Source organism: Ferrovibrio sp. (assembly GCF_002796975.1).
Lineage (GTDB): Bacteria > Pseudomonadota > Alphaproteobacteria > Ferrovibrionales > Ferrovibrionaceae > Ferrovibrio.
In genome coordinates this window covers 1,722-59,392 of record NZ_PEKV01000015.1, presented here as the reverse complement: position 1 = coordinate 59,392, position 57,671 = coordinate 1,722, and the positions used below count along the sequence as shown (strand labels likewise).

Here is a 57,671-nt window from a genome sequence, read left to right as displayed (position 1 = left end):
ATCTCGTCGTCAATGCAGACGAGGGCGAGCCGGGCACCTGCAAGGACCGCGACATGATGCGGCACGATCCGCACAAGTTGGTCGAGGGCTGCCTCGTCGCTGGCTTCGCCATGCGCGCGGTCGCGGCCTATATCTATATCCGCGGTGAATTCTTCCGCGAGGCCGAGAATCTGCAGGGCGCCATCGATGAGGCCTATGCGGCCGGCCTGATCGGCAAGAATGCGTGCGGCTCCGGCTTCGATTTCGACGTCTATGTCCATCGCGGCGCCGGCGCCTACATCTGCGGCGAAGAAACCGCGCTGATCGAAAGCCTGGAAGGCAAGAAGGGCCAGCCGCGCTTGAAGCCGCCGTTCCCGGCCAATATGGGGGTCTGGGGTTGCCCCACCACGGTGAACAACGTCGAAAGCATCGCGGTCGCGCCGACCATCCTGCGTCGCGGCGGTGAGTGGTTCGCCGGCATCGGCCGTCCGAACAACACCGGCACCAAGGTCTTCTGCATTTCCGGCCATGTGAACAAGCCGTGCAATGTCGAAGAAGAGATGGGCATTCCGCTGAAGGAACTGATCGAGAAGCATGCCGGCGGCGTGCGTGGCGGCTGGGACAACCTGCTGGCGATCATTCCGGGCGGCTCGTCGGTTCCACTGCTGCCCAAGTCGATCTGCGACGACGTGCTGATGGATTTCGACAGCCTGCGTGCGCAGCGTTCGGGCCTCGGCACCGCGGCCGTCATCGTCATGGACAAGAGCACCGACGTGGTGCGTGCCATCGCGCGGCTCTCGAAATTCTACAAGCATGAATCCTGCGGCCAGTGTACGCCGTGCCGCGAAGGCACCGGCTGGATGTGGCGCGTGATGGAGCGTCTCGTGCAGGGCAAGGCCGAGAAGCGCGAAATCGACATGCTGCTGGAAGTCACCACGCAGGTGGAAGGCCACACGATCTGCGCGCTCGGCGATGCCGCGGCCTGGCCGATCCAGGGCCTGATCCGGCATTTCCGCGGTGAGATCGAACGCCGCATCGACGCATATCACACAGGCGCGCCGGTTCTGCCGGCGGCGGCTGAGTAGGCGGGGGAAGGGTAAGCAATGCCCACGTTGACCATCGACGGTATCCAGGTAACGGTCGAGCCCGGCACCACCGTGCTGCAGGCCTGTGAACTGGCCGGCAAGGAAATCCCGCGTTTTTGCTACCACGAACGCCTCACCATCGCCGGCAACTGCCGCATGTGCCTGGTCGAGCAGGAAAAGGCGCCGAAGCCGATCGCGTCCTGCGCGATGCCGGCTGCCGACAACATGGTGATCAAGACCGATACGCCGCTGGTGAAGAAGGCCCGCGAAGGCGTGATGGAATTCCTGCTGATCAACCATCCGCTCGATTGCCCGATCTGCGACCAGGGCGGCGAATGCGACCTGCAGGACCAGTCGGTCGGTTACGGCAAGGGTTCCTCGCGCTACGACGAGAACAAGCGCGCGGTGAACGACAAGTATATGGGTCCGCTGGTTGCCACCACGATGACCCGCTGCATCCACTGCACCCGTTGCATTCGCTTCGCGCAGGAAGTGGCCGGCGTGCCGGAACTCGGCGCCATCGGTCGCGGCGAAGACATGCAGATCACCACCTATCTCGAGCAGGCGATGACGTCGGAAATGTCCGGCAACGTGATCGACCTCTGCCCGGTCGGTGCGCTCACCTCGAANNGTCGGTGCCAATATCCGTGTCGACGTGCGCGGTCGCGAAGTGATGCGCGTACTGCCGCGCCTGAACGAGGACGTCAACGAGGAATGGCTCTCCGACAAGAGCCGCTTCGCCTATGACGGCCTGCGCAACCGCCGCCTCGACCGGCCTTACGTTCGCAAGAACGGCAAGCTGCAGGAAGCGACCTGGGCTGAGGCCTTCGCTGCCATCGCTGCGAACGTGAAGGGCCTGCAGGGCAGCCAGATCGCCGCCATCGCCGGCGACATGGCCTGCGCCGAGAGCATGACCGCGCTGAAAGACCTGATGGGCAAGCTGGGTTCGGCCAATCTCGATTGCCGCCAGGACGGCGCGCAGATCGATCCGTCGAACCGTGCCGGCTACCTGTTCAACAGCGGCATCAGCGGCATCGACGACGCCGACGCGATCCTGATCGTGGGCAGCAATCCGCGCCGCGAAGCCGCCCTGATCAATACACGTATCCGCAAGCGCTATCTCACCGGCAAGGTGAAGATCGCCCTGATCAGTTCTGAGCAGCCGCAGCTGACCTACAAATACGAATATCTCGGTGCCGGCGCCGCGACGCTGAAGGACATCGCCGAAGGCCGTCACGCCTTTGCTGAAGTCCTGAAGGGCGCGCAGAAGCCGATGCTGATCCTCGGCCAGGGCGCAATTGCCCGCGCCGATGGCGCCGCCGTGCTGGCGCTGGCCAAGCAGGCCGTCGACAGCCTCGGCCTCATCAAGGACGGCTGGAACGGTTTCAACATGCTGCACACCGCCGCCGCTCGCGTCGGTGCGCTCGACCTCGGCTTCGTACCGGGCCAATCTGCAGATGGGCAGGGCGGCAAGGATGTCGCCGGCATTCTGGCCGGCGCGCAGGCGGGCGAGATCAAGGCTGTCTGGCTGCTGGGTGCCGACGAGATCGACACCAGCAAGCTCGGCTCAGCTTTTGTGATCTATCAGGGCAGCCATGGCGATGCCGGCGCGAAGCGCGCCGACGTGATCCTGCCGGGTGCCGCCTATGTCGAGAAGGACGCCACCTGGGTGAATACCGAGGGCCGCGTGCAGCTCGGCCGTCGCGCCGCAGCGCCTCCGGGCGATGCCCGCGAGGACTGGGCGATCATCCGCGCCGTCTCCGAACCGCTCGGCCACAAGCTGCCCTACGACAACCTGGGCATGCTGCGTCGTCGCATGCTGGAAGTCGCGCCGCATTTCTCCGGTGTCGACAAACGCGGCACAGCGAACTGGGGTGCTTTCGGCACGGCCGGCAGCGTTGCCGATGCGCCGTTTGCCTCGACGGTTTCCGATTTCTATCTGACCAATCCGATTGCCCGCGCTTCCGCGACCATGGCCGAATGTTCGGCGATCGCGCGCGGCGCTGCCCAGCCGAAGACGGGTACCCATGACTGAGTCTCTCTGGCAAATGCTCTGGACCGGCTACGTCTTCCCCGGCGGGTTGATCCTCGTCCATATCCTGATGCTGCTGGTGCCGCTGCTGGTCGCGGTGGCCTACCTCACGCTGATGGAGCGTAAGGTGCTGGCGGCGATGTCGTTGCGCATGGGTCCGAACGTGGTGGGCCCATTCGGCCTGCTGCAGCCGCTGGCCGATGCAGCCAAGCTGATCTTCAAGGAAACCATCATCCCGTCGGGTGCGAACAAGTTCCTGTTCATCGCGGCGCCCTGCATCACCTTCATTTTGGCGATGATCGCCTGGGCGGTGATTCCGGTCGGTGACGGCCTGGTGATCTCCAATATCAATGTCGGCGTGCTGTATCTCTTCGCCATNNGCGCAGATGGTGTCCTACGAAGTCTCGATGGGCCTCGTCATCATCACTGTGCTGCTCTGCGTCGGTTCGCTGAACCTGAGCGCCATCGTGAATGCCCAGAAGACAGTTTGGTTCGCCCTGCCGCTCTTCCCGATGTTCATCGTCTTCTTCATCTCGGCGCTGGCCGAAACCAATCGGCATCCCTTCGATCTGCCGGAAGCCGAAGCCGAACTGGTTGCCGGTTACCAGGTCGAATACTCGTCGATGGCATTTGCGCTGTTCTTCCTCGGCGAATACGCGAACATGATCCTGATGTCGGGCATGACGACGATCCTGTTCCTCGGTGGCTGGCTGCCGCCCTTCGACGTCGCACCATTCAACTGGATTCCGGGCGTCGTCTGGTTTTGCCTGAAGGTCTTCGTCCTGCTGTTCGTGTTCATCTGGGTGCGCGCCACTGTGCCGCGCTACCGCTATGACCAGCTGATGCGTCTGGGCTGGAAGGTGTTTCTGCCATTCTCGCTGTTGTGGGTGGTGTTGACGGCTGGCGTCCTGCTTGCCTTCGACCTGCTGCCGAAAGGGGTCTGAGCCATGGCTTTGCTCGATCGCGGTGCTCGCTCGATCTTCCTGTGGGAAGTGGTGAAGGGCCTTGGACTCACCTTCGCCTATATGTTCAAGCCGCGCGCCACGCTGAACTATCCGTATGAAAAGGGTCCGCTGAGCCCGCGCTTCCGCGGCGAGCATGCGCTGCGCCGTTATGCCAACGGCGAAGAACGCTGCATCGCCTGCAAGCTCTGCGAAGCGGTCTGCCCGGCCCAGGCCATCACCATCGAGGCCGAGCCGCGCGATGACGGTTCGCGCCGCACCACGCGCTACGACATCGACATGACCAAGTGCATCTACTGCGGCTTCTGCCAGGAAGCCTGCCCGGTTGATGCCATCGTCGAAGGGCCGAATTTCGAATTCGCCACCGAGACGCGCGAAGAACTGTTTTACGACAAGGACAAGCTGCTCGCGAATGGCGAGCGCTGGGAATACGAGATTTCGCGGAACATCGCCGCGGACGCGCCGTATCGATGAGCGCGCCGCAGGCGAGGGGGTAAACGATGATTATCCAGGCTCTGGCCTTCTACCTGTTCGCAGCCATCACCGTGGCCTCCGGCTTCATGGTGATCGCGTCGCGCAACCCTGTGCACAGCGTGCTGTTCCTGATCCTGGCCTTCTTCAATGCGGCCGGCCTGTTCGTGCTGATGGGCGCCGAATTCCTCGGCATGCTGCTGGTGATCGTCTATGTCGGCGCCGTGGCGGTGCTGTTCCTCTTCGTGGTGATGATGCTCGACATCAACTTCGTCGAGCTGCGGCAGGGCTTCCTGCAATACCTGCCGGTCGGCGGCACCATCGGCCTCATCCTGCTGGTTGAACTCGCCATGGTGCTGGGTGGCTGGGCGGTCACTCCGGCGGCCAAGACAGTTTCCGCCGATCCGATCCCGGCGCTGGATAAGGTCACCAACACCCATGCGCTGGGGCAGGTGCTCTATACGAAATACATCTACCTGTTCCAGGGCGCCGGCCTGATTCTGCTGGTCGCCATGATCGGCGCCATCGTGCTGACGCTGCGTTCGCGTCCCGGCGTGAAGCGCCAGAGCATCTCCGAGCAGGTCAACCGCCCGCGCGACGAAGCGGTGGCGATCCGCAAGGTCGAGCCGAGGAAGGGAATCTGACCATGACCATCGGCCTCGGACATTATCTCACGGTCGCCGCGATCCTATTCACGCTCGGGATTCTCGGCATCTTCCTGAACCGCAAGAATGTGATCGTCATTCTGATGTCGATCGAGCTGATGCTGCTCGCCGTCAACATCAACCTGGTGGCCTTCTCCACCCACCTGAACGACCTGGTCGGCCAGGTTTTCGCCCTGTTCGTGCTGACGGTGGCGGCGGGCGAGGCGGCCATCGGCCTGGCGATCCTGGTCGTGTATTTCCGCAACCGCGGCACCATCGCGGTTGAAGACATCAATATGATGAAGGGCTGAGGCCAGCGATGACGATGTACCATCTGATCGTTTTCCTGCCGCTGCTGGCAGCGATCATCGCCGGCCTGTTCGGCCGCAGGATCGGCGACGCCGCCTCGATGGCCGTCACCTGCGTGGCGGTGATCATCTCGGCCGTTCTGTCCTGGGTTGCCTTCTACCTCGTGATCTCGAAGGGCATGGTCGTCACCGTCAAGGTGCTCGACTGGATCGATTCCGGTACTTTCTCGGTCGATTGGGCGCTCAAGATCGACCAGCTCACTGCCGTCATGCTGGTGGTGGTCAATACCGTGTCAGCCGTCGTGCATGTCTATTCCGTCGGCTATATGAGCCACGATCCGCACCGGCCGCGCTTCTTCGCCTATCTGTCGCTGTTCACCTTCGCCATGCTGATGCTGATCACGGCGGATAACTTCGTGCAGCTCTATATGGGCTGGGAAGGCGTCGGCCTCGCGTCCTACCTGCTGATCGGCTTCTGGTTCCACAAGCCCAGCGCCAATGCCGCCTCGATCAAGGCCTTCGTGGTCAACCGCGTCGGTGATTTCGGCTTCGCGCTCGGCATCATGGCGCTGTTCTTCGCCACCGGCAGCGTCGGCTTCGATGCCGTCTTCTCGGCGGCGCCGGATCTGGCCGGCAAGACCTTCCACTTCCTGTGGAAGGACTGGGACATACTGACGGTCGCCACCTTCCTGCTGTTCCTCGGTGCCATGGGCAAATCGGCCCAGCTCGGCCTGCACACCTGGCTGCCGGACGCCATGGAAGGCCCGACACCGGTGTCGGCGCTGATCCATGCCGCGACGATGGTCACCGCCGGCGTCTTCATGGTTGCGCGCTGCTCGCCGCTGTTCGAATACGCGCCCGATACGCTGGCCTTCGTCACCTTGATCGGCGCCAGCACGGCCTTCTTCGCCGCCACGGTCGGTCTGGCGCAGAACGACATCAAACGCGTAATCGCCTATTCGACCTGCTCGCAGCTCGGCTACATGTTCTTCGCGCTGGGCGTTTCGGCCTATCCGGCCGCGATCTTCCACCTGTTCACGCATGCCTTCTTCAAGGCGCTGCTGTTCCTCGGCGCCGGCTCGGTGATCCACGCCGTCGACGGCGAGCAGGACATGCGCCGCATGGGCGGTCTGTGGAAGCACATCAAGATCACCTATGTGATGATGTGGATCGGCAGCCTCGCGCTGGCCGGTTTCCCGATCTTCGCCGGCTATTACTCCAAGGATATGATCCTCGAAGTGGCCTACGCCGCCGGCGGGATAGGGCAGTATGCCTACATCATGGGCATGGCCGCCGCGATCCTGACCGCCTTCTATTCCTGGCGCCTGCTGTTCATGACCTTCCATGGCAAACCGCGCGCCGATCATCACGTGATGGAACACGTGCATGAAAGCCCGATGATCATGCTGGTGCCGCTGTTCGTGCTGGCCACCGGCGCGGCCTTTGCCGGCATCGCCTTCCACGATGGCTTCATCGGCCATCACTGGAAGGAATTCTGGGGCAGCTCGATCCTGATCCTGGAAAACCACAAGGCGATGGAAGAAGCGCATCACGTGCCGTTCCTCGTCAAGGTCGGCCCGATCATCGTCGGCATTGTCGGCATCTTCATCGCCTGGATCGCCTATATCCGCGATACCACGCTGCCGCATCGCGCCGCTGCACAGCAACCGATGCTGTATCAGTTCCTGCTGAACAAGTGGTATTTCGACGAGCTGTACGACCGCATCTTCGTGCGTCCGACCTTCTGGCTCGGCAACCTGCTGTGGAAGGGCGGCGACGGCAAGATCATCGACGGCCTCGGCCCCGATGGCTTGGCCGCCACGGTGGTTCGTCTGGCCCGGCGCGCCTCGATCCTGCAGTCCGGTTACGTCTATCACTATGCCTTTGCCATGCTGATCGGCGTGGCGGCGCTGGTGACTTATTTCTTCAGTGCGATGGGGCACTAATCCGATGTCGAGCATGCCCTTGCTGTCGATCGTCACTTTCCTGCCGCTGGTCGGCGCCGCCTTCATCTTCCTGGCGCGCGGTCCGGAAGAGATCGTTGCCCGCAATGCCCGTTCGGTGGCGTTGTGGACCACCACGATCACCTTCCTGGTGTCGCTGCTGATCTGGCTGAATTTCGACAATTCCACGGCGACCTTCCAGTTCGTCGAGAAGGGCGAATGGATCGGCGCCGGCATCAATTACCATATGGGCGTCGACGGCATTTCCATGCTGTTCGTCATCCTCACCACCTTCCTGATGCCGTTCTGCATCCTGGCCAGCTGGGAAGCCATCGAGCATCGCGTCAAGGAATACATGATCGCCTTCCTGGTCATGGAGACCCTGATGGTCGGCGTGTTCTGCGCGCTGGATCTGGTGCTGTTCTACCTGATGTTCGAGGCTGGCCTGATTCCGATGTTCCTGATCATCGGCATCTGGGGCGGCAAGCGCCGCATTTATGCCAGTTTCAAGTTCTTCCTCTACACGCTGCTCGGATCGGTGCTGCTGTTGCTGGCGCTGCTCTACATGTATTTCACCGCCGGCACGACCGACATCCCGAGCCTGATGAAGGCCGGGCTGTTCTCGGCGCAGGCGCAGACCTGGCTCTGGCTCGCCTTCTTCGCATCTTTCGCCGTGAAGATGCCGATGTGGCCGGTGCATACCTGGTTGCCCGATGCGCACGTTGAAGCGCCGACCGCCGGCTCGGTCATCCTGGCCGCCGTGCTGCTGAAGATGGGGGGCTACGGCTTCCTGCGCTTCTCGCTGCCGATGTTCCCGATTGCCTCGGAATATTTCGCGCCCTTCGTCTTTGCGCTCAGCGTGATCGCCATCGTCTACGCCTCGATCGTGGCGCTGGTGCAAGAGGACATGAAGAAGCTGATTGCCTATTCCTCGGTGGCGCATATGGGCTTTGTCACCATGGGCATCTTCGCGCTGAATACACAGGGCGTCGAAGGTGCCATCTTCCAGATGCTCAGCCACGGCATCATCTCCGGCGCGCTGTTCCTCTGCGTCGGCGTGGTCTACGACCGTCTGCATACCCGCGAGATCACGCGCTACGGTGGCCTGGCCAATAACATGCCGAAATACGCCACGATCTTCATGCTGTTCACTATGGCCAATGTCGGTCTGCCGGGTACCGGCGGCTTCGTCGGCGAACTGCTGACGCTGGTCGGTGCCTTCCAGGCCAATACCTGGGTGGCGCTGATCGCCACCACCGGGGTGATCTTTGCTGCCGCTTATGCGCTCTATCTCTATCGCCGCATTGTCTTTGGCGAGCTGACCAAGGCCGACCTCAAGGCGATGGTCGACCTGTCGCCGCGTGAAATCGCCATCTTTGCACCGCTGGTGATCATGACGCTGTGGATGGGCATCTATCCCGCGCCGTTCTTCGATGTGATGGCCGCCTCGGTCAAGCATCTGCTCGACCAGCACCAGACCGCGATGGCCGCCGCCAAGGCGCTCGCCACCGCTGCCCGCTAGGAGTTCAACCGTGACCGCTCTGCCCGCACTCGCGCCTGCCTATCCGGAACTCTGGCTTGCGCTCTCGGCCATGGCACTGCTGATGTTCGGCGTCTTTCGCGGTGAGGGCTCGACCCGCCTGGTGTCGTGGCTGGCGGTGCTGGTGCTGCTGATCGGCATTGCTTTGGTCGCCATGCAGCCGGCAGAATCGGTTGCCACCTTCGGTGGCCTGTTCGTGGCCGACGGTTTTGGCCGCTTCGCCAAAGTGCTGATCCTGCTCGGCTCGGCTTTCGCCATCGTGCTGTCGCTCGGCTATAACCGCTACGAGCGGATGGAGCGTTTCGAGTATCCGGTGCTGATCCTGCTGGCCAGCACCGGCATGATGATGATGGTCTCGGCCAATGACCTGATCGCGCTATATCTCGGCCTCGAACTGCAGTCGCTGTCGCTGTATGTGCTGGCCGCCTTCAAGCGCGATTCCGGCCGCGCCACCGAGGCTGGCCTGAAGTATTTTGTGCTGGGGGCGCTGTCGTCGGGCATGCTGCTCTACGGCGCCTCGATGATCTACGGCTTTGCCGGTTCGACCAATTTCGCCCAGATCGCCACTGCACTCGGCGGCCATGCGTCGATCGGCCTGTTGGTCGGTATCGTCTTCCTGTCGGCCGGTCTTGCCTTCAAGGTTTCGGCCGTGCCCTTCCATATGTGGACGCCCGACGTCTATGAAGGCGCACCGACGCCGGTGACCGCCTTCTTCGCCGTCGCGCCGAAGATTGCCGCGATGGCGCTGTTCGTGCGTGCGATCCTGACGCCGTTCGGCGACATCGCCCATGAATGGCAGCAGATCATCATCGTGATCAGCACACTCAGCATGCTGCTCGGCGCTTTCGCGGCCATCGCGCAGACCAACATCAAGCGCCTGATGGCATATTCGTCCATCGGCCATGTCGGTTATGCCCTGATCGGGCTTGCGGCCGGCACGGAAGAGGGTGTGCGCGGCATCCTGATCTATCTGGCGATCTACCTTGCCATGAATGTCGGCACCTTCGCCTGCATCCTCTGCATGCGCCAGAAGGACCAGATGGTCGAAGGCGTGAGCGATCTTGCCGGCCTCGCCAAGACCCATCCGGGCATGGCTTTGCTGCTCGCCGGCTTCATGTTCTCGCTCGCCGGCGTGCCGCCGCTGGCCGGCTTCTTCGGCAAGTTCTACATCTTCATGTCCGCGATCAATGCCGGCCTCTATACGCTGGCGGTGATCGGCGTGCTCAGCTCGGTGGTGGGCGCTTACTACTATCTGCGTATCGTCAAGATTATGTATTTCGACGAAGCCTCCGAGCCGCTGGCCAAGCCGGTGCGTGGCGAGCTGGGCGCGGTGATGACCGTGACCGGGCTGTTCACCATGCTGTTCTTCATCTGGCCGGCACCGCTGCTGGACATGGCCGGTGTCGCCGCCAAGGCGCTGTTCCCGTAATCTGTCATGGTCGCCTGGTCCCTCCGGGCATTCGACAGCCTCGACAGTACCAATGAGGAAATCCGCCGCCAGGCTGAAGCCGGCGCGGCGGAAGGTCTTGCAGTGCTGGCGCGCACGCAGACTGCCGGTCGCGGTCGCCGCGGTCGCGCCTGGGAGTCGCCGCCGGGCAATCTGTTTCTCTCGCTGCTGCTGCGGCCGAAGGCGACACCCGCCGAGGCTGCCACGCTGTCCTTCCTGACTGCCGTGGCGCTGCTTGAGGCGCTCGATCTCGCAGCGATACCGGCAAAACTCACCTGCAAATGGCCGAACGACGTGCTGGTGAACGGCGCCAAGATCGCCGGCATCCTGCTGGAGTCACGCACCGGTTCAGACGGTGCACTCGGCTGGGTCACGGTTGGCATCGGCGTCAATCTCGCCTGGCATCCGTCTGAAACGTCGTATCCGGTGACCTCGCTGGCCGCCCACGGCGTCACGACAGCGCCGGAAGAATTTACGAACTGGCTGCTGGCGCGTTACGGCTACTGGTATGGCCGCTGGCAGGCGGAGGGCTTTGCGCCGGTGCGCGCGGCCTGGCTGGCCCGCGCGCAGGGGCTGGGGCAGCCTGTTATTGTGCGGCTGCCCGACAGCGAGTTACATGGAGTCTTCGTGGCGCTGGATGACTGCGGCGCTCTTCTGCTGGAATTGCCCGACGGCCGCAGGCAGACTGTGACCGCCGGTGACGTGTTCCCGGCCGGCTGAAAAGGACGTGCCATGCTGCTCGCCATCAATGCCAACAACACGAATGTGAAATTCGGCGTCATCGACGGCGACCGCATCCTCGGCGAATGGCGCCAGCATACCTCGGCGATGCGCACCGCCGACGAACACGCCGTCTGGCTGCTGCAACTGATGCAGATCGAAGGCATCGATCCCAAGCAGGTGCGGGAGGCCATCCTCGCCAGCGTGGTACCGCAGGCCACCTTCAACCTGCGCCGGCTCTGCACCCGTTATTTCAACACCGAGCCGCTGGTGCTCGGTGAGCCGAACGTGAAATACGGCGTGCAGATCAAGGGGCAGGGCGCCGGCGCCGACCGTATCTGCAACACCGTCGGCGCGTCCATCCTGTTCCCGCGCACGCCGATGATCATCGTCGATTTCGGCACCGCGACGACCTTCGATGTGGTCGACGAGGACGGCAGCTATTGCGGCGGCGTGATCGCGCCGGGCATCAACCTCTCCATNNCCGAAAAGCGTGATCGGCATTAATACCGTGGCCTGCATGCATTCCGGTGTCTTCTACGGCTATGTCGGGCTGATCGAGGGCATCGTCGCGCGGATCCGGGGCGAGTTCGGCCGGCCGATGCGGGTGATCTCCACCGGCGGCCTGGCCCCGGTTTTCGATGGCGCCACAGATGTGATCGAGAAGATCGTGCCCGATATCACCGTGCGCGGCCTGATCGAAATCTATCGTCGCAGCACGCAGTGAAGTCATAGGACGTGATGTCAGAACGCCTCGATAAGGACAGCCTGTATTTCCTCCCGCTCGGCGGGGTGAACGAAATCGGCATGAACCTGAACCTGTATGGTTACGGGGATCAGTGGATCATGGTCGATCTCGGTACCAGCTTCGCCGATGAAGGCATGCCTGGTGTCGACATGGTGGTGCCGGATGTCGTCTGGATCGCCGGCCGGCGCGAGAAGCTGCTCGGCCTGATCCTGACCCATGCCCATGAAGACCATCTCGGCGCCATCAGCCATTGCTGGGAAGACCTGCAATGCCCGGTCTGGGCGACGGGGTTTGCGGCCAGCGTGCTGCGCCGCAAGCTGGAAGAGAAGGGCTTGGTTGACGAGGTGCCCGTGCATATCTACCAGCCGGGCGATCTGATCGAGCTGGGGCCGTTCAAGATCCGCTCGATGAACATCACGCATTCGACGCCCGAGAGTCAGGCGCTGGCGATCGAGACGCCGCGCGGCACCGTGCTGCACACCGGCGACTGGAAGCTCGACCCGCGCCCGATGCTGGGGCCGCAGACCGAGATCGAAACGCTGCGCAGCTATGGCGACAAGGGCGTGCTGGCGCTGGTCTGCGACAGCACCAATGTGTTCAGTCGCGGTACCTCAGGCTCGGAAGGCGAGGTCCATGACGCGCTGCTGCCGCTGCTGAAGGACAAGCCGGGGCGTATCGCGATCACGACGTTTTCCTCCAACCTGGCGCGGCTCGAAACGCTGTTCCGGACCGCAAAGGATCTCGGCCGTCATGTCTGCCTGATCGGCCGTTCGCTGCATCGCTTCATCGCAGCGGCGCAGGAGAACGGCTACCTCAAGCACATCCCCAACCAGGTGGACGAGCGCGAGGCCGGCTTCCTGCCGCGCGAGAAGATCATGTACATCTGCACCGGCTGTCAGGGCGAGCCGCGTGGCGCGATGGCGCGCATCGCCTTTGGCAGTCATCCGCATGTGGTGATGTCGCCCGGCGATACCGTGGTGTTTTCCTCCAAGATCATTCCGGGCAACGAACGCACGCTGTTCCGGCTGCATAACGAACTGGTGCTCAAAGGCATCGAGGTGATCACCGAGAAGGATGCCTTCGTGCATGTCTCCGGGCATCCCTCGCGCGACGAACTGGCCGAGATGTATGCGCTGGCCCGGCCGCAGATCGCAGTCCCTGTGCATGGCGAACCGCGTCATCTGGTCGAGCATGCGCGCTTCGCCCAGAGCCTGCAGGTGCCGCACGGCATCGTGCCGCGCAACGGCGACCTGATCCGTCTGGCGCCCGGCGAACCCGATGTGGTGGAGCAGGTGCCGGCAGGACGTCTGGCCATCGACGGCGACGAACTGGTGGCGGTGCAGGGCGGCGCTCTGGGCGTGCGGCGCAAGCTGGCCTTCAATGGCGCGGCAGCAGTCACTCTTGTCGTCGATGACCGCGGCAAGCTGCTGACCGATCCGCAGGTGATGCTGGCCGGCGTGGTGAATTTCGAGATCGAGGATATCGAGGACGAGATCGCCGAGGAAATTTCCGATGCCATCGACAATCTGAAAGCGTCGCGCGACGACGCGGCACTGGAGCAGGCGGCGATCCGGGCGATGCGCAGCTACCTGCGCAGCCTGACCGGCCGTAAGCCCATCTGCCAGGTACAGATCGTCCGGATGCCCTGACTCAGGGGTTAAGCTGGGCGTAAGCTATTCAGCTGCTGCGACTATCCGTCCGCTTGCCGGCCGGCCCGTTCGCCCCCATATTGCAGTGCAGAAACGCCAGCAGGAAACCCGCCTCAGGAAGCCATCATGATCGGTCGCCTCAACCACGTCGCCATTGCTGTGCCGGACCTCGCCGCCGCCGCCGCCATGTATGCCGATACGCTCGGTGCCAAGGTGTCGGCCCCGCTGGCCCAGCCCGACCATGGCGTCACGGTCGTGTTCGTCGAGCTGCCCAACACCAAGATCGAACTGCTGCATCCGCTGGGCGAGGGCTCGACCATCGCCAAATTCCTCGCCAACAATCCCTCGGGCGGCATGCACCATGTCTGCTATGAGGTGGAAGACATCATCGCCGCGCGCGACCGGCTGAAGGCGCAGGGCGCCCGCGTGCTGGGCGATGGCGAGCCGAAGATCGGCGCGCATGGCAAGCCTGTGCTGTTCCTGCACCCGAAGGATTTCGCCGGCACGCTGGTCGAGATCGAGCAGGTCTGAGTTACGCCGAGCAACCGCCATGACCTGGTACAACAATCTCGTCGCCTTCATCATCATCTACATGCTGATGCTGTTCTGCGTGCTGCCTATCGGGGTGAAGACCGCCGACGAGGCCGGCGAGGAAAAGCTGCCCGGACAGGCCGATTCCGCTCCGGCCAATCCGCGGCTCGGCTTCAAATTCCTGCTCTGCTTTGCGATCAGCAGCGTGATTTTCGGGGTCTATTACGTGGTCGGGTATTACGACCTGCTCGACATCGCCGGCTTGCTCGGCCGCGGCTAAGCCGCTTCTTACCCCCAGAAATGCAAACAGCCCGGGATGGGGCTGCGGTCACTCTACCTATAGGGGTAGTTTTCGTAAGCAGTGCTCACAAAAAAGAAAGGAGCAAGGACATGCCTCGCTCCGCACCCCGTCTCGCACGGGTAAGTTTAAGCCTCCCCAGACTTGGGCCGCCTGTTACCAAGCGGTTGCGTAATTTCTATACCGAATGATGAAAGCGTTGTCATCCAAAAAGTTATGACCTCCTAACAGAATCGTAACAATGCCGCGCTATGCTGGGAAAATGCTCCGGATTCCGACCATCCTGCTGCTCGGTCTGCTGCTGCTACCCCTAGGGAATTCAGCTCCGGCCACTGCCCAACCCGCCAAAACCCCGTCCGACTCGGCCCTGCCGACTGTGGTCGCACTCGATGCCCGCGATTGCCGCCGCCTGCTGGCGCAGCGGAACATTCTCGTGCCGCATCAGCCCGCGCCGGACGTGAATTACCAGCCCGGCCGCGATGTCGATTCCCAGGGCAGGCCGATAGCGCCGGCCGATCTGCCGGGCGGCAATCCGCTGCCGCTCGACGGCATGATTGAACTGCCGCTACGCATGCCGCTGTCGGGTCTGCCCGGCCTGTCGCAGGTGCCCAGCGACATGAAGCGGGAATCGGGCCTGGCGATCGCCACACTCGCCATCGATCCGATGAGCGGCAAGCTGGCCTTCAACGGCCAGCCGCTGCAGCCGCAGAGCGAGGACGCCGTGGCCGCCGCCTGCCGCGAGCACATGGCCAAGGCCGGCCAGCCAAAGCGCTAATCGGGCCCTGGCGGGCAGGGGCCATTGCAGCCAGCAGGATGGAGCCTTAAAAACGCCCCATTACCCGGCCATCACCGCACGATAAATTCAGGAAATCCCACAATATGCGGCTCAGCAGCTACTTCCTGCCCGTTCTGAAGGAAAACCCCTCCGAGGCCCAGATCGTCAGCCATCGGCTGATGCTGCGTGCCGGCATGATCCGGCAGAATGCCGCCGGCATCTACAGCTGGCTGCCGCTCGGCCATCGCGTGCTGAAGAAGATCGAGCAGATCGTGCGCGAGGAGCAGGACAATGCCGGCGCACAGGAACTGCTGATGCCGACCATCCAGTCGGCCGAGCTGTGGCAGAAGAGCGGCCGCTACGAGGATTACGGCAAGGAGATGCTGCGCATCACCGACCGGCATGAACGGCCTTTGCTCTACGGTCCGACCAACGAGGAAATGCTGACCGATATCGTCGCGAACGAGTGGAAGAGCTATCGCGACCTGCCGAAAATCCTCTACCACATCCAGTGGAAATTCCGCGACGAGGTACGTCCGCGCTTCGGCGTCATGCGTGGTCGCGAATTCCTGATGAAGGATGCCTATTCCTTCGATCTCGATCAGGCTGCTGCGCGCCGTTCGTATAACCGGATGTTCGTGGCCTACCTGCGCACCTTCGCGCGGCTCGGCCTGAAAGCGATCCCGATGCAGGCCGATACGGGTCCGATCGGCGGCGACCTCAGCCATGAATTCATCGTGCTGGCCGAAACCGGCGAGAGCGGCGTGTTCTGCGACAAGGCGCTGATCGAGCGCGACGTGCTGGGCGAGGCGGTCGACTACAATGCCGATCTGCAGCCTATTGTGGATTCGTGGACCGCGCCTTATGCGGCCACGGAAGAAAAGCACGACACCGCGCGGTTCGAGGCGCTGCCCAGGGAACGCCAGGTGGCGGCCCGCGGTATCGAGGTGGGCCATATCTTCTATTTCGGCACCAAGTATTCCAAGCCGATGGGCGCCGTGGTGGCAGGTCCGGGCGGCGAGCAGATCACGCTCGAAATGGGCTCTTACGGTATCGGCGTGTCGCGCCTGGTCGGCGGCATCATCGAGGCGAGCCATGACGACAACGGCATCATCTGGCCGATGAGCGTGGCACCGTTCCATGTCGGCCTGATCAATCTCAAGGCCGGCGATGCCGATTGCGACAAGGCCTGCAACGATCTTTACGGCAAGCTGCAGTCCGCTGGCTTTGACGTGCTGTATGACGACCGCGACGAGCGCGCCGGCGCAAAGTTCGCCACCATGGACCTGATCGGCCTGCCGTGGCAGGTGACGGTCGGTCCGCGCGGCCTGAAGAACGGCGTGATCGAGATCAAGAACCGCAAGACCGGCGAGAAAGAGGAACTTTCCGTCGACGCGGCGCTTAACAAGCTCGCGGCGGCCAAGGTTTGATCGTGGCTAAATTTCTCGTCATCCCCGCGAAAGCGGGGATCCAGACTCTGGGTTCCCGCTTTCGCGGGAACGACGAAGTAGTGTTTTAACTACAGGTCGCCCCCATGCCCTTCTTCTCGCGCTTCGAATGGATGCTCGCCCTGCGGTACTTAAGGGCGCGGCGGCAGGAGGGTTTCATCTCGGTGATCGCGGTGTTCAGCTTCCTCGGTATCATGCTGGGTGTGGCGACTCTGATCATCGTGATGAGCGTGATGAACGGCTTCCGCGCCGAACTGGTCGGCCGCATCCTCGGCCTCAACGGCCATCTGACCATCCAGTCCGAGGCCGCGCCGGTGATCCGCGACTTTGAATTCGTCGTCGACGCGGTGGGTAAGTTGCCCGGCGTGGTGATGGCCAACCCGATCATCGAGGGCCAGGTGATGGCCACCACTGACCGCGGCGCCTCCGGCGTGATGGTCCGCGGCGTGCGGCCGCAGGATCTGGTGAAAGAGAGCGCCATCGCCAAGGGTATCCGCGAGGGCAAGCTGCAGGATTTCCATGGCGACGATGCCGCCGTGATCGGGCATCGTCTGGCGCGCAAGCTGGGTCTGCGTGTCGGCGACCAGATCACGCTGATCTCGCCGCAGACCAATGCCACACCATTCGGCAGTGTGCCGCGCCTGGTGCGGTACCAGATCGTCGCGGTCTTCGATGTCGGCATGTTCGAATACGACAGTGCCTTCGTCTATCTGCCCTTCGAGGCCGCCCAGGTTTATTTCCGTCTGCAGAACCAGGCCTCGGCGGTGGAAGTGCGGCTGGTCGAGCCGGACAGGGCGCGCGAAGCCGCCCGCATGATCAGCCAGCGGCTCGGGCCGGGCTATCGCATGTATGACTGGCAGCAGGCCAATGCGCAGTTCGTCAGTGCGCTGCAGGTCGAACGCAACGTGATGTTCCTGATCCTGACGCTGATCATCGTGGTGGCGGCTTTCAACATCATCTCCAGCATGATCATGCTGGTGAAGGACAAGACGCGCGACATCGCCATCCTGCGCACCATGGGCACGGCGCGCGGTGTCGTCATGCGCGTCTTTGTCATCGCCGGCGCCAGCATCGGCGTGCTGGGCACAGCCTCGGGTTTCGCGCTCGGGCTTGTCTTCTGCCTCAATATCGAAAGCATCCGCCAGGCCCTGCAGGCGATGACCGGCTGGCAGCTTTTCCCGGCCGAGATCTACTTCCTGTCGCAACTGCCGGCCAAGGTCGACAGCACGGAAGTTGTATATGTCGTGGCGATGGGTCTGATCCTGTCGCTGCTCGCCACGCTCTATCCGAGCTGGCGCGCCGCCCGCCTCGATCCGGTGGAGGCGTTGCGGTATGAGTGATCATCATTTCGTCGTCCCCGCGAAAGCGGGGACCCAGTCTTTCCATTGTCTGGATTCCCTCCCGTCGCGCTTTGCGCGACAGCATATGTATGGCGGCAAAGCCGCCGGGCGCGGGAATGACGAGGGGACTTTCATATGACTGACCCCGTCCTCATCCTCGACAACATCAAGCGCACCTTCAGCCAGGGCGGCTTCAATGTCGAAGTCCTGCGCGGCGTCGATCTGACGGTGTCGCGCGGCGAGATCGTTGCGCTGCTCGGTCCGTCGGGGTCGGGCAAGTCGACCATGCTGCACATCTCCGGCCTGCTGGAGCAGCCGTCGTCGGGCCGTATCGTGATCGGCGGCCAGGATTGCAGCAGCATGAACGAGGCTGAGCGCACCCGCGTGCGTCGCGACCGCCTGGGCTTCGTCTACCAGTATCACCACCTGCTGCCGGAATTTTCGGCGCTGGAGAATGCCGCCATGCCGCTGCGCGTGCGCGGGCAGGGCGCAGGCGAGGCGGCGCAGACCGCCGGCGCGCTGCTCACCCATCTCGGCCTGGGCCATCGCCTCGACCATCGTCCGGCGCGGCTGTCGGGCGGCGAGCAGCAGCGCGTGGCGATTGCGCGCGCCGTGGTCGGCAAGCCCGACCTGCTGCTGGCAGATGAGCCGACCGGCAACCTGGACGAAAAGACCGCCGAGATTGTGTTCGGCGAACTGACCTCGCTGGTGCGCAACGGGGGCATCGGCGCCCTGATCGCCACCCACAATCTCGATCTCGCCCGCCGTATGGACCGGGTCGTCACTCTGCACGAAGGCAAGCTGCAGGCGGCTTAGACGCAGTAAAATGCCGAGGAGTTCGAGCGGTTAGTAAAAGGAATTGATTGTTGCTGGAGCCCAAGCGCAGTTTCCTGATTGTTTCGATATGCTTTGGATAGTCATCAATAAAAATTATCGTGGGCCTATCAGGAGCGCGTAGAAGTTCGATTTCGGAATCTATAGCGACTGTTTCTTTAACGAATGAATACACATCAAATGCGCTAGATAAATTTGCACATATCATTTCACTCAATACGGACTTTCCGTTTCCGAGGCGGCTAAGTAAGATGGTGACAGAGCTTCCGTTGCGAATTTTGTCAGAAATCAGTTCGACTTCTTCACGCTTTATCACGTACGGAAAATTATGCGTTCGTACTGACGTAGATAGATAGTCGCTTCTAACGCTGCCCTTCACGAATAAATTGAAAATATCGTTTGTGGTAGGTTTGTCAGTCGAAATTCCTGGCTCGTACCTTTCGAAACTAAAAAACTCACGGCGCGAGGTTGATGAGATATGTGAGGGCAGAATTTCACGAATATGATCTGCTGCAGCGGAGGTGCCGACGGGAAAATGATTCCCGAACTTTGATAGAGTCCTTACGAGTGATGCGCCAGGATTCTCCTTTACAACAAATACGCATTTTCGTTTTAAGTCGGATGTCGCTATTAAGACTTTTGCTATATCAAGATCAGCAAGGCTATATTCGCGACACGGCATAATTTCGACGTGCTGCTCGGCGGCGATCTGACAGTGTCGCACGATGAGATCGTTGCGCCCGCTCGGCTGGCCGGGGGCTCGCAAATCGACCAAGCGTGAACTGTTGTGGAGAAGCCGGATCTGCTGCTCGCCGAGGAGCCGACCGGCAACCTGGACGAAAAGACCGCCGAGATCGTGTTCGGCGAGCTGACCTCGCTGGTGCGCAATGGGGCATCGGCGCGCTGATCGCCACCCACAATCTCGATCTCGCCCGCCGCATGGACCGGGTGGTCACCCTGCACGAAGGCAGGTTGCGGGTGGCGTGATCCTGCGCCGCAGCGCCATCCCATGGCCACATTGTCATGGCCGGGCTTGACCCGGCCATCCACGCCTTCTTGTCGACATCAGAAAAGACGTGGATGGCCGGATCAAGTCCGGGCATGACAGTTATGTGGTTGCACGAGATGGTAGGCCAAGAAAACTCTCCTTGGGCCCGGCCATGACGGCTTAAGGCCTGGCTTTCCGCGCCCGCCATTGCTCCCGGGTCTGGCCCCAGAGATCGCAGCTGTCGTTGATCGGGGCGGGCAGGTGCCCTACGCGCAGGTAGGTCGACCCCAGCCGCTTCGCCACGGCCTGCGAAGCGGTATTCTCCGGCGCGATGCAGTGGATCACCTCGGTCCAGCCGAGATGGTCGAAGGCCCAGTCGATACAGGCACTCGCCCCTTCGGTGGCGTATCCCTTGCCCCAGGCCTCCTGCACCAGGCTCCAGCCGACCTCCGTGCCCGGCCACTCCGCCGGCCGCCAGGGACCCATGCGGCCGATCCAGCGGCCGGTCGCCTTCTCGATCACCGAGAACATCGAAAAGCCGTCGATGGCCCAGCCACCCGCCATGGTGCAGATCGAGCGCCAGACCAGGGCCGGCGGTAACACGCCGCCCAGATGGCGCTGCACCTCGGCATCGGCGCCGAAGGCGAGCCAGGGCTCGTAATCCTCCCGTCGCGGTGGGCGGAGGATCAGGCGGGCAGTTTCAAGCTGGGTCATGACAGGCTGCTCTTGTCGGGGGCCGCAGTCGCATTATGTTCTTTTGGGTGGTCGGCGTGATGGGAAGGCGCGGTGGACCGGAAAGGATGTCTCACCGGCTAAGTTAAGCTCCGGATAGGCAAATATAAGCACATCATAAGCCAAGGATAAGCTTAAATAAGAAGATTATAATACACTTATAAAACATTGTTTTTGTTTATAAAAAACATATTATATGATTGGATGACGCTTTCTTGGCTGTGGGCCACGCTTCAAGTCGGTATGCATTTTCAGATTATAAAATCATGTTTAATATCAATATATTGTAATAATTAATTGATCTGATACGCAAGAAGCATCCCGACTGTATTTCCCCTGCCTACAAAAGCTTGATCGCTTTTCCGCTACGTTCTCCCGTATTTGGGATTCGTCCGCGGGCGTTCTCCGGTATAGCCCCGGAGAACAGCACTTATCCACAAGATATTGGGAATCAACACAATTCCGCCACACCTGGTATAGGATTCGGATTCCTTGCGTTCTGGTTTTGCGGGCCTAGGTCGCGTATCGTAAACCGTGAACGGGACTCGAATATCCAGCCCCTGATTCGGGAAGTGCAGCGCCGATGAGCCACGCCGATTTCGTCCATTTGCGCGTCCACACCGCCTATTCGCTCACCGAGGGCGCGATCCGGGTGAACAAACTGGGCGAGATGTGCCAGCGGCACCGCATGCCGGCCGTGGCGATCACCGACACCAACAACCTGTTCGGCGCTCTGGAATTCTCCAAGGAGATGGCCGGCAAGGGTATCCAGCCGATCCTCGGCTGCCAGCTCAGCCTGGCCCGCGCCGACCAGGCACAGCCCAGCGGCCGCAACCTGAAGAAGCCCGATCCCGACAAGGTCGTGCTGCTGGCCCAGACCGAGGCCGGCTATGCCAACCTGATGAAGCTGTCGACCAAGGCCTATCTCGAGCCGCCGCCGGGCGAGGTGGCCCAAGTCCAGTGGTCGGATCTGGAAGCCTGCGCCGAGGGCCTGATCTGCCTGACCGGCGGGCCGAGCGGGCCGATTGCCCGGCTGCTGCTGGACGGCCAGATCGACGCCGCCCGCGAGCAGCTCAAGACCCTGGCCGGCATCTTCCTCGGCCGCACCTACGTGGAGCTTCAGCGCCATGGCTGGGCCTCGGAGGCCAAGAGCGAGCCCGGCCTGCTGGATCTGGCCTATGAGCTGAACCTGCCGCTGGTCGCCACCAACGACTGCTACTTCCCCGACGAGGACATGTATGTGGCGCATGACGCGCTGCTCTGCATCGCGGAAGGCTCTTACGTCGGCGAGCAGAACCGCCGCCGGGTGACGCCCGACCACCGCTTCAAGTCGGCCGAGGAAATGCGCGTGCTGTTCGCCGACCTGCCGGAGGCGATCGACAACACGCTAGTGATCGCGCAGCGCTGCGCCGTGAAGGCCAATGAACGGGCGCCCATTCTGCCCAATTTCGGCGATGGCACCGGCGAGTCCGAGGCCGACATGCTGCGCCGGATGGCGCGCGAAGGCCTCGAGCTGCGCCTGCAGCAGATCGGCGTCACCGATCCCGAGAAGGCCAGGGTCTATCACGACCGTCTCGACTTTGAATGCGACACGATCATCGGGATGAAATTCCCCGGCTACTTCCTGATCGTGGCCGACTTCATCCAGTGGTCCAAGCGCAACGGCGTCGCCGTGGGGCCGGGCCGCGGTTCGGGTGCGGGCTCGGTGGTCGCCTGGGCGCTGACCATCACCGACCTCGATCCGCTGCGCTTCGGCCTGCTGTTCGAACGCTTCCTCAATCCGGAACGCGTGTCGATGCCCGACTTCGATATCGACTTCTGCCAGGAACGCCGCGAAGAGGTGATCCACTACGTGCAGAACAAATACGGCGCCGCCAACGTCGCCCAGATCATCACCTTCGGCAAACTGCAGGCCCGAGCAGCACTCCGCGACGTCGGTCGCGTGCTGCAGCTGCCGCTCGGCCAGGTCGACCGTATCTGCAAGCTGATCCCGAACAACCCGGCCAATCCGGTGACCCTGGCGCAGGCGATCAAGGAAGAGGTGCGCCTGCGCGAGGAACGCGACCGCGACGAGAATGTCGCCCGCATGATGGACGTGGCGCTTAAATTAGAGGGCCTGTACCGCAACGCCTCGACCCATGCCGCCGGCGTGGTGATCGGCGACCGCCCGCTGGTCGAACTGGTGCCACTCTACCGCGATCCGCATGCCAGCATGCCGGCGACGCAGTTCTCGATGAAATATGCCGAGGCCGCTGGCCTGGTGAAGTTCGACTTCCTCGGCCTGAAAACGCTCGACGTGCTGGAAAAGGCCATCGACCTGATCCGGCTGAAGGGCGTGCAGATCGACCTGCCGGATATCCCGCTGTCGGACCAGCCGACGTTTGACCTGCTCGGACGTGGCGATGCGGTTGGCGTGTTCCAGTTTGAAGGCAGCGGCATGCGCGACATGCTGCGCAACATGAAGCCCGATGCTTTCGAGGACCTGATCGCGCTGGTGGCGCTGTATCGCCCGGGTCCGATGGAAAACATCCCGAGCTATATCGCGCGTAAGCACGGTAAGGAAAAGCCAGACTACCTGCATGACTGGCTCAAGCCGGTGCTGGAAGAAACCTACGGCGTCATCATCTACCAGGAACAGGTGATGGAAATCGCCAAGGTGCTGGCCGGCTATTCGCTGGGCGATGCCGATCTGTTGCGCCGCGCCATGGGCAAGAAGATCAAGGCCGAGATGGACGCGCAGAAGGACCGCTTCGTCAACGGCGCCAAGGACAAGGGCGTCGATCCGAAGCAGGCGGCCTTCATCTTCGAGCTGGTGGAAAAGTTCGCCGGCTACGGTTTCAACAAGAGTCATGCAGCCGCCTATGCGCTGGTCGCCTGGCACACGGCTTACCTGAAGGCCAATTACCCGGTCGAGTTCATCGCCGGGTCGATGACCCTCGATATCTCGAATACCGACAAGCTGAATGTCTTCCGCCAGGAATGCGCGCGCCAGGGCATCACGCTGCTGCCGCCCGACATCAACAAGTCGCTGGTCGAATTCTCGGTCGAATATGACAGGCATGAGAAGGGCGCGATCCGCTATGCGCTCTCGGCCGTCCGTAACGTCGGCGCCGCGCCGATGACGGTGATCGTGGCCGAACGCGAGAAGAACGGCCCGTTCAAGTCGCTGTTCGATTTCGCCAGCCGCGTCGATCCCACCGCGTTGAACAAGCGCATGCTGGAGAATCTGGCCAAGGCCGGTGCCTTCGACAATCTGGAAAAGAACCGCGCCAAAGTGATTGCCGGGCTGGAAACCCTGATCCGCTTCGCCCAGAGCAAGGCGGAGGAGCGCAACTCCAATCAGGTCAACCTGTTTGGCGGCGGCAAGACCGAAGAACGCCTGCCCAAGCTGCCTGAAGGCGACATCTGGACGCCGATGGATCAGCTCGCCAAGGAATTCGAGGCGATCGGCTTTTACCTCTCGGCGCATCCGCTCGATGCCTATCAGGCGACGCTCAACCGCGTCGGCGTGAAACGCTACACCGAGGCGCTGAAGGGCATCGGCGCCAGCGAGACCATCGTGAAGCTGGCCGGCACCGTCATCTCCAAGCAGGAACGCACCTCGCAGAAGACCGGCAACCGCTTTGCCTTCGTGCAGTGTTCGGATGCGTCTGGCATGTATGAGGTGATGCTGTTCTCGGAAATCCTGGCGCAGCATCGCGACATGCTGGAGGCAGGCACCAATGTGGTCTGGACGCTGTCGGCGCGCGCCGATGGCGAGCAGCCGCGGCTGAGCGCGCAGAAGATCGAGAAGCTCGATGATGTGGCGGCCCGCGCCGCCGCCGGGATCAAGATCCTGATCGAGGACGAGCGACCGCTCGGGCAGATCCGCAACCTGCTCGACAAGGCCGGCAAGGGCCGGGGGCAGGTGATGCTCGGCCTGCAGATCGACGAGACCGGCAAGCCCGACATCGAAGCCGATATCAAGTTGAAGGAAACCTTCGCGATCAATCCGGCGACACGGCATCAGATCCGCGTGCTGCCCGGCGTACGCGAGGTTTATGACATTTAGGGTGACTCCATGACAGCGCAGCCGACCGCGATTCATCGCAAGGATTATCGCGCCCCCGATTTCCGCATCGAGACAGTCGAACTGGAATTCGATCTGCAGCCCGAGGCGACGCGGGTGAAGTCAAGGCTGGCGATAGCGCCGCAATCAGCCGGCGCGCCGCTCAAGCTGGATGGCGAAGACCTTGAGCTACTGTCCGTCGTCCTCAATGGCCGCAAACTGGCGACCGGTGATTACACGGCCGACGAACACGGCCTGACCATCGCCAGCGTGCCGTCAGCGCCCTTCACGCTGGAAATCGAAACCAAGGTCAATCCGAAGGGCAACACGCATCTGTCGGGCCTGTACCAGTCGAGCGGCGTCTACTGCACGCAATGCGAGGCGCAGGGTTTCCGCCGCATCACCTATTTCCTGGATCGCCCTGATGTGATGTCGACCTACCGCGTCACCATCCGGGCAGACAAGACTGCCAATCCGGTCCTGCTGTCGAACGGCAATCTGGTGGAAGAGGGCAGTCTGTCGGATGGCCGGCATTTTGCCGTCTGGCACGATCCATTCCCGAAGCCGTGCTATCTCTTCGCGCTGGTCGCTGGCGATCTGGCCGTCAACGAGGACGAGTTCGTCACCCGCAGCGGCCGCAAGGTGGCCCTGCGCATCTTCGTCGAACACGGCAAGGTGCCGCGCACGGCTTACGCGATGGATGCGCTGAAGCGCTCGATGCGCTGGGACGAGACGCGCTTCGATCTCGAATACGACCTCGACCTGTTCAATATCGTCGCCGTCAGTGATTTCAATATGGGCGCGATGGAGAACAAAAGCCTGAATGTCTTCAACGACAAATACATTCTGGCCGATCCCGAAACCGCCACCGATACCGACTATGCCGGCATCGAGGCTGTCGTGGCGCATGAATATTTCCACAACTGGACCGGCAACCGCATCACCTGCCGCGACTGGTTCCAACTCAGCCTGAAGGAAGGCCTGACGGTCTTCCGCGATCAGGAATTCACCTCCGACATGCGCTCGCGTCCGGTCAAGCGCATCCAGGATGTGCGCCTGCTGCGCGGTCGCCAGTTCCCCGAGGATGCGGGACCTCTCGCGCATCCGATCCGGCCCGACAGCTATATCGCCATCGACAATTTCTATACGGCGACGGTCTATGAGAAGGGCTCGGAAGTCATCCGCATGATCCACACCATGCTGGGCGAGGACGGCTTCCAGAAGGGCATGAAGCTCTATGTCGAGCGCCATGACGGCGAAGCCGCGACCTGCGACCAGTTTGTCGCCGCCATGGCCGATGCCAACATGGTCGATCTGAGGCAGTTCCAGCTCTGGTACAGCCAGGCCGGTACGCCGGAGGTCGCGGTCGAAGGCCGCTATGACGACAAGAGTGGGGATTATGAACTGACGGTGACGCAGACCGTGCCGCCGACGCCGGGTCAGCCGGACAAGCAGCCGATGCAGATGCCGCTTGGTATCGGGTTACTGGATGCACAGGGCCGAGATATTGCATTGAAAGCAGATGCGGCAGCGATGCCGCGACCGGGTCTTCTGAATGTCACCGCGTCGAAGCAGACCTTCAAATTCGAGAGCGTGCCGGAGCCGAAGGCGATCTCGCTCAATCGCGGTTTCTCCGCGCCGGTGATCGTGAAGGCGAAACAACCGGGCGAGGCGCAGGCCTTCCTGATGGCGCATGACAGCGATGCCTTCGCGCGCTGGGAAGCCGGCCAGCAATACGCCACCGAGTTGCTGCTGACCCGCGTCGCCGATCCGTCGAAGCCTTTCGATCCGGCTTTCATTGAGGCGATCGGCCAGACGCTGCGTGACAATAAGCTGGAACCGGCTTTCATCGCCGAAGCCATCACCTTGCCGAGTGAAGACTATATCGCCGACCGCATGGCGGTGGTGGATGTGGAGGGCATTCATGCCGCGCGACGCGCGTTGCGGCTGGAGATCGTGCGGACATACCGCAAGCAGTTCGAGAACATCTACGCCAGCAACACCACGCCCGGCGCCTACAGCCCGGATGCCACCTCGGCTGGTCGCCGTGCACTGAAGAATGCCGCGCTGTCTTATCTGTCGGAATTGGCCGATGAAGACGCCGGCCTGCGTAAACTGATCCATGAGCAGTATGCCAAAGCCGACAACATGACCGACCGCGCGGCGGCGCTGCGCCTGCTGGTCGATATCGCCGGACCGGAACGCGAGGCGGCGCTGGCCGATTTCTATAGGCGCTTCGCCGACGACGCGCTGGTGCTGGATAAATGGCTCATGCTGCAGGCCATCTCGGCTTTGCCCGAGACGTTGGAGAATGTGCGGTCGCTGCTGACCCATCCGGCGTTTTCGATGCAGAAGCCGAACAAGGTACGGTCGCTGATCGGCGCCTTCACAGCCAATGCGCTGCGCTATCACGCAGCCGATGGCTCAGGTTATGCCTTCCATGCCGATCGCATGCTGGAACTGGAGCCGATCAATCCGCAGGTGGCAGCCAGACTGCTGGCACCGCTGGGGCGCTGGCGGCGTTTCGATCCGGGCCGACAGGAGAAGATGAAGGCCGAGCTGCGGCGCGTGCTGGCCAAGCCGAACCTGTCGCGCGACGTCTACGAGATCGCGTCGAAATCTCTGGAGAACTAAACTCCGTAGGCGCGTAAAAACGCGCCGACCGCGGCATCGACGCGGCGGCGGATTTCCTCGGCCGGCATCTCGCCATCGATGCGGAGTGTACGCCGCATGCTGCGATGGCCCATGAGCATGCCGAAGAACTGCTCGGCCGCCAGGACCGGATCGCTGACCGCCAGCCGTTTCGCGCCGGTTTCGCGGTCGAGATAGGCGGCGAGCCGGGCGAGACCACGGCCCGGGCCGTTGGCGTAGAAGGTGGGGCCCAGGGTCGGGAAGCTGGCCGCGGAGCCGATCAGCAGGCGCTGGAACTGCACAGCGCGGTTGGACAGGATCTTGCTCAGGAAGCCGACACCCAGTGCGGTCAGCACATCGCGCGGTGTCGATTCCGGCGTCAGTTCCGCAAGTGCTGCCGTGATCTGGCTCGAGCTTTCCTGCACGATGGCCGCGAACAAATCGTCCTTCGACTCAAACAGGTTGTAGATGGTCTGGCGCGAGACGCCGGCGCGAGCGGCAATCGTCTCAAGTCCGACGCCATAACCATGCTCGAAAAACAGCTCGCGCGCGGTTTCCAGTATCGCCGCGCGTTTGGCAGGATCGACGGGACGTCCGCGTTTGGGCGACAGCCTGTTCAATGCGCGTCTCCCGGCGCCGGGGCCTGCTTCGGCTTCTGCGCCAGCACCACGGCGATGGCAGCGATACCGAACAATAAACTGAGCAGGGTGAAGATGTCGATGAAACTCATCAAATAGGCCTGGCCCTGCACCTTGTTGGTCAGCATCTTGATCGCCAGCTGGGTCTGGTCGGCCGGGCTGCGGTCGCCGAGCATGCCGCCAATACTGTCGATATACTGCTGCACTTCCCAGCGGCCGGGATTGATGAAGTCGACCATCCGGTTCCAGTGGAAATTGGTGCGCTCGGTCATGATCGTGTTGATGCCAGCTAAACCGAAGGCGCCGCCGAGGTTGCGCGTCAGGTTGTAAAGCCCGCTGGCATTCTTCAGTTCATGCTGCGGCAGGGTGCCGAGTGCGATCACGTTGATCGGCACGATGCAGAACATCAGCGCGGCGCCGCGCATGATCTGCGGAATGAGAAGCTCGTCGAATTTCCAGTCGCCGGTCAGGCCGCTCATCATCCAGGTGCTGGCAGCGAGCAGCGCGAAGCCGAAGGCCAGCACGGGACGCGGATCTGGCGAGCGGCGGGCCAGGAAGCCGGCCAGCGGCGCCGAGCAGAATTGCGCCACGCCGGTGATGAACATGATCTCGCCAATCTGCAAGCTGTTCAGGCCCTGCACGCGACCGAGATACAGCGGCAGCAGGTAGACCAGCCCATAGAGGCCAACACCGATGGTGAGACTGAACAGGCAGCCGGTGGCGAAGTTGCGGTTGCGGAAGGCCTTCAGATCGACGATGGGATTGCGGTAGGTCAGGCTGCGCCAGAAGAAAACCAGCGCGCCGATCAAACTGACCAGTGCGAACCAGCGCATTGCCTCGTCGGCGAACCAGTCCTTGCGGGTGCCTTCTTCCAGCACGTATTCTAGGCTGCCGAGGAACAGCGCCAGGCCGGTCAGTCCGGCATAGTCGAAGCCCCTGATCAGCGAATAGTCCGGCTTGTCGATATCCATGAAGTTCCAGACCAGCGCGATCACCACGATGCCCGGGATGATGTTGATCAGGAACAGCCAGTGCCAGGAGAACAGCTGCGTGAGGTAGCCGCCCAGCGTCGGGCCAATCGTCGGCGCGAGCGTCGCGACCAGCCCGATTATCACGGTGGCGCCGGCCATCTTGTTGCGCGGGAAGATCATGTAGGTGGTGGCGAAGACGGTCGGGATCATCGCGCCGCCGAGGAAGCCCTGCAGCGCGCGCAGCACGATCATGGTTTCCAGATTGTTCGCCATGGCGCAGCCAATGCTGGCCAGCGTGAAGCTGGCGGCCGAGATGGTGAACAGCACGCGCGTGGACAGCAGCCGGGAGAGATAGCCGCTGAACGGGATCATGATCACTTCGGCGATCAGGTAGCTGGTTTGCACCCAGCTGATCTCGTCGGCCGAGGCAGACAGGCCGGCCTGGATCTCGGTCAGCGACGATGACACGATCTGAATATCCAGGATCGCCATGAACATGCCGAGCACCATGGCGAAATAGCCGATCATGCGGCCCTTCGGCAGGGCAGGTGCCGCAGGCTGCTGCGGCATCGCATCCATGGTGGCTGCAGAAGCAGACATGTTACTTGGCGGCGGTCTGGGTCGCGGCCTGGCTGCGCTTGTCGATATCGACGACGACCGACATGCCGGGCACCAGCGGCGGATTGTCCTCGGCCTTGTCGATGATCAGTTTCACCGGCACACGCTGCACGATCTTGGTGAAGTTGCCGGTCGCGTTATCCGGCGGCAGCAGGCTGAACTTGGCACCCGAGGCGGGCGCGAAGCTCTCGATGCGGCCCTTGATCTTCAGATCGGGGAAAGCGTCGACATGTAGCACGGCGCTCTGGCCGGGCTTCATGCCGTTCAGCTGCGTCTCCTTGAAATTGGCAACGACGTAAAGCTCATCGGTCGGCACGATCACCATGATCTGCGTGCCGGGCTTCACATACTGGCCGGTCTGGCCGGTTCGGTTGCCGATCACGCCGTCGACGGCGGCGCGCACCACGGTGTTGTCGAGATCGAGTTTCGCGGCTGCGAGGTCGGCTTCGGCCTGGGCGATCTGCGCCATCGCCTGGGCGCGGTTGGCCTGCAGCACCCCGGTCTGGTTCTGCTCCATCGTACGCGCGGCTTCGGCGCGGTCGACGGCGGCGCGCGCCTTGCGCTGGTCGGTCTGGGCGATTTCCAGTTTCTGGTTGGAGACGTAGTTGGAGGCGGCCAGCGCGCGGTAGCGTTTCAGGTCTTCGTCGCTGCGCTGCTGGTCTGCGCGGGTGCTGCGCAGCGAAGCATCGGCCTCGGCGATGGCCGCATGTTGGCTGGCGATCTGCTTATCGATTACATCGAGGGCGGCGCGGCGCGCCTGCACGGCGGCGGCGGCCTGTGCCACCTTGGCGCGGTAATCGCTGGCGTCGATTTCGAACAGCACCGTGCCGGCCCTGACCTGCTGGTTGTCGGTCACGGCCATATTGGTGATGTAGCCGGTCACCTTCGGCGCCACGACGGTGATGTCGGCGCCGATATAGGCGTTGTCGGTGCTTTCGATGAAACGGCTGTAGCTCCACCAGTGCCAGGCGCCATAGGCGGCGCCGGCAACAGCCACGAGGGCGACGGCGGAGAGAATGGTCTTTTTCTTGGTCATGATCCGGGTCCGGAGAGGGAGGCGAGCCATTCAATATGATTATTGGACGATCCTGTCCATGAAATAGCCGGTAACCGGTGATCCCGGTCACAGGATTCCGTCGCATGACAGCGCAAGCTCCGGATAGTTCCAGAAAAACCAAAGGCTTAAGTCTGGCGGCCAAAGGAGCCGACCATGACGCCTCTCAACCGCCTGTCCTTCGCCAACCTAGCCGCAAATGGCGCCGAGCAGCTCGCCATGGCCGCTATCCCGCTGATGGCAGCGCTCACCCTGGGCGCCACGGCCGAGACCATGGGCGCGCTGTCGGCGGCCCAGACCCTGCCGTTCCTGCTGTTTTCGCTGGTGGCCGGCATCTGGGCCGACCGCATGCCGCGCCACCTACTGATGGCCGGCAGCGAGGCGAGCCGCGCGCTGTTGCTGGTATTCGTCCCGCTGCTGGCCTTTGCGGGCTGGCTCGATCTGGTCAGCCTGGCGCTGCTCGGTTTCGCGCTGTCGGCCTGCACGGTGATGTTCAACGTCGCGGCGCAGGCCTATCTGCCGGCCATCGTGGCACGCGAAGGCCTGCCGGCCGCCAATGCGAAGATCGAGTTCACCCGTGCAGCTGCCGTCTTTCTCGGGCCGGGCATCGCCGGCGCAATTGCCGGCTGGACCACGCCGGCCTGGGCGCTGGCGGTCTCGGCGATCACGTCAGGCGTGACCGCAGTGCTGCTGCTGACACCGGGCATGCGGCGCGATGTGGCGACGACGGAACGGCCGCCGATCCGTCATGCACTGGCCGAAGGACTGGTCGTGGTGTGGCGGCACCCGCTGCTGCGTGCGATTGCCTGCTGCGCCATGGCGTGGAATTTCAGCTGGTTCGTGCTGATGGCGGTGTTCGTGCTGTTTGCCGTCAACACGCTGGGCCTGACGCCAGCACAGGTTGGCATCGCGCTTGGTGCGCAGGGACTGGGTATGCTGCTGGCCGCACTGGCGGCGCCGACCATCCATGCGCGGCTGCGGCTCGGCGTCATGATCATCCTTGGGCCGGCAACGTCGCTGTTCGCCGCCTTTGCCATCGGCGCAGCGACGATGGCGGCAGAGAGCACAGCATTCACATTGCTGGTGTCGGGCTTCTTCCTGTTCGGTTTCGGTCCGATGCTGTGGACCATCGGCCAGACCAGTTTGCGGCAGGCCATCGTACCGCTGCGCCTGATCGGCCGCGTCAGCGCGGTCCAGCAGGTGGCGACACTTGGCATGCGACCGCTCGGCGCGCTGGTCGGCGGCGCAGTCGGCGAAAGATTTGGGCTGGAGGCGGCGATCTGGCTGGCGGTCGTGGGCTATGGCGTGCAACTGGCCGTCATTCTCCTGTCGCAGATGCCCGCATTGACGGCATTGCCGCCAGCGATGGAAGAGGAGGGGGCGGTGGCTTAGTCCTCAGCCTTTTCCACGCTCGGCTTCGGCAGCTTGAAGCCGATGGCGCCGCGCAGATCGGCGCCTTCCAGATCGGCACCGCGCAAGTCCGCATTGGTCAGGTCGGCATCGAGGAAGGAGCAGCCGCGCAGGTTGGCGCTACGGAAATCGGTCAGCGTCAGGATAGAGCGGTTGAACACCGCCCCTTCCAGATCGGCGCCCTGGAACTTGGCCTGCGTCAGATTGCATTCCTGCAAGGATGCTGACTGGCGGCGGTGCATCGCACCCGAAATGCTGACGGTCGAAAGCTTCGCGCCGCGGAAGTCGGCATTGGTCATGATGGCGCGGTCGAACTTCGCGCCCTGCAGGTTGCAGGTGGCGAAATTGGCATTCAGCATCATCGCGCCGCGCAGGTCCGACAGCACGAAACGCGAGCCGGAGAAATCGGTATTGCGCAGGATGGCGTAGGAGAAATCGCCGGCCGAGAAATTGATGTTGGTCAGCTTGAGGTCGGAGAGATCGTAGCGGCTGAAATCCACCCGCATGCCCTGCTTGCCGAGCGTCTCGATCCAGGTCAGATGTTCCTTGACGATGAACTGCAGCGAGCGGTCGAGGCTTTCGAGGCTACGCGGCATGATCGCCTTGGTGACATCGGCGTCGCGTAGATCGATCGGGCGGAAATAGGCAGCCGTCAGGTCGGCGCCTTCGAAATTGGTTTCGTTCAGCACGGCACCGGCCAGCACCGAGCCGTGCAGGATGCAGTGCGACAGGTTCGAAGCGGTGAGGTCGGCGCCGGTGAACAGGCAGCCGGACAGGTTCGAGCCGGAGAGGTCCGCGCCGTTCAGCTTGGCGTTGGAGAAGTTGCAGTTGCTGAGATCGGTGTTGCGGCCAACCACCTTGCCGAGCTTGGCGGAGGTGAGGTTGGCGCCCGCCATCTTGGCATTGTCGATGGAGGTGGCGCGCTTCAGCACGGCGATCAGGTTGCCGTCTTCATCCGGGCGCAGCAACACGCCATCGCGAATGTCCGCATTGGTCAGGTTGGCGGCTTCGAGATTGGCGTTGCGCAGGTTCACGCCGCGCAGATCGGCCTTGGTCAGGTCGGCGCGGCGGAAATCGGCGCCCTGCATGTCGGCGGCGAAGAAGGAAGATCCCACAAGAGCCGCATGGCTGAAATCGGCATAGTTCAGCTTGCTGCCGACGAAATCGGCCGAGGTGAGTTCCTTGCCGCTGAAATCGACGCGCGAGGCATCGCGGAAATGCAGCACCATACGCTTGCCGCCCCGCACGCCGCGCACGTAATTGGCGTGGGACTCGAACATCTCGTCCACTTCGTACTGGGCGATGACCTTGACGGGATTATTCATGCTGCAGGGTCTGTCTCAGGTTCTTTTATGGCCAGGCTAGCATAGGCGCCAATAGTTCACGACAGGTTGACGCCGCTGGCGCCGGTAAAGTCGGCCCCGGAAACCTGGGCATCCCGCATATCTGCGCCGGTCAGGTCGGCGCCGCGGAAATTCGCCCCTTTCAGGTTGGCGTCGCGCATATCGGCATGCATCAGGATGCAACGGGTCAGGTTGGCGCCTTCCAGATCGCAGGCACTGAGATTGGACTGGCTCAGATTGGCATTCTCGAGATTGGTGTGCCAGCGTTTACCATGAAGGGACGAAATTGGCATGGGCGACAGCTTGGCGCCGCGGAAGTTCGCGCCGATCAGATTGGCGCCGCTGAGCTTCACACCGCGCATATCGGCACTGGAAAACTGTCCGTTCAGCAGCATGGCATCGGTGAAGTCGCACATGGTCAGGCTGGCGCCACCGAAATCCGCTTCTACCAGGGTCGACTGGATGAATAGCGCGGCCGACAGGTCGATCTGAGCCAGCTTGACGCCGGACATGTCAATGCGGCTGAAATCGGCGCGACGGCCTTTGGCGCCCAGCGAATCCGTCCAGGCCAGGTGTTCGCGCAAGATGATCTGCAGCGGCTTGTCCAGATCCGCAATCGCCTTGGGCAGCATCGCGCCAGAGACCCGGGCGTCACGCATTTCGCTTTGCCGGAAAAACGAACCCGCCAGATCCGCGCCGTCGAAATTGGTGCCGTTGAGCATGGCGCCGGCCAGCACCGCGCCCGACAGGCTGCAGCCGCTCATATTGGTGTTGGTCAGGTCGGCGCCGACGAAGATTGCGCCGCGCAGATCGGAATTGGACAGATCAGCATCGATCAGCCGTGCATTGGCCAGATTGGCATGGCTGAGATCGGCCTGCTGGCTCATCAGGCGGCCGAGCTTGGCACCCACCATCTTGGAATGGGTCATATGCGCTTTTTCAGTCACTGCACCACCGACCGAAATCGGCACCAGGTTGCCGTCTTCATCGGGCCGCAGCAGCCGGCCGTCGCGCAGATCGGCGCCGGACAGATCAGCGAATTCCAGGATCGCGCCGCGCAGGATGGCACCGCGCAGATCGGAGCGCGTCAGGTCGGCAGAGGAGAGATCGGCCATTTCGAGAGTCGCGCCGTAGAAATTGGCGCCGGCCAGCTTGGCGAACTTGAATACGGCGGCGTTGAAGCGACCGCCGACCATAGTCGCCTCGCGCAGGTCGCGGTTGGCAAAGTTGAGGCCCGAGGCGTCCCGAAACTGCAAGTTGAGCCTGAGACCGCCCCGCATGCCACGGGCAAAACGCTCGTGGCCGGCGATCAGGGGGTCCAGATCTTTCTGATGCACCACCGCGTCCGACATGGCGGCATATGACCATGCCGCCATGTGAGGCGCCAGTATCTATTTGTCTCTACACGGAAAATCGTGTTGATAACCCCTGTGGAACAGGGTTAACGCCAGTCCCCTCAGCGAGGCGCGACAGATGGGGGAACGGAAGGGCGTCAAAGGCCGGTTGCAATGCCGTTGCGAACGGGCTAAAAGGCGCGCACTCAAACCCACACGCAGGCGTACGCGGTTATCGGGGAGACATCCCGATACGGCGTTCCGGTGTCCCGGTTCCACCCACGACGGAATCATGGACGTGCCTGCGGCGGCCTAACCGGAGAAGGACATAGGATGACCCTGCCGACCTTTACCATGCGTCAGCTGATCGAAGCTGGCGTACATTTCGGACACCAGACCCACCGCTGGAATCCGAAGATGAAGTCGTATCTCTTCGGAGATCGCAACAACATTCACATCATCGATCTGCAGCAGAGCGTTCCGCTGCTGCATCGTGCCCTGCAGGCGGTGCGTGACACCGTTGCCGGCGGCGGCAAGGTGCTGTTCGTCGGCACCAAGCGCCAGGCTTCGGAAGCGATCGCGGAAGCTGCCGCCAAGTGCGGCCAGTACTACGTGAACCATCGCTGGCTCGGCGGCATGCTGACCAACTGGAAGACCATCTCCCAGTCGATCAAGCGCCTCAAGGAACTGGAAGAGTTGCTGGGTTCGGGCGAACAGGGCACCTCCGGCCTGACCAAGAAGGAAGTTCTGAACCTGACCCGCGAGCGCGAGAAGCTTGATCGTGCGCTGGGCGGCATCAAGGACATGGGCGGCCTGCCGGCGATCATGATTGTGATCGATACCGTCAAGGAAGACATCGCCATCGCTGAAGCCCGCACGCTGGGTATCCCGGTGGTCGCGATCCTCGACTCCAACTCGGATCCGCAGGGCATTACCTTCCCGGTGCCGGGCAATGATGACGCGCTGCGCGCCATCAACCTGTACTGCGACCTGTTCTCGCTCGCCGTGCTGAGTGGCCACGAGGAACTTCTGACCGAAACCGGTGCCGACCTCGGTGCTGGCGACGAGACGCCGGCGGAACAGATTCCGCAGGCAGACGCCGAAGGCGCTGCGGCCCAGGCTTAAAGCCTGATCCATTGCGGTCGCGGCGCCTGTGTCGATTCCGACGGGGCGCCGCAGCCGTTTCTGTGACACGACCGTTCACGACGGTTCAATGACATTGGAGAAATTACATGGCTGAGATTACTGCGGCCCTGGTGAAGGATCTGCGCGAGAAGACCGGCGCGGGCATGATGGATTGCAAGAAGGCGCTGGCCGAGAACGGCGGCGACCTGGATGCTGCGATCGACTGGCTGCGCAAGAAGGGCCTGTCGGCCGCTTCCAAGAAGGCCGGCCGTGTTGCCGCCGAAGGTCTGGTCGCGGTTGCCGTGAAGGACAATTCCGGGGCCATCGTCGAAGTGAACTCCGAGACCGACTTCGTCGGCCGCAACCCGCAGTTCCAGGCGTTGGCGAGCGGCGTTGCCGCCGTGGCGCTGACCGCGGGCGACGACGTTGCAACCATCGAAGCTGCGGCCTTCCCGGGCAGCAGCCGTAACGTGAAGGACGAAGTGACCCATGCCATCGCCACCATCGGCGAGAACATGACGCTGCGTCGCGCCAAGAAGCTGACCGTCGACGGCGGCGTGGTCGTATCCTACGTCCACGGCGCGCTGGCCGAAGGCCTCGGCAAGTTGGGCGTGCTGGTTGCGCTGAAGTCGACCGGCAAGCGCGAAGTGGTGGAGCAGATCGGCAAGCAGGTGGCCATGCATGTCGCCGCCGCCAATCCGCAGTCACTGAGCACCAAGGATCTCGATCAAAGCCTGGTGGAGCGTGAGCGTACCGTGCTGACCGAGCAGGCTGCCGGTTCGGGCAAGCCGGCCGACATCATCGCCAAGATGGTGGAAGGCCGTATCCGCAAGTTCTATCAGGAAGTGGTGCTGCTCGAGCAGACCTTCGTGATCGACGGCGAGACTCCGGTGGGCAAGGCAGTCGAGAAGGCTGCCAAGGATGCCGGTGCACCGATCGAGATCGTTGGCTTCGTCCGCTTCCAGCTTGGCGAGGGTATCGAGAAGAAAACCGACGATTTTGCCGCCGAAGTCGCCAAGATGGCCGGCTGACCGGTCGCAGCAGGATTAAGGAAAAAGGGGGGCAATGCCCCCCTTTTTTTTTACGCCTGCAGCAGCGCCGGTTCGGCCGGCGACCTGCCGGTGAGGCCCGGCCGTGATATAACCTTCGCCACAGAATCGCCCTGTTTCCGTCATCCCTTGGCGCGCCCCCGCAGCCAAGGCCGCCGTCCGAGGAAAATCCATGACCATGAAATACCGTCGCGTCCTGCTGAAATGCTCGGGCGAAGCCCTGATGGGGCCCACCCCGTATGGCATCGACTTCGAGACGGTCGACCGCATCACTGCCGAGATCAAGGCGGTGCACCAGCTGGGCGGCGAGGTCTGTCTGGTGATCGGTGGCGGTAACATTTTCCGCGGCGTTGCCGGCGCCACCCAGGGCATGCAGCGCGCCTCGGCCGACTATATGGGCATGCTGGCCACTGTGATCAACGCACTGGCGTTGCAGCATGCGCTGGAAAGCCATGGCGTGCCGAGCCGCGTCATGTCGGCTATCCGCATGGATACGGTCTGCGAACCCTATATCCGCCGCCGCGCCATCCGCCACATGGAGAAGGGCCGCGTGGTGATCTTTGCCGCCGGCACCGGCAACCCGTTCTTCACCACCGACACTGCCGCCGCGCTGCGCGCTGCCGAGATGGGCTGCGACGCGCTGCTCAAGGGTACCCAGGTGGATGGCGTCTACAGTGCCGACCCGAAGAAGGACAAGTCTGCGACCCGCTATGAGACGCTGACCTATCTTGATGTGCTGCAACAGGATCTGAAAGTGATGGACGCTTCGGCGATCAGCCTGGCGCGGGAAAACCGTATTCCGATCCTGGTGTTCTCCTTGCACGAGGCGGGCGGCTTCGCCAAAGTGCTGGCCGGCACCGGGCGGTGCACCACCATCACCGGCGAATAAGCTGCGAAACAGCCGTTAGGCTATTGATCTATCTAACAAAAAAGACGGGAGCAGGTAGTGGCCGAACCTGATATCGACGACATCGAACGGCGTATGGGCAAGGCAATTGAGGTGCTGAAGCATGAATATGCCGGCCTGCGCACCGGGCGCGCCAGCATCAGCATGCTCGACCCCGTCCGCGTCGAGGTTTACGGCAGCATGATGCCGATCAACCAGATCGGCACCGTCAGTGTTCCCGAGCCGCGCATGATCAGCGTGCAGGTCTGGGACAAGAGCAACGTGAAGGCTATCGAGAAGGCCATCGCCGCCAGCGGTCTGGGCCTTAATCCGCAGGCCGACGGCACCCTGATCCGTATTCCGATCCCCGAGCTGAATGAGCAGCGCCGCAAGGAGCTGACCAAGGTTGCCGGCCAGTATGCCGAGCAGGCCAAAGTGGCGGTGCGCGGCGTACGCCGCGACGGCATGGACAATCTGAAGAAGTCGGAGAAGGACGGCGACCTCGGTGAGGACGACGTCAAAATGTATCAGGACGAGATCCAGAAACTGACCGACGACGCGACCAAGAAGATCGACGATATGCTTGCCCAGAAGACCAAGGAGGTCTTGCAGGTCTAGTATGTCGCAGCCCGCTGCATCGCAGGCGCTTTCGCCGTCGCCGCCACGCCACGTTGCCATCATCATGGATGGCAATGGCCGCTGGGCGAAGGCGCGCGGGCTGCCGCGTAACCTGGGGCATCGGCAGGGGATCGATACAGTGCGCGACGTCGTGCGTGCCTGCCGCAATCTGCGCATCGAATACCTGACGCTCTACGCGTTTTCGTCCGAGAACTGGAAGCGTCCGGAAACAGAAGTCGCGGGCCTGATGGACCTGTTGCGCCTGTTCATTCGCCGCGAACTGGACGACCTGTCGCGTAACGGCGTGTGCATCCGCATGATTGGCGACCGCGCCAAGCTGGCCCCCGATATTGTGCAACTGATCGCCGACTCAGAGGCCAAGACCCGTGACAATCGCACGCTGACACTGACGATTGCGCTCAGCTATGGCGGCCAGGATGAAATCATCACCGCAACGCGTCGCATCGCCGAGCAGGTGGCGGCCGGTAAGCTGCAGCCATCGGAGATCAATGCGCAGGTGCTGGAAAGCAATCTGGAGACGGCCGGTATTCCGGATCCAGATCTGGTGATCCGTACCAGCGGCGAACAGCGGCTGTCGAATTTCCTGCTCTGGCAGACGGCCTACAGCGAGTTGATCTTCATCGACAAACTCTGGCCGGATTTCTCCGCGCAGGATCTGGCCGACGCTGTCTCCGAATTCCAGCGCCGCGAACGTCGCTACGGCGCCAGCGAGTAATCGCAACCCGCATGGCTTCCGGTACGCTCAGCAGTTTGCAGCTCCGCATCCTTTCAGCGGCGGTGATGCTGCCTGTCGCGGTTGGCGCCGTCTGGGTCGGTGGCATTGCTTTCACGGCGTTGGTCGTGCTGGCCGGCATAGCGATGCTGTGGGAGTGGTGGCGTTTCCCGCGACAGGCGACAACCCAGCCTGCCGTATGGACGCGCGGACCGCTCTGGATATTGCTGGGGCTGGTCTATGTGATCCTGCCTTGCGCTGCGCTGATCTGGCTACGCCAGACGCCGGAGATTGGTCGTCATATCGTCTTCTGGCTGTTCTGTGCTGTCTGGGCCACCGATACCGGCGCCTATGCGGCTGGCCGTACAATCGGCGGACCGAAACTGATTCCGCGTATCTCGCCCAACAAGACCTGGGCCGGCCTGCTGGGCGGCATGGTCAGCGCCGGTATCGCAGGTGGCGTTGTTGCCAGTCTCGATCCTGCCATGCCGGCACTCATGTTGGCCGCGCTCGCTGCACTGACCGCCGTTGTGGCACAGGCTGGCGACTTCATGGAGTCTGCCGTGAAGCGCTACTTCGGTGCCAAGGATTCCAGCCAGCTCATTCCCGGTCATGGCGGTGTGCTGGATCGGCTGGATGGCCTGTTGTTTGCCGCGCCATTCATTGCTGCGTGGGATCTGCTGTCGGGGAGGGTGCTATGGGGCTGAGCAATAATGCATCGCGCAGCATCACCATTCTGGGCTCGACCGGTTCGGTTGGCCGCTCGACGGTCGACCTCATTGCACGGGAACCCGAGCGTTTCCCAATCGAGGCACTGACGGCGCAGAGCAATGTTTCTCTGCTGGCCGAGCAGGCGGTGAGCCTGAAGGCGAAACTGGCCGTGATCGGCGACGAGGCTCTACTGCCGGAACTGCGCCAGCGCCTGGCCGGCAGCGGCGTCGAGACTGCAGCAGGCGTGGCCGCAATCGTCGAGGCAGCGGATCGCCCAGCCGATCTGGTCATGGCGGCCATCGTCGGCGCCGCGGGGCTCGAACCGACGCTGGCCGCGGTCCGTCGTGGTGCGCTGGTCGCGCTCGCCAACAAGGAAAGCCTGGTCTGCGCCGGGCCTCTGGTGATGCGTGAGGCTGCGTTGCATGGCGCCACCATCCTGCCGGTCGATTCCGAGCATAACGCGATCTTCCAGGTCTTCGATTTCGACAATCCCGATAGCATCGACAGGATCATTCTCACTGCTTCGGGTGGGCCGTTCCGCACTCTGAACCTCAGCGAAATGCGTGAGGTGACGCCGGCCCAGGCCATCGCCCATCCAGTCTGGAGCATGGGCGCGAAGATTTCCGTCGACTCCGCCACCCTGATGAACAAGGGACTGGAACTGATCGAGGCCAGCTTCCTGTTCTCGGTGCCGGAGACCAAGATCGAGGTGCTGATCCACCCCCAGTCGGTGATCCACAGCATGGTCTCCTATGTGGACGGCTCCGTGTTGGCCCAGCTGGGTACGCCGGACATGCGGACCCCCATCTCGGTGGCGCTGGCCTGGCCGGGCCGGATGGCGACCCCGGCGGCCCGACTGGATCTGGCTGCGATTGCCAGATTGACCTTTGAAGTGCCTGATTTTGCTCGTTTTCCCGCCCTTAACCTGACGCGGCAAGCCTTGCAAAGCGGGGGCAGCGCACCTACTATCCTGAACGCCGCCAACGAGGTCGCTGTCGACGCATTCCTGAACGGTCGTATCGGGTTCCTCGATATTACCCGGATTGTCGAGCAGACGCTGAGCCGCGTACCCAGCGGACCGCTCGGCGAGCTTGCCGCGGTTCATGAGGCCGATGGCGCGGCACGGCGTTATGCGATGCAGCTGATCGATCCGACGGATGACGACCGGGTGGTCCGGGTGCAAACAAGAGGACGGAACCGGCGATAGGCCGGCAGTCGAGGTGGCATGGATTTCGTTACCAATCTTGCTGGCTACATTATCCCCTTCGTGGTCGTCCTCACGATCATCGTCTTCGTGCATGAACTGGGGCATTACTGGGTCGCGCGGCGTTGCGGCGTGCGGGTCGAGGTCTTCTCGATCGGTTTCGGCCCGGAACTGTTCGGCTGGTATGACAAGCACAACACACGCTGGAAGATCAGCGCCGTTCCGCTGGGCGGCTATGTGAAATTCTTCGGCGATGCGGATGCCGCATCGACCACCGACAATGCTGCGATATCGGCCATGAGCGCCGAAGATCGCAAGGTGTCGTTCCATCACAAGACGCTGGGCCAGCGTTCTGCCATCGTCGCGGCCGGCCCGGTGGCGAACTTCATTTTCGCGATCCTGATTTACGCGGCTCTGTTCAGCCTGGTGGGCCAGCCGTTCACCCCCGCGGTGGTGGGCGATGTGGTGCCGGGCAGTGCCGCTGAGTCTGCCGGTCTGCGCCCGGGAGACCGTATCCTGGCGGCCGACGGGACCGAGATTCAGCGGTTCGAGGAGCTGCGCGCCTATGTGGCGCTGCGTGCCGAGACGCCGATTGCGATGCGGGTACTGCGCGATGGTGGAGAAGTCGGCCTGACCGTCGTGCCGCAGCGCGTCGATGTGCCGGACGGTTCGGGTGGCACCCACCGGGTCGGCCAGATCGGTATCCGGACCACCGGGGTCGATTTCGTTCGCCATGATCCGGGCACGGCAGTGGTCCAGGCCGTACGCGAGACCTGGCAGGTCGTGGCGAATACCTTCACCTACCTGGGACGCATCATTCAGGGGCGCGAATCCGGCGATCAACTCAGCGGCCCGCTCGGAATCGCCAAGATGTCGGGCGATGTCGCCAAGGCGAGTTGGCTCGGCCTGGTTTCCCTAATGGCCACGCTGTCGGTCGCCATCGGGCTGATTAACCTGTTCCCGGTGCCGATGCTTGATGGCGGTCACCTGGCGTTTTACGCCTATGAAGCCGTCCGGGGCCGCCCCCTGGGCGAGCGGGCGCAGGAATACAGCTTCCGCATCGGCTTCGCCCTGGTCATGTCGCTGTTCCTCTTTGCCACCTGGAACGACTTGAATCGTCTGCCTATTTTCAATTTCCTCACTGGGCTTTTCTCGTGAATCCGGCTAAGTGAGGGGCGGTCTGCATTTGATGGGAAGTGTGGCGGGGATGGTCCAATACGAGGCACTGCGGCGGCTGCGCCGGGGTATTCTGGCCGCTGCTCTGGCGGTTGTTGTGTTGATCTGCCACGCACAGGCCTTTGCCCAGGGGCAGCCGGTGGCTGGCACGGTTCGCGACATCGTGGTCGAGGGCAACCAGCGTATCGAACTGTCGACGATCCAGAATTACCTGACCCTGCAGCCGGGCTCAGCCTATTCCAGCGCCGAGGCTGACAAGTCGCTGAAGGCACTCTTCGCCACCGGCCTGTTCGCCGACGTGAACCTGCGCATGCAGGGCAGTACCCTGATCGTGCGGGTGACCGAAAATCCGGTCATCAACCGCATCCTGTTCGAGGGCAATCGCCGCATGCAGGTCGACCAACTGCGCAGCGAACTGCAGCTCAAGGCCCGCCAAGTCTATACCCGCGCCAAGGTGCAGGCGGATACGCAGCGCATCCAGCAGATCTATCGCCGGTCGGGTCGTTTCGCGGCGACTATCGAACCCAAGGTCATCCAGCTGCCGCAGAACCGCGTCGATCTCGTGTTCGAGATCGTGGAGGGTCCGCTCACTGGCGTCAGCCGCATTCGCTTCATCGGCAACAATCGCTTTTCGGATTCCGAACTGCGTGAGCAGATTCAGACCAAGGAAACCGCCTGGTGGCGTTTCCTGAGTTCGGACGACAGCTACGATCCTGATCGCGTCACCTTCGATCGTGAGAAACTGCGCAAGTTTTACCTCAGCAAGGGCTACGCCGATTTTGCGGTGACGAATGCCGTTGCCGAGCTGCTGCCGAACCGCGAGAAATTCCTGATCACCTTCACGGTGGAGGAAGGCGAGCGCTACCGCTTCGGTAAGATGGATGTGGTCAGCGAACTTAAGGGTGTCGATGGCGCCCAGGTACGCGAATTCGTCCGGACCAAAACCGGTGAGGTTTACAACGCCGATCTGGTTGAGAAGACGATTCAGGACATCACCACCGAGCTTGGCCGCTTCGGTTATGCCTTTGTCGATGTGCGTCCAGACGTCAACAAGGACCGCGAAAAGCGCATCATCGATGTCACTTATCGCATTGGCGAAAGTCCGCGCGTCTTTGTCGAGCGGATCGACATCGTCGGAAACGTCCGCACGCTGGACAAGGTCGTCCGTCGTGAATTCCGCCTTGTCGAGGGCGACGCCTTCAACTCGGCGAAGCTGCGTCGTACGCGGACACGGTTGCGCGGCCTGAACTTCTTCGAAAAGGTCGAGATCAGCGAAAACCGTGGCAGCGCACCGGACAAGGTGGTGCTGACTGCAGAGGTTTCTGAGAAGTCTACTGGCGAGCTGTCGTTCGGTGTCGGCTACTCGACAACGGAAAGCGTGCTGGGTGACATCTCGATCCGCGAGCGCAATCTGCTGGGACGCGGTCAGGATATCAAGCTTGGCTTCAGCCTGTCGACCCGACGCCAGCAGATTGATTCCTCGTTCACCGAGCCGTATTTCCTCGACCGCGAACTGGCGGCCGGCGTCGATATCCTGCGCCGCCGCACTGACTATGCCGAGCGCAGCAGCCTGGATCAGACAACCACAGCTCTGACACCGCGCCTGGCTTATCCGATCACCGAAAACCTCTCCCAGCTCGTCTATTACCGGATCCGGCAGGACGAAATCGACAATATCGAGACCTCAGCCTCCCGCTTTATCAGGGCGCAGGAAGGCAGCTATGTTACCTCGGCCATTGGTCATGCGCTGACCTATGATCGTCGGGACGACAAGATCGAACCAACAACTGGCTATTATGTCAGGTTGTCGCAGGAATTCGCTGGTATCGGCGGCACCGAGCATTACGTGAAAAACGTCGTAAATGCCGCCAAGTACTTCCCGCTTACCGATGAGACTGTGCTGTCGTTTGCAACTGAATTCGGCATGATTAATGGGCTGAGCGACGATGTCCGTCTGCCGAACCGTTTCTTCATTGGCGGCGACAGTTTCCGCGGTTTTGAGACTGGCGGTCTCGGCCCGCGCGATATCACCACGAATGACTCACTCGGTGGCACCAAGTACTACACCGGCGAAGCCGATATGACCTTCCCAATCGGCTTGCCGAATGAATTCGGCATCAAGGGGCGTCTGTTCGCCATCGCCGGCACAGTGTGGGATACGCCCGATAGTGGCCCTGAGGTGGTTGATGACAAGAGCATCCGTGTTTCGCTCGGTACAGGCGTACAGTGGAAATCCCCGCTTGGCCTGATTCGTGTCGACTTCGGCTTCCCGATCGTCAAGGAAGACTATGACGAGGAAGAAGTTATCCGTATCAATTTCGGTTCCCGCTTTTAGCAAGGTTTGACAGTTATGAAGTCCCTTATCAAAACCGCAGTTGCACTGGTCGCGCTGGCCGTGTCGGCGCTGCCGGGTCTTGCGCTGGCCCAGGCGGCTGGCGGCAAGGTGCCGCCATCGATCATTGCGGTGATCGACAGCCAGCGGGTCAATCGCGAGGCGGCAGCGTTGAAGAATGCCCGTCAGCAGCTTGAGCAGTTCCGCTTCAGCTTCCAGTCCGAGATTGCCAAGGAAGAAGAAAAGCTCCGTGCTGAAGAGCAGGAGATTGCCCGCCAGCGTTCCGTGCTGGCGCCGGAAGCTTTTGAACAGCGCCGCCAGGCCTTCCAGGCCAAGGTGATCGATCTGCAGAAGCGTATCCAGGAGCGGTCGCAGTCGCTGGAGAAGATGCTGAATGGCGTGCGTGAGCAGGTGACCGTTCAGGTGATTGAGATCCTGAAGGGGCTAGCCGCGGAACGCGGATTCAACATGGTTCTCGATCGTGCCCAGGTTCAGATCTTCATCGGCGACAGTATCGACATTACGCCGGAAGTGCTTAAGCGCCTCGATCAGCGCCTGCCGACCGTCAAAGTGAATCTTCCCCCCGGGAAATGACGGATGGCGGATCCGCGCTTCTTCGAGCGGGCCGGGCCATTCACGCTGGGTGAGTTGGCAGAGCGCTGCGGTGCCCGCCTTGCCGCCCCTGCAATGGCAGGGCACTCGGTCGGTGATGTTGCGACGCTCGATCAGGCCGGCCCGGACCAGCTGACTTTTCTCGACAATCCGAAATACACGGAGGCTTTCGCGCAGACGAAAGCCGGTGCCTGCATCCTGCACGAGAAGCATGCCGCGCTTGCGCCGGCTGGTGTGATCCTGCTGCTGTCACCGAAGCCCTATCTGTCTTATGCCCGGGTTGCGCAGCTGTTTTACCCAGCGCCGAAAGCCTCTCCCGGAATACATCCTACCGCGGTCGTCGACCCGTCTGCCCGCCTGGGCGATGGCGTGTCGGTCGCCGCGCATGCGGTTATCGAGGCGGGTGCTGAGGTCGGGGCGGGTTCTTCGATTGGAGCCAGCACGGTGGTCGGTCGCAGTGTGGTGCTGGGCAGGGATTGCCGGATCAGTCCGCAGGTGACGCTCAGTCACTGCCTGATCGGTGATCGCGTCCTGCTGCATCCCGGTGTGCGCATAGGTCAGGACGGTTTCGGCTTTGCGCCTGACCCGACCGGTCATGTGAAGGTGCCGCAGCTTGGCCGCGTGCAGATCGGCAGCGATTGCGAGATCGGCGCCAACAGCACGATCGACCGCGGTGCCGGTCCGGATACCGTGATCGGTCCGGGCTGTTGGATTGATAATCTGGTGCAAATCGGGCACAACGTGACCATGGGGCGTGGCTGTATCGTCATCGCCCAGGCCGGTGTTGCCGGCTCCACCCAGCTCGGCGACTTCGTCGTGCTGGCCGCGCAGAGTGGTGTCGCCGGGCATCTCAAGATCGGTACCGGCGCGCGTGTCGGTGCGAAATCGGGCGTGATGACGGATATTCCGGCCGGCGAAAGCCATTTCGGAATTCCTGCCGCCCGGGTGAAGGAATATTTCCGTCAGGTAGCCACACTCAGGCGCCTGGCGCAGAAGAAGGGTGCTGACAATGAGTGACGCGCAGCCGGCGGAAACCGTGGAGAGCATCGATATCCTGCGGATCATGGAAATGATTCCGCATCGTTATCCGATGCTGCTGATTGATCGTGTGGTCGACTTGAAAGTAGGCAAGAGTGCGATCGGCATCAAGAATGTGACGATGAATGAGCCGCAGTTCACTGGCCACTTCCCCTCGCAGCCGGTGATGCCCGGTGTCATGATCGTCGAAGCGATGGCGCAGACGGCTGCCGTGGTCGTCGTGCACAGTCTGGGCAAGGAAGCCGAAGGCAAGCTGGTCTATTTCATGACTATCGACGAGGCGCGCTTCCGCAAGCCCGTAACGCCTGGCGACCAGATGCATATCCATGTTGCTGCGATCAAGCAGCGCGGACCGGTCTGGAAGTTCGAGGGCAGGGCCATGGTCGACGGCAAGCTCGCCGCCGAGGCGATCTTCTCCGCCATGATTCTCGATAGGAAGTAAGCAGTTCATGGCACAGATCCATCCGACTGCGATCGTCGAGGACGGAGCCAAGCTTGGCTCCGATGTTCGCATTGGCCCGTACAGCGTGGTTGGCGCGCAGGTCGAACTCGCTGATGGCGTTGAACTGCTCAGCCATGCGGTGGTGGCCGGTATCACGAGCGTGGGCAGCGGCACGAAGATTTTCCCCTTCGCATCCGTCGGCCATGCGCCGCAGGATCTGAAATTCAAGGGCGAGCCGTCGCGGCTGGTGATCGGCAAGAACAACGTGATCCGCGAAGGTGTCACCATGAATCCGGGCACAGAGGGCGGCGGAATGCTGACCAAGGTGGGCGATAACTGCCTATTCATGACTGGTGCGCATGTGGCGCATGATTGCCAGCTGGGCAGCAACATCGTGATGGCGAACAACGCCACACTGGCCGGTCATATCGAGGTCGGCGATTTCGCTTTCGTCGGCGGTCTGGCTGCCATTCACCAATTCTGCCGTATCGGACCGCATGCCATGATCGGCGGCATGTCCGGCGTGGAGCAGGATGTCATTCCCTATGGCATGGTGATGGGCAATCGTGCACATCTCACAGGTCTTAACCTTGTCGGCCTGAAACGTCGTGGTTTCGAGCGCGAAGACATCGGCAAGCTGCGTGAGGCCTATGACGCGGTCTTTGCCCGTGGCGACACGATGAGCAAGCGGCTCGAAGGTGTGGCGGCACAGTTTGCCGGTATCGCCGTTGTTCAGGAACTGGTGGACTTCATACGCAACGCCTCCAAGCGCGGGGTCTGCCAGCCGCAAGATGGCGCCGCTGCCTAAAACGGGGCTGCCTAAACTCGGGCTGATCGCCGGTGGCGGCCAGATTCCGGCCCTGATCCGCGATACCTGCCATGCTGAAGGCAGGCCTCTTTACATCGCTGCCTTGAACGGGTTCTGCCGTCTCGACACCGTCAGCGGTGCGGAGCATGGCTGGTTCGACCTGCCGCAGGTCGGCGCCCTGATGAAGGCGCTGAAGGCGGCCAGGGTCGATGAGGTCTGCCTCTGTGGCAGCGTGGCCAAACCGGATTTCTCGGTGCTGAAACCTGACCTGAAAGGCGCACTGCTGCTGCCCAGGCTGCTGAAAGCTGCACTGACTGGGGATGACGCCATTCTGCGTGTTGTCATCGATGCCTTCGAGCGTGAAGGATTCCGTCCTGTTGGTGCCGATATGCTGATGGCGTCTCTGTTGGTACGTGAAGAGACCTATGGCACCCGGCTGCCGACGGCTGGGCAGACAGCCGATGTGGCGACAGCCCTGGCTGCAGCGCGGCAACTAGGCGCCGATGATCGCGGGCAGGCGGCCGTCGCTGCGCAGGGCAGAGTTGTCGGCTTAGAGGACGATGCGGGCACCGATGCGCTTTTGAAGCTTATGGTAGCCGAGCCATTGGCGCGCGGCGGTGTATTGGTGAAATGCGCCAAGCCACAGCAGGATCGCCGGGTTGATCTTCCGACCATCGGCGTCACGACCGTGGAGAATGCGGCTGTGGCGGGCCTTGCCGGTATTGCAGTCGAAGCGGGAGCTGCGCTGATCGTCGATGCCGCAGCCACAGCAAGTGCGGCGGATCGTCTGGGGTTATTCCTGATCGGGTTGCCCAATGGTGGTTGAACGCAGGCTTCGCGTTGCTTTGCTGGCCGGCGAGCCATCCGGCGACGTGTTAGGCGCCAGCCTGATGCGCGCGCTGCGCGCTGAAACCGGCGGGAGTGTCGAGTTCATCGGTACCGGTGGCGCGCTGATGGAAGCCGAAGGCTTGCACAGCCTGTTTCCGATCGCTGACATGGCGGTGATGGGGCTGGTCGAACTGCTGCCCAAGGCGCGTTTCTTGCTCAGCCGGATCGACCAGGCCGCGAAGTTTGTGCTGCAAGAAACACCCGACGTATTGGTGACCATCGACAGTCCAGGCTACACGAAGCGCGTGATGCAGCGACTGGCGGGCCGCCAATTTCCCATCGTGCATTATGTTGCCCCGACGGTGTGGGCGTGGCGTCCAGGTCGGGCACGCCGGCTGGCGCAGCTGTGTAACCATCTGCTGGCGCTTCTGCCATTCGAGCCGGCGTATTTCGAAGTCGTCGGATTGCCGGCCACTTTTGTTGGCCATCCGGCCGTCGAGGCTCTCGCGGCTGCGCGCAAAGCGGAGGCCGAGGCCGAAGTGGCTGGCGAGGGATTCCGTCAGGGCCATGGCATTGCAACCGATGCATGTCTGCTGGCGCTGATGCCCGGTAGCCGGCGGGGTGAGGTGAAGACGCTCTTGCCGGTATTCACCGAGACTTTGCAGCGGGTGAAATCGGCCGGGATATCATTGCATCTCGTGATTCCCACGGTCGAAACGGTATCGGCGATGGTGAACGAGGCGTTGCCGTCGTTGCCTTTCCCAGCCACCGTGCTGGAGACTGCACCGGAGCGCTATGCGGCGATGCTGGCAGCCGAGGTTGCTCTGGCGGCCTCCGGTACTGCGACACTGGAGCTGGGTCTGGCCAGCACGCCAACCGTACTGGCCTACAGGGTTAATCCGATCACCGCGGCGGTTATGCGGCGTCTCATCAAGATTCCCTATGTCGGTCTGGTGAACATTCTGCAACGGCGTGTGGTGATGCCGGAATTCCTGCAGCAGGATTGCACAGCTGATAAGATCGCGCCGGCCCTGTTGCAGCTGCTGACCGATCCCGCCGCCCGCCAGCGTCAGATTGACGGCTGTGCCGCCGTGGCTGCGCAGCTCGGTGCAGACGATCCCGTGTCGCCGGCCCATCGCGCCGCCCGTGCCGTGCTGGCGGCGGCAAAACGGTTGCCACCGGCAGCCTGAACGCCCATATCATTGCCGACCAGCCCCGGAGGATTGCCATGAACGAAACTGCCCCGCTTTCGAAACCTGCCGTGCAGGCCGGCAGCTTCCAGATGCTGCACACCATGCTGCGCGTCTTCGACCTGAAGAAGTCGCTCGATTTCTATACCAACAAGCTCGGCATGACCCTGCTGCGCAAGACCGATTACCCGTCGGGTGAATTCACCCTGGCCTTCGTCGGATACGGCGATGAAAAGACCAACACGGTGATCGAGCTGACCCATAACTGGGGGCAGAAGGAGCCTTACACCGTCGGCAGCGGCTTTGGCCATCTCGCGCTCGGCGTGCCGGACATCTACGGCGTCTGCAAAGTGTTGGAAGAATCTGGTGTGAAGATTCCGCGCCCGCCCGGACCGATGAAGCACGGTGGCAGCGTGATCGCCTTCATCGAAGACCCGGATGGCTACAAGATCGAACTGATCGAACGTAAGCCGGCCTGATCGCGGTTGAATGAAAAAACGCCCGGCCGGAAATATTCCGGCCGGGCGTTTCTATTACTGCGTCACGGTGATGACTGCGCGCATCTTTGGATGGATGCGGCACTGGATGATGTATTCTCCAGGTTCCTTGAAAGCGACTGCGGTTTCGGAATCCGGTGCCTGCAGGCCGATATCGAAGATCCCGCCCTTACTGGGCGAATAGACATTGTGGCCGAATGGATCTTCGTTACGGAAGGTGATCTGGCCGCCGGCCTTTACCGTGGCCTTGCCAGGCTTGAAGGCGATGCCCTGCTGAACGATCACGGTGCCGGCCTGGGCTTCGGCCAGATGCGCGTACAAACCGGATGCTCCCCCCAGTGCGAGGCCAAGTAAAGCAGCGAGAGTGACGGTGACCTTGCGCATCGGATCAGCGACGGGGCGTCAGCACGGCGATGTCGATCACGGTGATCCTGCCGTTGCCAATGGCACTTCCTTTGCCGAGGTTTCCGGTGGCCACATCGAAGCGATGCAGCCGGTTCTCCGACACCGCAAAGCCGAAATATTCGTCCTTGGCATCCGTATAAATATCAATTGCGCCGATCACGGCACCCGGCTTGGCGCCGGTCGGTGCCACGCTGCGCAACACGCCGTCGTTCGGCGGATCCTGGATCACATAGCTGCCGTTCAGGCTGTCGATATCGAACAGCTGGGTCTGGGTCGCGCCGGCATAGGAGTTGATGTAAGCACCGGCATAAACGCCTGGCAGCTTGCCGGCATTGCGATCCTGCGGGCGGTAGGCCAGCTTGCCATCCACTACAGTCTGCCCGGTATCGACATTCACGCGCAGCCGATCTGCCTGTGGATTGAAATCGACGACAAGATGATCGATCGCATCCAGTGTCACGGAAAGTTTCGACTTGCGGGTGGCCGCGCCACTGGCGGTATCGACCGTGTAGAGCGTGCCATCGTGGCTCAGGGCATAAAGCTTGCCGTCGGCCGGGCGCATGTCGATGCCCAGCAGCTTGCCGTCCACGCCGGTGATCGCCACGGCTTTGGTCTTGCCTGGCGTCTTGTCACTGAACAGCAGCAGTCCGTTGTTGCCGGTCAGGCTGGCCATATCGAGAGCGAGAGCGGGGCTGGCGGTGAGCAGGGTGAAAGCGCCGAGGGCGGCAGTGGTGGCGATGCGCATTGTTCCTCCAGAGGCGGTGTCTGGCTTATACGGAAGAACTGACACACCGGATCACTGCCCGGTCAAGGGCTGGCAAATCAGGTTCCCGGCAGCCTGATATTGAACATCACGGCCAGTTTCTGCTGCAGCTGACCGGCCGAGAAGGGCTTGATGACATAGGCATTCACCTTGTTCTCGCGGGCAGTGATGACGAATTCCTCATTCGCATTACCGGTCAGCATCAGGAAGGGCATGTTGACCCAGGTTTTGCGGACATGTTTGAGCAAATCCAGGCCGGTCACCTTCGGCATGTTCCAGTCTGAGACGATCAGATCGAACTGTATTTGTGTCGTGCCCAGCAGGTCGATGGCGGCCTGACCATCCTTGACGATGGTCAGGTCTCTGACGCCGAGCTGGCGCAGCACGCTGGCAGCAAGGCGTTGGGCGAACATGTCGTCCTCGACAAGCAGCACACGCAAACGCTCCAGGCCTGGCAGTTTGTTATCCAGCATTTTTCAACCCTGAAGCCATATCCTGACGCAACTCCATGGTCCTGCCGCGCAACCAGGCTATCCCTGATTCGAGGGCCAGCTTCAGGGCGTGAGTGTAATCATATGTGGCCTCGGCGTCGCCCGCGAGATCCGACTGTTCCAGCTTTTCGGCCAGACGCTGAACCTCCAGCAGTCCAAGGCTGGCAGCCGAGCTTTTCAGGCTGTGCCCCAGCTCCGCCATATGCCGGCAATCCCGATCCGCGGCAAAATCGGCGAGGCCGGAACTGATTTCCGGGGCAAGTTCGATGAAGGTGGCAATCAGGTCCAGTGCCATTTCGATACCGAGGTCGCGGCCAAGAGCCTCCAGCGACCGGGTATCGAATTCTCCTTCAGGCCCGCCATAGGGCAGCGGCTCCATGCCTCCGGACGCAGCGCTGCCCGTAAATCCCATGACACGCCGCATCGCCTGATCCAGTGCTTCAGGCACGATGGGCTTGCCGACATAGTCGTTCATACCCGCGGCCAGGCAGCGCTGCACACCATCATGGCTCAGCGAGGCGGTCACGGCGATGATGCGGGTGTCGCGATGCGGCTCAGGCAGGCGGCGGATCGCGCGTGCAGCCGAGATGCCGTCCAGTTCCGGCATATGCACGTCCATCAGAATCACATCGAAAGGCGGTTCGGCCTGCGACGCCGCTTCGACCGCCTGCTTGCCGTTCACCGCAAACGCAACCTGATGTCTCTGTTCCATCAGGATCCCGGCGGCGACCTTGCGGTTTACCGGATTGTCCTCCGCAACCAGGATGCGGAGCGAGGGCAGGGGTGTTTCGTCTACACCCTTCTGCACGGCCAGCGGTTCGTGACCGGAGATCAGCGGCAGCCGGAACCAGAAGGTGCTGCCTTTGCCGGCTTCGCTTTCGACACCGATCTCTCCATCCATCGCCTCGACCAGACGCTTGCAGATCGCAAGTCCGAGACCAGTGCCGCCAAAGCGGCGGGTGATCGATGAATCCGCTTGCACAAAGCTGCCGAACAGCTTGTCGAGGCCGTCCTTCGAGATGCCCACGCCGGTATCGCGGATTTCGAAGCGGACCGTCGGTGTGGCATTCTGCGCATCATGCTCGGCGCGCACCATCACATCGACCTGGCCGCTGTCGGTGAATTTTATGGCGTTGCCAAGCAGGTTTAGCACGATCTGGCGCAGGCGGTTCGGGTCGCCGACCAGATAGCGCGGCAGATGCGGGTCGACATCGGCATTGAGCTGCAGGCCCTTTTCCTCGGCGCGGTTCCGCATCAGGGTCAGCGAAGCGGCCACCACGCGGTTGAGGTCGTAGTCGATCTTTTCGACGTCCACACGGCCTGCTTCCAGCTTGGAGAAATCGAGGATGTCGTTGAGGATCACCAGCAGTGCTTCCGCGGAATCGAGCACAGTGCCGGCAAGACTGCGCTGCTCGGAATTCAGCGGTGTCTTGGTCAGCAGGCGGGTCAGGCCGAGCACACCGTTCATGGGCGTGCGGATTTCATGGCTCATCATCGCCAGGAATTCCGATTTCGCCTTGGTCGCAGCCTCGGCTCGTTCGCGGGCGATCTGCAAGTCTTCCATGGCCTGACGGAACACCCGCAGCGACTGCGCCATCTGGCCGATCTCGTCCTGGCGTTTCAGCTTTGGCAGGCTCAGACCGGTATCGCCCTTGGCGAGGCGGAACATGGCGCTGGTCATCGTGCCAAGCGGTGCCACGATATTGCGGATCAGCAGGAGCGAGACGACGGTGATGACGACGGCGAGTGCCGCGATCATCATCATCGTTCGGTCTTTGGTCTGCTGGATGGTGGCTTCCGCCTGACTGCGGAAGATGAAACCGTCTTCGGCGGCGAGTTGCGTCAGGATTTCCAGCGCTTCGGTGATCTCGCCGGCAAGCGCTTCGCGGGTCTGCAGCAACTCTATGCGCTCGCGACTTCCGGGCGGTTGTTCCAATGCACGCAAGGCCGCATCCAGCCACAGCCCGTTCAGCGTGCGGATTTGGTCGCCATATTTCCGAATGCCAGGATTGAGGCCGCGTTCCTCAGCGACAGCGATATCGGAAATGAAATCTTCGTTGCGGGTGCGGATGTCGTTTGCATGCTGGCCGCTGTCGACGACATGGCTCTCGGCAGCAATCTCCCGCGTCAGCAATTCCTGGGTGACGAAACTGGTCTGCGCCAAACGTGCGTAGTTGATGGTCATCAGCGGCTGATCATAGAGCCGCACCACGAGGTCGCCGACGGACTGCACCGCCCAGAATGCCGCGAGCCCCAGACCGGCAGCGGTCAGGACAGAGATGGCGAAGGCAGCGGCCAGTTTAAGGCGCACGCTCAGGTGCATGGCGGATCCGGTTTGGCCAGGGCGATGGTCGGTAATGGTATTGCTGTTTGAGGAGATTATCGAGCAGCCAAAAACAAAGGGCCGCCCTGAGGCGGCCCTGACGAGACTGGAAGAGGCGGCGGATTACAGCCGGACAGCAATCAAGGCGATGGCCAGACCGATCATAGCGGCCCAGCCCCAGAAACGCGGCTGGCGCAGCACGGATTGCGGCGTCATCCTGTTGTCGTTGGCTGCGGCCGGCAGATCCAGATAGCCCGGACGCAGCCAGCCGTGACCGGTGGCCCGGGTTCCCGAGGGCGGTTGACCGCCATGCTTCTCTGCCCGCTTGCCCATGCGGCCCGCCTCCCAACGGTGCCGTGACGTCTGCGCCAATAATCCGAGGATTATTTACGCTTGTCGAGCGGAATATAGGCCCGCTTGGTGGCGCCGGTATACAGCTGACGGGGGCGGCCGATCTTCTGAGCCGGGTCCTCGATCATTTCGTTCCATTGGGAAATCCAGCCGACGGTGCGAGCCAGCGCGAACAGTGCGGTGAACATCGCGGTCGGGAAACCCATGGCGCGCAGGATGATGCCCGAATAGAAGTCGACATTCGGATACAGCTTCTTGGAGACGAAATAATCGTCTTCCAATGCGATACGCTCCAGCTCCATCGCCATCTTCAGCAGCGGCTCGTCCTTGACGCCGAGTTCTTCCAGAACCTCGTAGCAGGTCTCGCGCATCACCTTGGCGCGCGGATCGTAGTTCTTGTAGACGCGGTGGCCGAAGCCCATCAGGCGGAAGCCGGAATTCTTGTCCTTGGCCTTCTTCACAGCTTCGCCGACCTTGTCGGGCGAACCGATCTCTTCCAGCATCTTCAGCACGGCTTCATTGGCGCCGCCATGGGCGGGGCCCCAGAGGCAGGCGATGCCGGCAGCAATACAGGCGAACGGATTGGCGCCCGACGAACCGGCGAGGCGCACGGTCGAAGTCGAGGCGTTCTGCTCGTGATCGGCATGCAGGATGAAGATGCGATCCATGGCGCGGGCCAGAATCGGACTCATCTTGTAGGGCTCGGCCGGAACGCCGAAGGTCATCTGCAGGAAGTTTTCGGCATAGCCGAGGTCGTTGCGCGGATACATGAACGGCTGGCCGATCGAATACTTGTAGGCCATTGCCGCAATGGTCGGCATCTTCGCGATCAGACGATGCTGCGCGATCATGCGCTGCTTCGGATCATCGTAGTCGGTGGCGTCGTGATAGAAGGCGGAGAGGGCGCCGACCACGCCGCACATCACGGCCATGGGATGCGCGTCACGACGGAAGCCGCGGAACAGGAAGTGGATCTGTTCATGCAGCATCGTGTGATTGGTGATCGAGGCTTCGAAGCTCGTCTTCTGCTGAGGATTCGGCAGTTCGCCATTCAGGAGCAGGTAGCAAGTCTCGAGGAAGGTGGACTTCTCGGCAAGGTCGGCAATGTCGTAGCCGCGATACAGCAGTACACCTTCATCGCCATCGATATAGGTGATCTTGCTCTCGGTGCTGGCCGTCGACGTGAAGCCCGGATCGTAGGTGAAGTGACCGGTCTCGGCATAAAGCTTTCGGATATCGATCACCGACGGGCCAACCGAACCATCCAGCATGGGGAGGGTAACGGTCTTTCCGGTGTTCGGATCGGTGAGCGTAACGGGCTTGCTGCCGGTGGTCATTCGGGTACCCCCAGGTTGGGACTGCATATGTAATTGTAGTGACGACACTATAGGGCGCGGGTCGCGCCGGAGAAAAGTCTTTCCCGGCTCGCAAAATATCCGACCTTGGATGAATAAATTTCTTGCCGTTGCTTCACGTTACGCGGCCGTAACTCCGCATTTGCATCGATACATTGCCGTGCTGGGGCTGATGAAACCTTCCTGCCATATAGTTCCGGAGATAGACGCTCATGTTCGATGTCGTCGCTCTTCGATACCCTGTTCAGGGCCGCGCGCACCCATAACGGCTGGATTGATCGTTAGGGCACCGATGACCATCTGCGCCAGCTTTACGATCTGATGAAGATGGCGCCGACCAGTGCCAATTGCTCGCCAGCCCGCATCGTCTTTGTTCGCTCAGCGAACACCAAGGCACGGCTGAAGCCGGTGCCCAGCGCCGGCAATCTGGAGAAGACGATGGCCGCGCCGGTAACGGTGATTATCGGCTACAATCTTCAGTCCACAGAGTATATGCCGCGGCCGTTCCCATATCGGGCTTCGACAATGCCAAGGTGGATGCCGAGCCGGGCGGCCGGGTCCGTTCAAACTTCCTCCGCACCTCGATTCTCCCCAGTTGTTTGCGCGCAGTCCGCGTCTGGAGTTTGAGGAGGCTTGCCGGGTTCTTTAGATGTTCCTATTCGGACGCCCCGAAGGCAACTGGAGAAGGCGCGGAATACCGGTCTTTATGCGCACTATTGCGCGCTGCGAAAAAGATCGCCGGAAAGCGGGAAATCGCCCTTGACCGGGTACGGTCCGCTGAGTAATGTCCGCCCCGCGATTCGACCGGCCCGTAGGGAGTTTTCCTAAACGCGGTTGATGAACAGCGGGCCTCCGTAGCGCTCACGTCGAGGCTAGCTAACGCACTGGACATAATGACCCCTCTCCGCGGCCGATGGGCCGCAAGGATGGGTCTGGAGCGGAAGTTTTGAGGCGGATTGCCAGGCTCGTCAGAGCCGCTGGTGGTTCGCCTTGGTGTTTTTTTATGTGTTGGACCAACTTGGCGGAGTTTCAACTCGTATGCCGACGATCAATCAGCTGATCCGCAAGCCGCGTCACCCGAAGCCGGTCCGTGACAAGGTTCCGGCGTTGCAGGAATGCCCGCAGCGTCGCGGTGTTTGCACACGCGTCTACACGACGACCCCGAAGAAGCCGAACTCGGCGCTTCGTAAGGTCGCCCGTGTACGCCTGACCAATGGCTTCGAAGTCACCAGCTACATTCCTGGCGAAGGCCATAACCTGCAGGAACACTCGGTGGTGATGATCCGCGGCGGCCGTGTGAAGGATCTTCCCGGCGTGCGCTATCACATCATCCGTGGCGTGCTCGACACGCAGGGCGTCAAGGACCGCAAGCAGCGCCGTTCGAAGTACGGCGCGAAGCGTCCGAAGTAAGGAGAGAGATCCATGTCGCGTCGCCACGCTGCTGAGAAGCGCGAGATTCTGCCGGATCCGAAATTCGGTGATCTCGTCCTGACCAAGTTCATGAACATGCTGATGTACGACGGCAAGAAGTCTGCCGCTGAAGCCATCATCTATGGTGCCTTCGATCGCATGAAGTCCAAGACCGGCAACGATCCGGTCAAGATGTTCCATGATGCGCTGAACAACGTGCGCCCGCAGATCGAAGTGCGGTCGCGTCGCGTCGGTGGTGCCACCTACCAGGTGCCGGTGGAAGTGCGTCATGACCGTGGCCAGGCTCTCGCCATCCGCTGGCTGATCTCGGCTGCCCGTGCGCGCGGCGAGAACACCATGATCGACCGTCTGTCGGGCGAGCTGCTCGACGCTGCCAACAACCGTGGCGGTTCGGTGAAGAAGCGCGAAGACACTCATCGCATGGCAGAGGCCAACAAGGCCTTCTCGCATTACCGCTGGTAAGAGCGGCCTAGAGTTTCGGAGATCGTCATGCCTCGCACTACTCCCTACGAGCGCTACCGCAATATCGGCATCATGGCCCACATCGATGCCGGCAAGACCACCACGACCGAGCGCGTGCTGTATTACACCGGTCGTTCGCACAAGATCGGCGAAGTCCACGATGGCGCTGCCACGATGGATTGGATGGAGCAGGAGCAGGAGCGCGGCATCACGATCACGTCGGCTGCCACCACGTGTTTCTGGAACGACCATCGCATCAATATCATCGACACTCCCGGCCACGTCGACTTCACCATTGAAGTCGAGCGTTCGCTGCGCGT

General features: G+C 62.1%; 50 protein-coding genes and 3 pseudogenes (1 of these 53 only partly in view). 40 read left to right on the top strand and 13 right to left on the bottom strand.

The genetic code is table 11. The features are described from left to right. From nuoF to CTR53_RS17205, 18 genes and pseudogenes are all read left to right on the top strand, one after another. A protein-coding gene (gene nuoF / locus CTR53_RS17290; RefSeq protein ID WP_290816321.1) for an NADH-quinone oxidoreductase subunit NuoF crosses the window boundary here: on the top strand, window positions 1-1,064 show its 3' portion. 235 nt of this gene lie to the left of the window's left edge; 1,064 of the gene's 1,299 nt are visible here — the last part of the coding sequence; its start codon lies off the left edge, out of view; the stop codon is at window positions 1,062-1,064. Window positions 1,065-1,082: 18 nt separating this feature from the next. Next, a pseudogene (locus CTR53_RS17285) lies at window positions 1,083-3,099 on the top strand (molybdopterin-dependent oxidoreductase). A 13-nt stretch (window positions 3,100-3,112) separates the two neighbouring features. Further along, a pseudogene (locus CTR53_RS17280) lies at window positions 3,113-4,040 on the top strand (NADH-quinone oxidoreductase subunit H). A gap of 3 nt (window positions 4,041-4,043) precedes the next feature. Beyond that, a complete protein-coding gene (nuoI, locus tag CTR53_RS17275; protein ID WP_290816318.1) occupies window positions 4,044-4,532 on the top strand; it encodes an NADH-quinone oxidoreductase subunit NuoI in 489 nt (162 codons plus the stop codon). 26 nt (window positions 4,533-4,558) lie between these two features. Further along, window positions 4,559-5,173, top strand: a complete 615-nt coding sequence (locus tag CTR53_RS17270) for an NADH-quinone oxidoreductase subunit J (protein WP_290816315.1) — start codon at window positions 4,559-4,561, stop codon at window positions 5,171-5,173. A 2-nt stretch (window positions 5,174-5,175) separates the two neighbouring features. Then, entirely contained in the window at window positions 5,176-5,484 is a 309-nt protein-coding gene (nuoK, locus tag CTR53_RS17265; RefSeq protein WP_290816312.1) for an NADH-quinone oxidoreductase subunit NuoK, read from the top strand. 14 nt (window positions 5,485-5,498) lie between these two features. Beyond that, window positions 5,499-7,427, top strand: coding sequence for an NADH-quinone oxidoreductase subunit L (gene nuoL, locus CTR53_RS17260; RefSeq protein WP_290816592.1), 1,929 nt, complete (start codon window positions 5,499-5,501; stop codon window positions 7,425-7,427). A 4-nt stretch (window positions 7,428-7,431) separates the two neighbouring features. Further along, entirely contained in the window at window positions 7,432-8,946 is a 1,515-nt protein-coding gene (locus CTR53_RS17255) for an NADH-quinone oxidoreductase subunit M (RefSeq protein WP_290816309.1), read from the top strand. A 10-nt stretch (window positions 8,947-8,956) separates the two neighbouring features. Then, complete coding sequence (nuoN, locus tag CTR53_RS17250) at window positions 8,957-10,393, top strand: NADH-quinone oxidoreductase subunit NuoN (protein WP_290816306.1); 1,437 nt, start codon at window positions 8,957-8,959, stop codon at window positions 10,391-10,393. Between the two features lie 6 nt (window positions 10,394-10,399). Continuing rightward, window positions 10,400-11,131: a biotin--[acetyl-CoA-carboxylase] ligase gene (locus tag CTR53_RS17245; RefSeq protein ID WP_290816303.1), complete on the top strand. Its 732-nt coding sequence runs from the start codon at window positions 10,400-10,402 to the stop codon at window positions 11,129-11,131. A 12-nt stretch (window positions 11,132-11,143) separates the two neighbouring features. Further along, window positions 11,144-11,858 (top strand): annotated as a pseudogene (locus tag CTR53_RS17240) (type III pantothenate kinase). 14 nt (window positions 11,859-11,872) lie between these two features. Beyond that, entirely contained in the window at window positions 11,873-13,528 is a 1,656-nt protein-coding gene (locus CTR53_RS17235; protein ID WP_290816301.1) for a ribonuclease J, read from the top strand. 126 nt (window positions 13,529-13,654) lie between these two features. Continuing rightward, a complete protein-coding gene (gene mce / locus CTR53_RS17230; protein WP_290816298.1) occupies window positions 13,655-14,059 on the top strand; it encodes a methylmalonyl-CoA epimerase in 405 nt (134 codons plus the stop codon). Between the two features lie 19 nt (window positions 14,060-14,078). After that, window positions 14,079-14,339 (top strand): DUF1467 family protein, encoded by a 261-nt coding sequence (locus CTR53_RS17225; protein ID WP_290816295.1) that lies wholly within the window; start codon window positions 14,079-14,081, stop codon window positions 14,337-14,339. A 280-nt stretch (window positions 14,340-14,619) separates the two neighbouring features. Beyond that, window positions 14,620-15,132, top strand: a complete 513-nt coding sequence (locus CTR53_RS17220) for a hypothetical protein (RefSeq protein ID WP_290816292.1) — start codon at window positions 14,620-14,622, stop codon at window positions 15,130-15,132. A gap of 104 nt (window positions 15,133-15,236) precedes the next feature. Further along, window positions 15,237-16,562 (top strand): proline--tRNA ligase, encoded by a 1,326-nt coding sequence (proS, locus tag CTR53_RS17215; protein WP_290816289.1) that lies wholly within the window; start codon window positions 15,237-15,239, stop codon window positions 16,560-16,562. Window positions 16,563-16,666: 104 nt separating this feature from the next. Further along, complete coding sequence (locus CTR53_RS17210; RefSeq protein WP_290816286.1) at window positions 16,667-17,920, top strand: lipoprotein-releasing ABC transporter permease subunit; 1,254 nt, start codon at window positions 16,667-16,669, stop codon at window positions 17,918-17,920. 135 nt (window positions 17,921-18,055) lie between these two features. After that, window positions 18,056-18,736 carry an ABC transporter ATP-binding protein gene (locus CTR53_RS17205; RefSeq protein ID WP_290816283.1) on the top strand — a complete coding sequence of 227 codons (681 nt, stop codon included), beginning with the start codon at window positions 18,056-18,058 and terminating at the stop codon, window positions 18,734-18,736. On the opposite strand, the gene CTR53_RS17200 is transcribed toward CTR53_RS17205, so the two are convergent. Both CTR53_RS17200 and CTR53_RS17190 read right to left on the bottom strand, forming a co-directional pair. Continuing rightward, entirely contained in the window at window positions 18,702-19,529 is an 828-nt protein-coding gene (locus CTR53_RS17200; protein ID WP_290816280.1) for a hypothetical protein, read from the bottom strand. The genes CTR53_RS17205 and CTR53_RS17200 overlap by 35 nt on opposite strands. 393 nt (window positions 19,530-19,922) lie before the next feature. Then, window positions 19,923-20,456: a GNAT family N-acetyltransferase gene (locus CTR53_RS17190; RefSeq protein ID WP_290816277.1), complete on the bottom strand. Its 534-nt coding sequence runs from the start codon at window positions 20,454-20,456 to the stop codon at window positions 19,923-19,925. A 601-nt stretch (window positions 20,457-21,057) separates the two neighbouring features. Between CTR53_RS17190 and dnaE the strand changes: the two genes are divergently transcribed. Both dnaE and pepN read left to right on the top strand, forming a co-directional pair. Beyond that, entirely contained in the window at window positions 21,058-24,525 is a 3,468-nt protein-coding gene (dnaE, locus tag CTR53_RS17185; RefSeq protein WP_290816274.1) for a DNA polymerase III subunit alpha, read from the top strand. Between the two features lie 9 nt (window positions 24,526-24,534). Further along, entirely contained in the window at window positions 24,535-27,156 is a 2,622-nt protein-coding gene (pepN, locus tag CTR53_RS17180) for an aminopeptidase N (protein WP_290816272.1), read from the top strand. On the opposite strand, the gene CTR53_RS17175 is transcribed toward pepN, so the two are convergent. From CTR53_RS17175 to CTR53_RS17165, 3 genes are read right to left on the bottom strand one after another with little or no spacing between them, the layout of a single operon-like run. Then, complete coding sequence (locus CTR53_RS17175; protein WP_290816268.1) at window positions 27,153-27,773, bottom strand: TetR/AcrR family transcriptional regulator; 621 nt, start codon at window positions 27,771-27,773, stop codon at window positions 27,153-27,155. The two genes, pepN and CTR53_RS17175, sit on opposite strands and share 4 nt — an antisense overlap. Next, on the bottom strand, window positions 27,770-29,362 hold the full coding sequence (locus CTR53_RS17170) for a DHA2 family efflux MFS transporter permease subunit (protein WP_290816264.1): 1,593 nt from the start codon (window positions 29,360-29,362) through the stop codon (window positions 27,770-27,772). Before CTR53_RS17170 ends, CTR53_RS17175 begins: the two co-directional genes overlap by 4 nt. A gap of 1 nt (window position 29,363) precedes the next feature. Further along, window positions 29,364-30,416, bottom strand: a complete 1,053-nt coding sequence (locus CTR53_RS17165; RefSeq protein WP_290816261.1) for an HlyD family secretion protein — start codon at window positions 30,414-30,416, stop codon at window positions 29,364-29,366. Between the two features lie 174 nt (window positions 30,417-30,590). On the opposite strand from CTR53_RS17165, the gene CTR53_RS17160 reads away from it, so the two are divergent. Further along, a complete protein-coding gene (locus CTR53_RS17160) occupies window positions 30,591-31,826 on the top strand; it encodes an MFS transporter (RefSeq protein ID WP_290816258.1) in 1,236 nt (411 codons plus the stop codon). Here the strand turns inward: CTR53_RS17160 and CTR53_RS17155 are convergent. Then, window positions 31,823-33,169 (bottom strand): pentapeptide repeat-containing protein, encoded by a 1,347-nt coding sequence (locus tag CTR53_RS17155; RefSeq protein WP_290816256.1) that lies wholly within the window; start codon window positions 33,167-33,169, stop codon window positions 31,823-31,825. The two genes, CTR53_RS17160 and CTR53_RS17155, sit on opposite strands and share 4 nt — an antisense overlap. 56 nt (window positions 33,170-33,225) lie before the next feature. Then, complete coding sequence (locus CTR53_RS17150) at window positions 33,226-34,563, bottom strand: pentapeptide repeat-containing protein (RefSeq protein WP_290816253.1); 1,338 nt, start codon at window positions 34,561-34,563, stop codon at window positions 33,226-33,228. A 291-nt stretch (window positions 34,564-34,854) separates the two neighbouring features. On the opposite strand from CTR53_RS17150, the gene rpsB reads away from it, so the two are divergent. The 16 genes from rpsB to gloA all read left to right on the top strand — a co-directional run bounded on the left by rpsB (window position 34,855) and on the right by gloA (window position 49,752). Beyond that, window positions 34,855-35,646: a 30S ribosomal protein S2 gene (gene rpsB / locus CTR53_RS17145; RefSeq protein WP_290816251.1), complete on the top strand. Its 792-nt coding sequence runs from the start codon at window positions 34,855-34,857 to the stop codon at window positions 35,644-35,646. Window positions 35,647-35,753: 107 nt separating this feature from the next. Next, window positions 35,754-36,677 (top strand): translation elongation factor Ts, encoded by a 924-nt coding sequence (gene tsf, locus CTR53_RS17140; RefSeq protein WP_290816248.1) that lies wholly within the window; start codon window positions 35,754-35,756, stop codon window positions 36,675-36,677. Window positions 36,678-36,873: 196 nt separating this feature from the next. Further along, the gene (gene pyrH / locus CTR53_RS17135) at window positions 36,874-37,584 is read left to right on the top strand and encodes a UMP kinase (protein WP_290816588.1); all 711 of its coding nucleotides are present in this window, start codon (window positions 36,874-36,876) and stop codon (window positions 37,582-37,584) included. A 93-nt stretch (window positions 37,585-37,677) separates the two neighbouring features. After that, window positions 37,678-38,199: a ribosome recycling factor gene (gene frr, locus CTR53_RS17130; protein WP_290816587.1), complete on the top strand. Its 522-nt coding sequence runs from the start codon at window positions 37,678-37,680 to the stop codon at window positions 38,197-38,199. Between the two features lies 1 nt (window position 38,200). Beyond that, window positions 38,201-38,935 (top strand): isoprenyl transferase, encoded by a 735-nt coding sequence (locus tag CTR53_RS17125; protein ID WP_290816244.1) that lies wholly within the window; start codon window positions 38,201-38,203, stop codon window positions 38,933-38,935. 11 nt (window positions 38,936-38,946) lie between these two features. Next, window positions 38,947-39,639, top strand: a complete 693-nt coding sequence (locus CTR53_RS17120; protein ID WP_290816241.1) for a phosphatidate cytidylyltransferase — start codon at window positions 38,947-38,949, stop codon at window positions 39,637-39,639. Beyond that, window positions 39,630-40,850 carry a 1-deoxy-D-xylulose-5-phosphate reductoisomerase gene (locus CTR53_RS17115; RefSeq protein WP_290816238.1) on the top strand — a complete coding sequence of 407 codons (1,221 nt, stop codon included), beginning with the start codon at window positions 39,630-39,632 and terminating at the stop codon, window positions 40,848-40,850. Before CTR53_RS17120 ends, CTR53_RS17115 begins: the two co-directional genes overlap by 10 nt. 18 nt (window positions 40,851-40,868) lie before the next feature. Next, window positions 40,869-42,005 carry an RIP metalloprotease RseP gene (gene rseP / locus CTR53_RS17110; protein ID WP_290816235.1) on the top strand — a complete coding sequence of 379 codons (1,137 nt, stop codon included), beginning with the start codon at window positions 40,869-40,871 and terminating at the stop codon, window positions 42,003-42,005. 49 nt (window positions 42,006-42,054) lie between these two features. Continuing rightward, the gene (bamA, locus tag CTR53_RS17105; protein WP_290816584.1) at window positions 42,055-44,358 is read left to right on the top strand and encodes an outer membrane protein assembly factor BamA; all 2,304 of its coding nucleotides are present in this window, start codon (window positions 42,055-42,057) and stop codon (window positions 44,356-44,358) included. A gap of 15 nt (window positions 44,359-44,373) precedes the next feature. Next, window positions 44,374-44,949, top strand: coding sequence for an OmpH family outer membrane protein (locus tag CTR53_RS17100; RefSeq protein ID WP_290816232.1), 576 nt, complete (start codon window positions 44,374-44,376; stop codon window positions 44,947-44,949). A gap of 3 nt (window positions 44,950-44,952) precedes the next feature. Beyond that, entirely contained in the window at window positions 44,953-45,984 is a 1,032-nt protein-coding gene (gene lpxD, locus CTR53_RS17095; RefSeq protein WP_290816230.1) for a UDP-3-O-(3-hydroxymyristoyl)glucosamine N-acyltransferase, read from the top strand. Further along, window positions 45,977-46,447 carry a 3-hydroxyacyl-ACP dehydratase FabZ gene (gene fabZ / locus CTR53_RS17090; protein WP_290816227.1) on the top strand — a complete coding sequence of 157 codons (471 nt, stop codon included), beginning with the start codon at window positions 45,977-45,979 and terminating at the stop codon, window positions 46,445-46,447. The genes lpxD and fabZ overlap by 8 nt, the downstream gene beginning before the upstream one ends. A 7-nt stretch (window positions 46,448-46,454) precedes the next feature. Beyond that, window positions 46,455-47,255, top strand: coding sequence for an acyl-ACP--UDP-N-acetylglucosamine O-acyltransferase (lpxA, locus tag CTR53_RS17085; RefSeq protein ID WP_290816224.1), 801 nt, complete (start codon window positions 46,455-46,457; stop codon window positions 47,253-47,255). Then, window positions 47,239-48,081: an LpxI family protein gene (locus CTR53_RS17080; protein ID WP_290816221.1), complete on the top strand. Its 843-nt coding sequence runs from the start codon at window positions 47,239-47,241 to the stop codon at window positions 48,079-48,081. The genes lpxA and CTR53_RS17080 overlap by 17 nt, the downstream gene beginning before the upstream one ends. Continuing rightward, window positions 48,071-49,273 carry a lipid-A-disaccharide synthase gene (gene lpxB / locus CTR53_RS17075; protein WP_290816218.1) on the top strand — a complete coding sequence of 401 codons (1,203 nt, stop codon included), beginning with the start codon at window positions 48,071-48,073 and terminating at the stop codon, window positions 49,271-49,273. Before CTR53_RS17080 ends, lpxB begins: the two co-directional genes overlap by 11 nt. 38 nt (window positions 49,274-49,311) lie before the next feature. Next, complete coding sequence (gene gloA, locus CTR53_RS17070; RefSeq protein WP_290816215.1) at window positions 49,312-49,752, top strand: lactoylglutathione lyase; 441 nt, start codon at window positions 49,312-49,314, stop codon at window positions 49,750-49,752. Window positions 49,753-49,806: 54 nt separating this feature from the next. Here the strand turns inward: gloA and CTR53_RS17065 are convergent, their stop codons facing one another. From CTR53_RS17065 to gltA, 6 genes are all read right to left on the bottom strand, one after another. Next, on the bottom strand, window positions 49,807-50,154 hold the full coding sequence (locus CTR53_RS17065) for a cupredoxin domain-containing protein (protein ID WP_290816212.1): 348 nt from the start codon (window positions 50,152-50,154) through the stop codon (window positions 49,807-49,809). A gap of 4 nt (window positions 50,155-50,158) precedes the next feature. Next, window positions 50,159-50,920 carry a DUF4394 domain-containing protein gene (locus CTR53_RS17060; RefSeq protein ID WP_290816209.1) on the bottom strand — a complete coding sequence of 254 codons (762 nt, stop codon included), beginning with the start codon at window positions 50,918-50,920 and terminating at the stop codon, window positions 50,159-50,161. Between the two features lie 77 nt (window positions 50,921-50,997). After that, a complete protein-coding gene (locus tag CTR53_RS17055; protein ID WP_290816206.1) occupies window positions 50,998-51,411 on the bottom strand; it encodes a response regulator in 414 nt (137 codons plus the stop codon). Beyond that, on the bottom strand, window positions 51,401-53,752 hold the full coding sequence (locus CTR53_RS17050; protein ID WP_290816203.1) for an ATP-binding protein: 2,352 nt from the start codon (window positions 53,750-53,752) through the stop codon (window positions 51,401-51,403). The genes CTR53_RS17055 and CTR53_RS17050 overlap by 11 nt, the downstream gene beginning before the upstream one ends. A 123-nt stretch (window positions 53,753-53,875) precedes the next feature. Beyond that, a complete protein-coding gene (locus CTR53_RS17045; RefSeq protein WP_290816200.1) occupies window positions 53,876-54,085 on the bottom strand; it encodes a hypothetical protein in 210 nt (69 codons plus the stop codon). A gap of 50 nt (window positions 54,086-54,135) precedes the next feature. Continuing rightward, complete coding sequence (gltA, locus tag CTR53_RS17040; RefSeq protein ID WP_290816193.1) at window positions 54,136-55,440, bottom strand: citrate synthase; 1,305 nt, start codon at window positions 55,438-55,440, stop codon at window positions 54,136-54,138. A gap of 1,056 nt (window positions 55,441-56,496) precedes the next feature. On the opposite strand from gltA, the gene rpsL reads away from it, so the two are divergent. From rpsL to CTR53_RS17025, 3 genes are all read left to right on the top strand, one after another. Continuing rightward, the gene (rpsL, locus tag CTR53_RS17035) at window positions 56,497-56,868 is read left to right on the top strand and encodes a 30S ribosomal protein S12 (protein WP_144257946.1); all 372 of its coding nucleotides are present in this window, start codon (window positions 56,497-56,499) and stop codon (window positions 56,866-56,868) included. Between the two features lie 12 nt (window positions 56,869-56,880). Continuing rightward, on the top strand, window positions 56,881-57,351 hold the full coding sequence (gene rpsG, locus CTR53_RS17030; protein ID WP_290816185.1) for a 30S ribosomal protein S7: 471 nt from the start codon (window positions 56,881-56,883) through the stop codon (window positions 57,349-57,351). A 27-nt stretch (window positions 57,352-57,378) separates the two neighbouring features. Then, on the top strand, window positions 57,379-57,671 hold a 293-nt coding region (locus CTR53_RS17025), incomplete at its 3' end, for a GTP-binding protein (protein ID WP_290816581.1).

Bases quoted from the DNA above. Each gene is read 5' to 3' on its own strand.
- nuoI (WP_290816318.1), top strand. From the start codon at position 4,044: ATGGCTTTGCTCGATCGCGGTGCTCGCTCGATCTTCCTGTGGGAAGTG.
- CTR53_RS17270 (WP_290816315.1), top strand. From the start codon at position 4,559: ATGATTATCCAGGCTCTGGCCTTCTACCTGTTCGCAGCCATCACCGTG.
- nuoK (WP_290816312.1), top strand. From the start codon at position 5,176: ATGACCATCGGCCTCGGACATTATCTCACGGTCGCCGCGATCCTATTC.
- nuoL (WP_290816592.1), top strand. From the start codon at position 5,499: ATGTACCATCTGATCGTTTTCCTGCCGCTGCTGGCAGCGATCATCGCC.
- CTR53_RS17255 (WP_290816309.1), top strand. From the start codon at position 7,432: ATGTCGAGCATGCCCTTGCTGTCGATCGTCACTTTCCTGCCGCTGGTC.
- CTR53_RS17245 (WP_290816303.1), top strand. From the start codon at position 10,400: ATGGTCGCCTGGTCCCTCCGGGCATTCGACAGCCTCGACAGTACCAAT.
- CTR53_RS17235 (WP_290816301.1), top strand. From the start codon at position 11,873: ATGTCAGAACGCCTCGATAAGGACAGCCTGTATTTCCTCCCGCTCGGC.
- mce (WP_290816298.1), top strand. From the start codon at position 13,655: ATGATCGGTCGCCTCAACCACGTCGCCATTGCTGTGCCGGACCTCGCC.
- CTR53_RS17225 (WP_290816295.1), top strand. From the start codon at position 14,079: ATGACCTGGTACAACAATCTCGTCGCCTTCATCATCATCTACATGCTG.
- CTR53_RS17220 (WP_290816292.1), top strand. From the start codon at position 14,620: ATGCTCCGGATTCCGACCATCCTGCTGCTCGGTCTGCTGCTGCTACCC.
- proS (WP_290816289.1), top strand. From the start codon at position 15,237: ATGCGGCTCAGCAGCTACTTCCTGCCCGTTCTGAAGGAAAACCCCTCC.
- CTR53_RS17210 (WP_290816286.1), top strand. From the start codon at position 16,667: ATGCCCTTCTTCTCGCGCTTCGAATGGATGCTCGCCCTGCGGTACTTA.
- CTR53_RS17205 (WP_290816283.1), top strand. From the start codon at position 18,056: ATGACTGACCCCGTCCTCATCCTCGACAACATCAAGCGCACCTTCAGC.
- CTR53_RS17190 (WP_290816277.1), bottom strand. From the start codon at position 20,456: ATGACCCAGCTTGAAACTGCCCGCCTGATCCTCCGCCCACCGCGACGG.
- dnaE (WP_290816274.1), top strand. From the start codon at position 21,058: ATGAGCCACGCCGATTTCGTCCATTTGCGCGTCCACACCGCCTATTCG.
- pepN (WP_290816272.1), top strand. From the start codon at position 24,535: ATGACAGCGCAGCCGACCGCGATTCATCGCAAGGATTATCGCGCCCCC.
- CTR53_RS17170 (WP_290816264.1), bottom strand. From the start codon at position 29,362: ATGTCTGCTTCTGCAGCCACCATGGATGCGATGCCGCAGCAGCCTGCG.
- CTR53_RS17165 (WP_290816261.1), bottom strand. From the start codon at position 30,416: ATGACCAAGAAAAAGACCATTCTCTCCGCCGTCGCCCTCGTGGCTGTT.
- CTR53_RS17160 (WP_290816258.1), top strand. From the start codon at position 30,591: ATGACGCCTCTCAACCGCCTGTCCTTCGCCAACCTAGCCGCAAATGGC.
- CTR53_RS17155 (WP_290816256.1), bottom strand. From the start codon at position 33,169: ATGAATAATCCCGTCAAGGTCATCGCCCAGTACGAAGTGGACGAGATG.
- CTR53_RS17150 (WP_290816253.1), bottom strand. From the start codon at position 34,563: ATGGCGGCATGGTCATATGCCGCCATGTCGGACGCGGTGGTGCATCAG.
- rpsB (WP_290816251.1), top strand. From the start codon at position 34,855: ATGACCCTGCCGACCTTTACCATGCGTCAGCTGATCGAAGCTGGCGTA.
- tsf (WP_290816248.1), top strand. From the start codon at position 35,754: ATGGCTGAGATTACTGCGGCCCTGGTGAAGGATCTGCGCGAGAAGACC.
- pyrH (WP_290816588.1), top strand. From the start codon at position 36,874: ATGAAATACCGTCGCGTCCTGCTGAAATGCTCGGGCGAAGCCCTGATG.
- frr (WP_290816587.1), top strand. From the start codon at position 37,678: ATGGGCAAGGCAATTGAGGTGCTGAAGCATGAATATGCCGGCCTGCGC.
- CTR53_RS17125 (WP_290816244.1), top strand. From the start codon at position 38,201: ATGTCGCAGCCCGCTGCATCGCAGGCGCTTTCGCCGTCGCCGCCACGC.
- CTR53_RS17120 (WP_290816241.1), top strand. From the start codon at position 38,947: ATGGCTTCCGGTACGCTCAGCAGTTTGCAGCTCCGCATCCTTTCAGCG.
- CTR53_RS17115 (WP_290816238.1), top strand. From the start codon at position 39,630: ATGGGGCTGAGCAATAATGCATCGCGCAGCATCACCATTCTGGGCTCG.
- rseP (WP_290816235.1), top strand. From the start codon at position 40,869: ATGGATTTCGTTACCAATCTTGCTGGCTACATTATCCCCTTCGTGGTC.
- bamA (WP_290816584.1), top strand. From the start codon at position 42,055: ATGGTCCAATACGAGGCACTGCGGCGGCTGCGCCGGGGTATTCTGGCC.
- CTR53_RS17100 (WP_290816232.1), top strand. From the start codon at position 44,374: ATGAAGTCCCTTATCAAAACCGCAGTTGCACTGGTCGCGCTGGCCGTG.
- lpxD (WP_290816230.1), top strand. From the start codon at position 44,953: ATGGCGGATCCGCGCTTCTTCGAGCGGGCCGGGCCATTCACGCTGGGT.
- fabZ (WP_290816227.1), top strand. From the start codon at position 45,977: ATGAGTGACGCGCAGCCGGCGGAAACCGTGGAGAGCATCGATATCCTG.
- lpxA (WP_290816224.1), top strand. From the start codon at position 46,455: ATGGCACAGATCCATCCGACTGCGATCGTCGAGGACGGAGCCAAGCTT.
- CTR53_RS17080 (WP_290816221.1), top strand. From the start codon at position 47,239: ATGGCGCCGCTGCCTAAAACGGGGCTGCCTAAACTCGGGCTGATCGCC.
- lpxB (WP_290816218.1), top strand. From the start codon at position 48,071: ATGGTGGTTGAACGCAGGCTTCGCGTTGCTTTGCTGGCCGGCGAGCCA.
- gloA (WP_290816215.1), top strand. From the start codon at position 49,312: ATGAACGAAACTGCCCCGCTTTCGAAACCTGCCGTGCAGGCCGGCAGC.
- CTR53_RS17065 (WP_290816212.1), bottom strand. From the start codon at position 50,154: ATGCGCAAGGTCACCGTCACTCTCGCTGCTTTACTTGGCCTCGCACTG.
- CTR53_RS17060 (WP_290816209.1), bottom strand. From the start codon at position 50,920: ATGCGCATCGCCACCACTGCCGCCCTCGGCGCTTTCACCCTGCTCACC.
- CTR53_RS17055 (WP_290816206.1), bottom strand. From the start codon at position 51,411: ATGCTGGATAACAAACTGCCAGGCCTGGAGCGTTTGCGTGTGCTGCTT.
- CTR53_RS17050 (WP_290816203.1), bottom strand. From the start codon at position 53,752: ATGCACCTGAGCGTGCGCCTTAAACTGGCCGCTGCCTTCGCCATCTCT.
- CTR53_RS17045 (WP_290816200.1), bottom strand. From the start codon at position 54,085: ATGGGCAAGCGGGCAGAGAAGCATGGCGGTCAACCGCCCTCGGGAACC.
- gltA (WP_290816193.1), bottom strand. From the start codon at position 55,440: ATGACCACCGGCAGCAAGCCCGTTACGCTCACCGATCCGAACACCGGA.
- rpsL (WP_144257946.1), top strand. From the start codon at position 56,497: ATGCCGACGATCAATCAGCTGATCCGCAAGCCGCGTCACCCGAAGCCG.
- rpsG (WP_290816185.1), top strand. From the start codon at position 56,881: ATGTCGCGTCGCCACGCTGCTGAGAAGCGCGAGATTCTGCCGGATCCG.